This is a genomic window from Pseudomonas sp. VI4.1, from assembly GCF_002029345.1.
GTDB lineage: Bacteria > Pseudomonadota > Gammaproteobacteria > Pseudomonadales > Pseudomonadaceae > Aquipseudomonas.
Map to the genome: position 1 here is coordinate 1 of NZ_MULM01000157.1, position 57,671 is coordinate 57,671.

Genomic DNA, 57,671 nt, shown 5'->3' on the forward strand with positions numbered 1-57,671 from the left:
GCATGATCCGTATGCTTATCTCAAGGATGTGCTGATGCGGCTGCCGACCCAGCGCGCCAGTGAGATCGCCGGGTTGTTGCCGCATAACTGGCTGCCGTTACGCAACCTGTAATGCCCGTTCGCTTACTTTCCGCCGCGAGTTCATGCACGTCATTTCCTGGATATCAACCCAATCGGCACGGTTCCGGCAGTCATTGTTGATGATGTGTTGATGACCGAATCAGCCGCAATCTGCGAATATCTGGCGAACCGTTACGGCCCCACTCCGCTCGAAGTTTTGCCCGATGAACCTGACTACCCGAGCTATCTGAACTGGCTTCACTACGGTGAAGCAACGCTGACATTTCCTCAAACTCTTATCCTGCGCTACGGGCAGTTTGAAGAACCACAAAGGCGCTTGCCACAAGCGGTCGAAGACTACTCACGTTGGTTTTTGGGAAGACTAAGGGCGATTGAGATTGCACTGAAAGGACAGGATTTTCTCTGCCAGAACCGATTTACCGTGGCAGATATCTCCGTTGGTTATGCATTGATGCTCGCGGATTTCATTGGGCTGAGCGAAAAATTCCCGGAGAACATCAGGCTCTATTGGGAGCGGCTTCGCGCTCGGGAATCGTTTACTAAGGCATGGATAGCGCAGGAGACTGGGGCACTCCAGCAAGGTGTATCCACGGTACATGCTCCGCTCATAGGTAAGGACGACTAGGAAGCTGCCACGTTTAACCTTCCCTCACCTACAGCATTCACGCACGTATCAGTGCCTGCATGCTCGCAGATAAACCGCCATAAAACTGATCGGAGAGTCGTCCATCAGTAAGGTGCTCTGACGGTGCATTGAATGGCATGACATCGCACTGCAATCGCATGATCGAATGACTGCTTTGGGTCGAAAGCGGCCTCTCTCGAAGGCCAGCTATCGACCGCATCAGCATTTCAATTGTCCATAGGCTCGGGCCATGACTTCCCAGGTTTTCGCGTCGGCAGGAATCAGATGCTCGATACGCAGCGACTCCATCGTAATGTCGAGAGGCATGCCAAATGTTGTAAAAGTTGACATGAATTTCAGTTCCCCGTGCCTCGAGTCGAGCCGCGTCAGCACCAACGGAGGCAGTTCGTTAGTCAACGTGGAAGCCTCTTGAGGCGTGGGGAGGCTTTTCAGAAGCGTAGCGAGCCCCGGGTTGCTCAAGGCCTCTCTCGCTGCCCTTTGCCAAGCAATCAATCTGATTTCCTCGACATTGTTAAGATGATCGCCCAACCCTCCAGGTCGAGTTGGCTCAATTTTGCCTGACGTCGCAGTTGACGCAACTGCTCACTTGCAGTGATGGAGGGTGTCGTTCGAGGAAAAGGTCGGGGGCTCATTGTTAGACTCTGACGGCGCGAATTGGCTGAGTCCATGACCTGTGAGGTCATTGATCTCGTCGTGACAATATCACTACCTTGTCAGCGTTGATCATCGCTTCTTGCTCAAGGAGGACAAATGAAAAGACCCTACCTCTCACTCGCCACATTGGTGATTTTTTCCTCGTATACGGCGGGTACCATGCTCGTTTCCGATCAATCGCTCATCGACTTCGGCCTGGAGTTAATATCCAGCCCGGACACTGCCCAAGTAGTTATTGACCTTTACCTGCTCGGCGTCCTCGCCTGCATCTGGATGTATCGGGACGCTCGTTCCAAAGGCCGATCTGCGGTCTCTCTTGTGCCTTACTTTCTGATAACGGCAGTCTTCGTATCGATTGGCCCATTGCTTTACCTCGTTATCAACGGATTCGCCAAGAAGAAGCTGCCTACGGATACCACCGGTTACAGCATCAATATTTCGCGCAATCTCGACTAACAGGAATGAGGAGGAAGTCCGTTGGCGTTTGGCAATTCCTTTGTTTCCAGGTGTCCTGCCAACACGCCTTACGTGATTGAATGGGCGCCCATCGATGCGGCAGCAACTCCGTAATCTCACTCGCCCGCTGCGTCGGCAGGCGAGTCAGGGTGCCAAAACGAACACGGGGATATCTAGTGGTTACGACAATGGGCGAACTGGCGATACGTCAGATCTCAGCGCTTCCTCCGGAAATCCTGGTACTTGAAGCGGAAGCAGTTACAGAAGGTTTGAGGTTTCTCACGCGCTTGGTTGCAGATTGGAAAAACGGGTCAAATCGATTCGATCAACCAGGTGAATGCCTTTTTGGAGCCTTCCGCAACGGGCAACTGATCGCCATCGGTGGTCTTTCATATGATCCACATGCTGGGTCGGACATCGGGAGGCTACGGAGGGTATACGTCGCGCGTGCATCAAGGGGTCAGAATGTGGGTAAAGTCCTGGTGCAGCAGCTTTTGGAATATGCGGCTCAACGATTCCGTGTCGTACGCCTGTCCACGGATACACCGGAGGGAGCCGCATTTTACCTTAGCTGCGGGTTCCTAGAGATAAAGGATGAGTTTGCTACTCATGTGAAGTCATTAGTCGATGCCACGTAACCAGGGCGAACTCATCTACGAAGCGCTTCATCTGAGGTGAACATCGTGGCCAGAGCACTTTGGTTCCCGAAAGCCTCGACGACTACGTTAGCGATACCAATCCAGTGCGTGTAGTCGACGTTTTCGCCGATGAACTCTCCTGGCGTTACTTCGTTACTGGAGTTCAAACACCAAGGTTGGTCATGACGTCGCGTTGTTCGATCAAGCAAATTAAACATCCACGAAAGGCGCATGTTTAAGCGTCCTACGGCTTACGTCCTGAAAGCTACAAAACCTTGCGCCGTTGCCTACGGGTACGCCAGAATCCGCCGGCTTGTGCGCCCCCGCCCCGCTCGGTAACTTGATTCCCGTCACTGCCCATCAGTGATCGGGTTTAGCAGCCCGTCGTGACGAAGCGCATTTGCATCCTGCAGTCAGGTCATTTCATGCCTGCACTTTATGGTAGCTGTGCGCAGGGCGCCCTCGGGCGCGCCGGAATCGTCTCCGCCGGTCTGCTAACCTGCACACAGCTGCCACCATTCGTTTAGCAGCGACTTGGTGACGGCTCCATGTTTTGGAGCGTACAAAGATGATTAAGCCTTCACCCAATCCGCCAGAAGCCGATCCGGCATCTCTCTACGAAAGCCCCGATTCAAACAAACCCAACGAAGTCCCCGAACGCGCCCTCGACTCCCACGGCCCCTCGACAGCCGACATCAAAGCCACCCCACGCACGCCCAGCACCCTGTTCACCGTCGACCCGCACGCCACGACCGAAACCCTCGCGGTTTATCTGGTCGAAACACTAGCCTCGGTCGATGTAATGGTTCATCACCTGGTGGATCATCTGGACGGCGGATCGCGCAATGCCCTGCTGGGCATTTCCAACAGCATCATGCTCGCGGAAATCACGGCGAACCGGATGCTGGATCAGATCGATCCACCCGCTTGAGGCAAACGCGTCTGCGATGCGGGCTATGCAGCGGTCCCTTTTCATTAGGGACCGCATTTCAGCGGAGGCTCACTCTACGAACCAACCCAGCCACGGCGCTATCGAACCATCATGCCCCCCCTACCCTATGGGCTGCTTACCCGACATCTTCGTAAGGGACAATGCTGGATTCCCTTCAAACCCTGCTCTTGATGTCTATATTTTTCCTGGCCTTCACCAACAAGTTAAAGGCGTCACCATCAAGTGGCCGACTTAGTAAAAAGCCTTGGCCTTCATCGCACGACACCGCTTGCAGCAACCTCAAGTGTTCGGCGGTTTCAATGCCTTCTGCCGTAACAGTGAGTGATAACGCGCGGCCCAGGCCCACAATCGCCTGGATGATGGACTCATCATCACTTTCAACCAGGTTGTTCAGAAAGCTGCGGTCTATCTTCAGGCCATCGAAGGGAAAGCTACGCAAATAACTCAGTGAAGAATACCCCGTGCCGAAGTCATCCATGGCGATGCGCACGCCAAGACGCTTCAATGTCCGCATCAGCTCCAGCGCGCCGGGGGCATCTTCGAGCATGACGTTTTCAGTAATCTCCAACTCTACCCGGGCAGGCGCGATTCCCGAGTGGTGCAGTGCTTTCTGCACGCGCTCTATCAGATTGCCTCGCTTGAATTCGCTAGGTGAAAGATTGACTGATACAAACAAATGTTCCGGCCACCGGGCGGCGCAATGGCAGGCGGTGTTGATGACCCAGTCACTCAAGGACAGAATCAGCCCGGACTCTTCAGCAATGGGGATGAACGTATCGGGAGGTATCAGACCGCGCTCAGGATGTTGCCACCGTACCAACGCTTCGGCACCGACCATCTGCCCGTCCGAGATACGGTAACGCGGTTGGAAATGCAGTCGAAGTTCTCCGTGCTTGATCGCGAAACGCAGATCGCTTTCCAGACGACGCCGCTCAATGATCCGGGCGTTCATGTCCCCCGCATAGAATCGCCAGGTATTGCGACCTCCAGCCTTGGCTTCGTACAACGCGATATCGGCATAACGTAGCAGCTCGGTCGCCTCGCAAGCGTCATTGGGCGCCATGGCGATGCCGATACTGGCGCTGACAAACACTTCTTGTTCATTGATCTGTATCGGCTGCTCGATGGTCTCGATGAGACGGCGACACAGCGCCTCGACTTCCTCCTGGGAACTGACATCGGTGAGTATCAGTACAAACTCGTCCCCCCCAACCCGGGCGACAAGATCTCCGTGGCGAACACAATCCGCCAGGCGGCTCGACACCTGGTTAAGCACCAGATCACCTGCAGCATGCCCTAAGAGGTCATTCACTGGCTTGAATCGATCCAGGTCCAGGCTGAGCATGACCAAGGGTTGCTCTACTGTCGGCATGGCTTTGAGCTTGCCATCAAGAAACTCCTGTAGTCGTGTCCGGTTGGGAAGTCCGGTCAGGGCATCATGTTGGGAAAGGAATTCGATTCGCCGCCGGGCTTCAACCTCCTCCGTGACGTCGGTTGCGGTGCCCCGGAATCCTCCTCTGGCCATTGCTCTCGCCGAAAGACGGGTGATTCGTTCCTGGCCGTTTGTATCGACGTAGCGACACTGGACACTGATATCCGGACGACGGTTTGGAATACTGAGCCACTGCGATAATGTGCCGAGTTCCGTGCGCAGCAGAGCATCCATCGCCGCACCAATCCATGCCTCCCTGGAAAGGCCCGTGACAGCTTCAAACCGCTCGGATAGATAAGTGAAGCACCAGCTTCCATCCATTTCCCATACCCAATCCGAGCTGGCCTCGACAACATCGCGAAAGCGCGCCTCACTGGTGGCGAGGTCGGCCTGACTGCTTCGCAGCGATGAATAGCTGGCGTCCAGCGCCTGCGCGGCGGCGGTCGTACGACGCAAGATCACCCACGTCATCAGGCACACCAACAGCGCAGCGATGCCCACCAGGGGCAACCCCAGCGCCAATAATTGCAGACCCGGTCTGTGCGGACTCCAGTGCAAACTGCCTGCTGCACCGGTGTCGCCCAAGGGGTAAACAGACACCAGGGGAATTTCGTCAGGAGTGGCCATGTGCAGGCCATCTACCCCAAAATCCCGGCCTATCGTTGCGAGCTTGGCGCTGTCCAGAATGTCGACGAAAATCAACACCGATGCCGACCTGTCATCCGCCATGACCGTCGGATCGGTTCCCGGCGTAATCGCAGCGGCAGCGACCAGGGCGGGTACTCCTCCAACATTGATGAAGGTAGTCGTCGGCGTTTCGGTTTCCGCGCCCTCCCGGGCCTTTTCGAGAATCCCGTCGATGGACTGCTCGAGCCATTGTTCGACTTCAACTGATGCCCTCTCACCCTTGACCACGGAGTAAACGGTGCGGTTGACATCGTTGACGACAAACACGCCCTGAAATCCAAAGTCGGTGAAAAGTGTCGGCCCGACATTTTGTCGTACGTACGCCCAGTCCGCGTCTACCTCACTATGCAAGTGCTTGTAGGCATCCCCCCAAAATGCATAGTCCTTGACGGTCGAGCGCAGGGATTTTTCCAAGGATTCCACGGCTTTCTTCGTGTAGAACGCGCTGTCGACCTCCTTCGCTTGATCCAGATTGTGCGCAACATAAACCAGTGAACAGCAGGCGAGTAAGAACACCCCGGCCAAAAGACCCACAAACTTGAACAGCGAAGCGCGGGTCAGGGCCACGCTTGAGCGATTGGTTGGAGAAAAAAGGATAGGGGGGAGATCGTTAGGCATAAGTTCCCGCTAGTCGTCGAGGCCAGTCATTTGCATATCTGGGTATCGGCCATCGACGGGAAATAGTGAGCGTCCGTACGTCGCGCCAGGCTGGCCTGCCAAGGCCCCCGCGTGACTTGCGTCCGAACGAAGTGGTCGCACAGCTGCTCCAGTGAGCCTGCGACATGCCTGAAGGGGGGGCTAATTCAGGATGAACAGGTCCCCTTCCACATCCGTATCGCCGTGTTTACGACTCTGCGCCGCGGAGTCGTAGAGGATCAGCAAAACCTCCCCAGGCTGCTCACCCGTTTCGAACAGACACATGGCCTCAGCGTGATCGTTGCCTTGCCCGTAAGGCACCTCCAGCACCTTCTCCAATTGATCCGTAAAGACCACGCTTTCCTTGTCGGACGCGAAACCGCCACGCCAGCGCAAGATCGTTACCGGACCGTCCAGGTCCATGGTGGGACCCGCCAGGATCAGCAGGTCGTCACCGCTGGTGCACAGGTCACGAAAGCCCAGGCCATTCAGCGCGAAGAAGTGCTTGCGGTAGCGGCGGCCATCCGGACCGATCTTCTTGAGCACCAGCGTGTCAGTCGAGTCGTCGTTCGGCTCGGGCTCGATCTCCAGCAGCACAGCCCAGCCGCGAAGGACCGGGCCACGCAGCCCCAACAGAAGGCGCGAGCCGATCACCGCCAACCCTTCGATATCGAAGCCGTTGTCTTTACCCGGGATACTCAGGAAGTCGCGCAGCTGAGGATCTTCAGCGATTGCCGTGGTCAGGTCGTTACCGACCTCGCTGCCACGCAGCTGCGCCGCCGTACGTCCATCGGCGTCGACCTTCCTGGCGAGTGCATAGCCGTCGTTCTGCTGTACCACAGGGATGCGGGCCAGCAGAAAGCGATTGCCGTCCGCCTCTACCGTCGACAGGCGCTTGATATTTTTCTTTGCAGAAGTGCCGGCCTCGGCGCTCTTTCGCTTCAGACTATGAGAGCCCACCACCCAGAGGTAACCACTGTCATCGGCATAGGCCAAGCCCTCGATATCGATCTCGGCGTCTTGCTTCGGCAGGGGCAGATCCAGATACTCCAGGAGCTGAAACGATTGGTGCTCATCGCACCTTACGATGTCGCCGGGCGCAGCATCCTGGATGTTCAGACGTTCCAGGCTCGTGGTTTCGTCGTTGGCCACCCACAGTGTGTCACCAATCTGCTGAGCGACCGAAAGGCCATCGCGCAACGACGCAAACGCCGGATCAAAGCTCAATATCGCTGCATTGCTTCGGTCGCTCATGGGCGGTCTCCTGTTTTTATGGCGTGGTGCGCCGGTCTTTCAGAAGCAGATTTTCTGCGATGTACCGGTTTGACTTCAGTTTCTGAAGAGTGCGTAGCGCTCCTCGGCTGCTATCGATTCCTACTGCGCTCGTAGGCTGCCAGAACGGTGCGCTCCGATTGCACCAGATAGGCTTCGAGCATCTGGGTTGCTTCCTCTGGTCGCCCTTCTTCGATACAGCGCAGGATTGAAGCGTTCATGTCGATGAAAGGCATATGCAGGAATTCGGGATCATTGAGCAGGCCGAAGGCCAACCGCAGTTCGGCCGATATCTGCCCATAGAACACCACCAATCTCGGGCTATCGGCCAACTCGACGATCGCCTTGTGGAACATCATGTTCGCGGTGCCGACTGCCCTCCAGTCCTTGGCTTCACGCGCTCGTACGCCGACCTCCACTGCTTCACGCATATGCAGTGTTCCCGGATGCAGCGGGTACCCTTGGGCGATCGCCTTGCATTCGATAAAGCGGCGTACGCGATAGATGTCAATGATCGACGCCATATCCGGTTCCGCGACGGTCACCCCTCGATTGGGCTCATGCTTGAGCAACCCCTCACGGGTCAGGACCCGGAACGCTTCTCTCAAGGTGTTGCGGGAAATCTGCAGGGTTTCGGCCAGGGCCGCTTCCGACAGCCGCTGGCCCGGAGCCAATTCACCTTCGACCAGCATTCTGCGGACCTTCTGGGTAATGGATTCTCCCAGCGAGCGAGGAAGGGCAGGTGAAACGTCGTTCATATGCGATCCAGAGTCAGAAAAAGTCATTTTGATGTTCCATCAGAGCTCCGCGCATGGCAAGGAGCAAGGGTGCCGTGTGCATCATTAAGTAACACGCAGGAGTGATAAGGTTACAAACTGGTGCGTATTGTGGACCCATGACGCATGGATTGTTCAACAATCAAATAGCCATGCATCAACACTTCCAGCCCAATGATTGAATCTTGGCACGCTCATTGCTCAGTCAAACCCATCTCCAACCGTAGGAATGATGCCGTGACACACACAGCCGTGACACAGACCGCTCAAGATTTTACAAAGGCGCGACGCTCTTCCCTGATCGCCGCCATTTTCATGATGGCGACGTCTGCCATCGGCCCTGGCTTCATCACCCAGACCGCCACGTTCACGGCCAAGATGGGTGCGGCATTTGCGTTCGGTATCCTGGCGTCGATTCTGATCGACTTCGTGGTTCAACTTAACGTCTGGCGTATCGTCTCCCTGACCCGAATGCGTGCCTCGGATCTGGCCAACAAAGCGATTCCAGGCAGTGGTTACGTGCTAGCGGTGCTGGTGATCTTCGGCGGGCTGGTGTTCAACGTCGGCAACATCGCCGGTGCCGGGCTGGGCCTGAACGCGCTGATGGGGCTTGATGCCAAATGGGGCGGCAGTCTGAGCGCCCTGCTGGCCATCGGCATCTTCCTCTCGCACCGCGCCGGATTGGCCGTCGACCGGCTGATCGTCGTGCTGGGCCTGGTGATGATCGGCATGACGCTGTTCGTGGCCTTTGCCTCTAACCCGCCACTGGGTGAAGCCCTTTACCAGACCGTTCTTCCGGACCAGATCAACTTCGCCACCATTACCACCATTGTCGGCGGCACGGTCGGCGGTTACATCACCTATGCGGGGGCTCACAAACTGCTGACCGCGGTACTACCGGGGTCGAAAACCTCGAGGCAGTGACCAAGGCGGCCCTGAGCGGCATCCTGGTCACCGGTCTCATGCGCTACATCCTGTTCCTCGCCATCCTCGGCGTTGTTGCCAGCGGCGTAATCATCGACACCTCGGGCCAGGGCGCCAATCCGGCCGCACAAGCCTTCCAGGCAGCGGCCGGGCAGATCGGCCTGCGCGTCTTCGGTCTCATCCTCTGGGCCGCCAGTATCACCAGCGTGATCGGCGCCGCTTACACCTCGATTTCCTTTATCACCGTGTTCAAGCCGAACATCACCGAGCAGGGTCGCAACCGCGCCACCACCGTGTTCATCGCCCTGTCGCTGCTGATCTTTGTCGTGATGGGGACTGCGCCTGCCGCACTGCTGCTGTTCGCGGGCGGTTTCAACGGCCTGATCCTGCCAATCGGCCTGAGCATCTTCATCTACGTCGGCTGGCGCCGGTCCGACCTCATGGACGGTTACCATTACCCGCGCTGGTTGCTGGTGCTGGGCGCCCTGACCTGCCTGCTGACCTGGTACATGGCAATCAATTCCGTCGGGCCGATCTTTGCCTTCCTCAACGTCGCCTAAGCCCGATTACGAACAAGGAGTCACCTCAATGCCAACGATAGATATCAATAGCGATTTGGGCGAAAGCTTTGGCGCCTGGAGCATGGGCGACGATGCCGCGATGCTGGATGTCGTGACCAGCGCCAATGTCGCCTGCGGTTTTCACGCGGGCGACCCGGCCGGTATCCTGCGGACACTGAAAGCGGCGGCGGCCAAAAACGTCACCATTGGTGCCCATGTCGCTTACCCGGACAAGGTGGGCTTTGGCCGACGCAACATGGACGTGGCCAGCGATGAGCTGACGGCCGATGTGATCTACCAGATCGGCGCGCTGCAGGGCCTGGCCAAGGCCGCCGGCACCTGCGTGCGCTATGTGAAGCCCCATGGCGCCTTGTACAACACCATTGCTCACGATCGCCGTCAGGCGCTGGCCGTGATCGCAGCCATCCGCGCGATCGACGCCAACCTCATCTTGGTGGCCTTGGCCGGCTCAAGCCTGATTGAACTGGCCCGTAACGAGGGTTTGCAGTGTATCGCCGAAGCGTTCGCTGACCGTGCCTATACGCCGCAGGGCACCCTAGTCTCGCGCCGCGAACCCGGCGCCGTACTGCACGATCCCAAGCTCGTCGCCCAACGTATGCTGCGCCTCGTTGAAGACGGCACCATCGAAGCGATCGATGGCAGCCTGACCAGAATCCAGGCCGACTCGATCTGTGTGCATGGCGACAGCCCGGCAGCGGTGGAAATGGCCCGCGAGCTGCGCCGCGTGCTGGAACAGGCCAACATGTCCTTGCAGCCCTTTGCCGGAGGTCGTCGATGAACGCCCTTGATCGCGCTCGTCAGCGGGCCATCGCCGCTGGCCGTGAGGCACGCGCCGCCTACCGTGGCGGTCTGGTCACTCCCACCGCCGGTATCGCACCGGGCATGACCCAAGCGAACCTGATTGCCTTGCCGCGTGACTGGGCCTATGACTTCCTGCTGTATGCCCAACGCAACCCGAAAGCGTGTCCGATCCTTGACGTCACCGATGCCGGAAGCCCAAGCACCCTGCTGGCTGAAGGCGCCGATCTGCGCACTGATCTGCCCCTGTACCGCATCTGGCGTGACGGGAAGCTGGTGGAGGAAGTCAGCGACGCCACCAAAGCCTGGGCCGAACACGACGACATGGTGACCTTTCTGATCGGCTGCAGTTTTACCTTTGAAACGGCCTTGCAAGAGGCCGGCATTGAAGTGCGGCATATCGCCGATGGCTGCAACGTACCGATGTACCTGACCAACCGTGCCTGCCGTCCGGCCGGACGCCTGAAAGGTGACATGGTGGTGTCCATGCGACCGATCCCCGCCGATCGCGTGGCCGAGGCCAGCGGTATCTCCGGGCGCTACCCCTCGGTCCATGGCGCCCCGGTGCACATCGGCGAACCTGCGTTGCTTGGCATCCAGGACCTGGCTCGGCCCGACTTCGGCGACGCCGTACGCATCGAGCCGGGAGAGATCCCGGTGTTCTGGGCGTGCGGAGTAACGCCTCAGGCGGCGGTCATGGCCTCGGGCGTGCCCTTCGCAATCACCCATTCGCCCGGCCATATGTTCATCACCGATGTGCCTGACAGCACGTACCACGTCTAGGAGTCTGCTGTGCGTTTTCTACCGGTCAACCTGGACGCCCTGCTCGTCGAATTGAACGACCTGGACGAGACCCTGGCATTGTTCGACGCCCTGACGGCAGAGCCTATTGCGGGCGTGGAAGAAATCATTCCTGCCGCACGAACCCTGCTGATCCAATTCCGCCCCAGCGCCATTGCGCGGCAGGCGCTCGTCAATCGTATCGCTGGCCAGGACCTGAGCCAGCGCCGCGCGATCGAGCAGGCGCGGGTGGAAATTCCCGTCCACTACAATGGTGAAGACCTCGACGAGGTCGCCACGCTGCTGGGAATCAGCCGCGCCGAGGTGGTCCAGCGCCACACCGCCCATGACTACAGCGTGGCCTTCTGCGGATTCGCTCCGGGCTTCGCCTACCTGACCGGCGGAGCGGGTTTCCAGGTGCCTCGCCGCCAAACTCCGCGCACCCGCATCCCCGCAGGTGCGGTGGCCCTGGCGGGGGAATTCAGCGGTGTTTATCCGCAAGCCAGCCCTGGTGGGTGGTAGATCATCGGCGTCACGCCGTTGCAGATGTGGGACCTGAACCGCGCTGAATCGGCCCTGCTGCGTCCCGGCTATAAAGTGCGTTTTACCGATGCCGGCCCGCTCCCGGCGGGCGGCCTGCCCGCCCCCACGGTGCCGGCAAGTGCCGCCGCGCCCAGCGGTGCCTATCTGCAAATCATCTCCCCCGGCTTGCACTGCGTCTTGCAGGACATGGGCCGTCCCGGCCAGACCGGCCAAGGCGTATCCCGTTCCGGCGCGCTGGACCTCGGCGCCCTGCGGGCGCCAACCGCGCGGTCGGCAATCCCTCGGACATGGCCTGTGTGGAAGCGGTACTCGGTGGCCTGAGCTTCATCTGTCATGGCCGTGCGGTAATAGCAGTCACCGGCGCGCAAACCCCGGTCACCATCACCAACGCCAGTGGCCTGCAATGGTCTGCCGAAAACTACCAGCCCATCGAGCTGGAGCCCGGTGACAAGGTCAGCCTGGGTTCACCGTTGGCAGGGTTGCGCAGCTACTTGTCGATTCGCGGCGGCTTTGAGGTCGCTCCGGTGCTCGGCAGTCTGTCGACAGATACCCTCGCCCAGGTCGGCCCCCCTGCTCTCGCGGCCGGTGACCAGCTGGGTTTTACCACGCTTACGACAGGCACCAGCGTATCGCTGAACGAAGCACCCGCCTTTGATCTGCCCACTACCGCCAACATCGTGACCCTCGACGTGGTCATGGGGCCGCGCACGGACTGGTTTACCGAAGACGCCATCGCGCGTCTGAGCAGCCAGCTCTGGCGCGTCACCTCACAGTCCAACCGCGTCGGTATTCGTCTGGCCGGTGAAACACCGCTGGAGCGCAGCAACCACCAGGAGTTGCCCAGCGAAGGCACTTCCGTCGGCGCCATCCAGGTTCCGGCCAGCGGCCAACCGGTGCTGTTTCTCGCCGATCACCCGTTGACCGGTGGTTATCCGGTGATCGGCGCAGTCGCCAGCTACCACCTCGACCTGGCTGGCCAGATACCGGTCAATGCGCAGATTCGCTTCAACCCTTTGGACGGCTTCCAAGAGATTCAACCCCTTACGCAAGCCTCCTCTTCAACTGCCGACGTGAAAAAATTCCCATGAAAAAATTACTGATTGCCAACCGTGGTGAAATTGCCGTCCGCATCGCCCGCGCCTGCCGCGACTATGGCGTGCAGTCTGTCGCGGTCTATGCCGACGCGGACATCGACGCCCTGCACGTGCGCCAAGCCGACGAAGCCTACTCACTCAATGGCCAGACCCCGGCCGAGACCTACCTGGATATCGGCAAACTTATCGCCGTCGCCAAACGCAGCGGCGCCGATGCCGTGCACCCCGGCTATGGTTTTCTGGCTGAAAGGGCCGACTTCGCCCGGGCGGTGATCGAGGCCGGGCTGATCTGGGTCGGTCCCAACCCGGAGACCATCGACGTGCTCGGCGACAAGGTCGAGGCGCGAAAAATTGCCCACCTGGTCGGTGCGCCGCTGGTGGCCGGTACGCCCGGCCCGGTCGAAAGCGCTGCCGAAGTACTGGCCTTTGCCGAACAGCACGGCCTGCCCATTGCCATCAAGGCGGCCTTTGGCGGCGGCGGACGCGGGATGAAAGTCGCCTGGCGCATGGATGAAGTGGCTGAACTGTTCGCCTCCGCCGTACGCGAAGCGCAAGCGGCCTTCGGTCGTGGCGAATGCTACGTCGAACAGTTCCTCGACCGTCCCCGGCACATCGAAGCGCAAATCCTCGCCGACAAACACGGCAAGGTCGTCGTCGTCGGCACGCGTGACTGCTCCTTGCAGCGGCGCAACCAGAAGCTGGTGGAGGAAGCGCCTGCGCCCTTTATCAGCGACGAACAGCGCCAGCGTATTCATCAGTCCGCTCAGAATATTTGCGCCAAGGCCGGTTACGTCGGTGCCGGCACTGTGGAGTTCCTGCTCAGCCAGGATGGCACCCTGTCGTTCCTCGAGGTCAATACCCGCTTGCAGGTCGAGCACCCGGTGACCGAAGAGACCACTGGGGTCGATCTGGTGATCGAACAACTGCGGATCGCCGACGGTTTCCCGTTGTCCTTCAGTGAGACGCCGACCCCGCGTGGCCACAGCTTCGAGTTTCGCATCAACGCGGAAGACCCGGGCAAGGGCTTCCTGCCCACCCCTGGTCAGATCACCGATTTCCTGCCACCGTCTGGCCCGGGTGTGCGTCTGGACAGCGGCGTGATCAGCGGCTCGCGAGTGCCCAGCACCTTCGATTCGATGATGGCCAAACTGATCGTCACCGGCGCCACCCGCGAACAGGCTATCGTCCGCGCCCGTCGCGCCCTGGCTGAATTCAACATTGAAGGCATCGCCTCGGTCCTGCCGTTCCACCGGGCCGTGATGGACCATGACGACTTCACCGGTGCCGATAAATTCGCCGTGCACACGCGCTGGATCGAGACCGATTTCGCCGAACAGATCACGCTCGCCCCACGTGCTGCCGTATCGGCCGACCCTGGCATCCTGCGCACGTTCGTCGAGATCGACGGCAAACGCCACGAACTGGGCCTGCCGGCTGCGCTGCTGCGCGGCGTCAGCCTGAATGCAGCGGGCACCGCCAGCGACACCACGGCCCCCTCCGAGGTCACTGATCCGCAGGCGGTACTGACGCCCGTGGCGGGGAATCTGCATACCTGGGTCGTCGGAGACGGCGAGTCGGTGAGTGCCGGGCAAGTGATCGCGGTGGTAGAAGCCATGAAAATGGAAACTTCGGTCCTTGCACCTTGTGAAGGTCAGGTGCAGATCGCCAAACAGGCAGGCGACTATTTTGAAGCCGGCGCCGTGATTGGCCGGATCAAGACCCTCAATTGATTTAAACGCTTTTCTTTTTGCAGGCATTACGCGCAACCGGTTAACAACCCGGTTGCCGCGTGCTGCCCGCAGAAAATTGTAGATATGATTTTCCATGAAAAAAAAAACAATAAAACCTGATCATTAAATCTGCCGTTTATCTGGAGCATAAAGAGCATGTCAATCAACAAGGCTTTTGCTATTGCGGGAACCTGCGCGCTGGTTTTTCCATCAATAGCCTCTGCCGACTTTATTGCCGACAGCAAGGCAAGTGTGGAACTGCGCAACTTCTACTTCAATCGTGACTTTCGTAACGGCCCGCCCACGGCTCAACGTGACGCTGCGGCAGAGTGGGCGCAGGGTGCGATATTGCGCTTCGAGTCGGGTTATACCCCGGGCACTGTTGGCGTCGGCCTCGACGCCATCGGCATGCTCGGCCTCAAGCTTGACGGCGGTGACGGGTCCGGTGGCACTGGCCTGTTGCCGGCTGACCTCAGCTCGAAGAACGGCCGCGGTTCGCAAAGCGAGTACGCCAAGCTGGGCCTGACGGCCAAGGCGAAGGTCTCTGCCACCGAACTGAAGGTCGGCTCCCTGGCTTTCCGTTCGCCCGTGGTGTCGAGCAATGACACGCGCCTGCTGCCTTCCACCTTCGAAGGTGCACTGCTGACCTCAAAAGATATCGACAAATTGGCCCTGCAAGGGGGCAAACTGCAGCAAATCAAGTTCAACAGTTCTTCAAACTATCAGGACTTCACCGGTAACCGCATCGGCGGTGTCAGTGATGACTTCCGTTTTGCCGGTGGCACCTACAGTTTTAATAAATCTCTCAGCACAAGCCTGTTTTACGGCAATCTGGAAAACATCTATCGCCAGTACTTTGGCGGAGTAGTCTATGAAATCCCCCTCGCCGCGCAACAGTCATTGAAGTTCGACCTGCGCTATTCGAAAAGTACCGATGACGGTAATTTCCGCCCTCTCGATAACCGGGCAGCGAACGGCCAAGTGGCCTACACCCTGGGCGCCAGCGTATTCACCGCCGCCTATCAGCGAATGAGCGGTGATGACCCGTTCCCGTACATCGCCAATAGCGACCCGTACCTGGTGAACTTCGTGCAGATCAACGACTTTGCCAACGCTGAGGAGCACTCATGGCAGGTGCGTTATGACTACAACTTCGCCGCGCTGGGTATTCCCGGGCTGACCTTCATGACCCGTTACGTCAACGGCGACAACGCGCAGGTAGCGGGCAGCAATTCGGGGAAGGAGTGGGAGCGCAACACCGATGTCGGTTACGTGGTCCAAAGCGGTTCGCTGAAGAATCTTGGGGTCAAGGTCCGAAATGCCACGGTCCGATCGAACTTCGGCAATGACCTGGATGAAACACGGCTGATCCTGAGTTACACATTGGCCATTTGGTAAAGCCGACGGGCTTCAACAAATTTAAAACGGCGAGGAGTTTGACGCGCATTCCAGGCCCTTCGCTCCTCGCCACCGGCCTGCTGTTGAATGTCCGTTGTACATGGCCCCCCACCGTTTCACCGCCGACGTGCGCCTGATGTACGATGACACCTTCGAAAATCTGGACACCCACTCCCAGTCCGGCCGCGAGCTTCATGCCGACTACACCCGTGGCTAGGGCCTGCGGGACAGATCTCGATCATGCACCAGGAATTGTTAGAGCGGCGGCGCTGGATACCCGAGCGCAGATTTCTGCATGCCCTCAACTACTGCATGTTGCTGCCTGCTTCAAGCGGGGCGTTATCCAGGTGCTGCTGGCCTGCGCACTCGTCGGCTTGGCAGTGCATCTGTTGCGCTAAACAAGCAGCAGGGAAACAGGCTGTACCTTACGACATCGCGATCAGCCTCTGTCCGGCACTCGACTCCGCGTCATGCGGCCAGGCCGATCCAGCCATGGAAACCCACGTAGAGACCAACGCCGATGATCAACACGCTGGACAGATAGGGCGCGCGTCGAGCAACGGTGCCCAGCCATGGCCAGCGATTGGACGCTTGTTCAGCGCCAATGGCCGCAGCAGCTCCTACCGTCACCAACGTGATCGCCAAGCCGATGCTGAAGCACAGAACCAGCATGCCTCCCAGCGCAACCTCTTTGACCTGAAGACACAGCAGCAACACGGTTATGGCCGCAGGGCACGGAATCAGTCCGCCCGTCAGACCGAACATGACGATCTGGCCCGTGGTGACCTCACGGTTGGTGAAGCGTTTACGGATATCGTTGGCATGTGCACGTTCGTGCGCATCCTGATAGCCGTCAGCACAAGTCGTCATCAAGTGAACGTCTGCGGCGACCCGGGCGTGTCCGGTCAATGTCTTCAGGCGCCAATGCGCTGGCACGCCTTCTTTGAAAATCGACAATTCGACACGGCCATGGCCGGTATCGATTCGATGGGTTTCATCAGGGTGACCGTGGTCATGCTCGCCGTGTTGGTGGTGTTGGTGGTGTTCATCACGTTGCTCGAACTTGAACATCTGCTCGCCACGCCAGGTGCGCCACAGCATCCAGAGCGCAATCACGATGATCAATGCAGAGGACGCCAGCTGGAAGTACGGTTCAGTCGTTCGAGCGTCCAGACCTTTGCCCAGGTACATACCGCCGATGGCGACCAACCACACCACGGCGGTGTGCGACAGTGTCGCGGCCAGCCCCAACAATACGGCCTGTTTGACCGAGCCACGGATGGCCACGATAAAGGCTGCCATCATGGTTTTTGAATGGCCAGGTTCCAGGCCATGCAAGGCACCGAGCACGATCGCACTCGGGAAATACAGCCAGGCGTGAGCCCCGCCTTGTTGTAGTAAATCAGCAAAGTCGGGCATGGCAGACCTAGAGGTACTTGGTGATTTGCTTGAAGGCTTCCAGTGGTGCGCGCTCGCCATTATTCAAGGCCGAGACGGTGTCTTCCAGGCAGTGATCGATGTGATCCTGAATGAGCGTGCGCTTGGCTTGGCACACCGCTTTTTCAACCGCATGCAGCTGCTGGGCGATGTCCACGCACTGACGGCCTTCTTCGATCATGGTGATGATGCCGCGTAGATGGCCGTCCGCTCGTTTGAGACGCTTGATGATCGCCTCATGACTTTGGTGGGTATGGGGATGGTTATGTTCGTGCTCACTCATGACTCGAGCCTCAGGCTTCGATGAATTACGCTTGCATCCTATCCCCCCAGGGGGGATATGGTCAAACTCATCAAAGCCCTGCCAAACGATTTGAAACCGGAACGTCATGCTCGGCAGAACACTGACAGCCGCGGTGACAATCGCGCTTGCTCTCGCCATGTTTGTGGCCTGGGCCGGGCATACCTGTTCGTTGTCAGTGACCTGCGCGGCTCAATCGAACTATGGATCTGGCTGACTATTTCAAGCTGGTATCATTGAAAAATTTACAAGCTGAGCAGAAAAACATGAACCGTCGTAAAAAAATAAAGCAGCTATTAAAGGCTCACGCCAAAAAGGCCAGTGCCAAATTGGCACCGCCAAGCAAGGATAAATACATCAGTAAAGCTGACCGATTGAAACTGGCTGCTGAAGAATCCAGTCCTGACTCAATCGGTTCCGCCGAGAGCTGAGCGACGTGAAGAGCCTTTTTGGGGGGGGCGTTCACTGGTTTGTAGGCCACTGCATTTTCCAGCTTGGGCACGGTCCCTTGCAGGAGCCGGCTTGCTGGCGATGCTCGTTAACGATAACGCGTGCGATCTGGTTAAACGCGGCGCACTTGAGTCCATCGCCAGCAAGCTGGCTCCTACAGGTATTGCGTTATCAGTGTTTCCCGGGATTGCGTGAAGCATCAAAAAAAGCCCCGCACTTCAATCGAAGGCGGGGCTTTTTTGTCTGGCGGGCGTCACTGCACCGCGGTTACATCGCGGCCTGGAAAATCTGCTCGATCTGGTCCTGATTGGCGGGACGCGGATTGGTAAAGCCGCAGGCATCCTTCATCGCATTGGTGGCCAGGATCGGGATATCGTCGGCCTTGGCGCCCAGTTCGGCGAGGCCGCTCGGGATACCGACATCCAACGACAGTTTACGGATGGCGGCGATGGCCGCGGCGGCGCCTGTTTCCGCATCCAGATGCTGGGTGTCGACCCCCATTGCGTTGGCGATGTCTTTGAACCGGGCCGGGCATACGCTGGCGTTGAAGCTGGCGACATGGGGCAGCAGGATCGCATTACACACGCCGTGAGGCAGGTCGTAGAACCCGCCCAGTTGGTGCGCCATGGCGTGGACGTAGCCCAGCGAAGCATTGTTGAAGGCCATGCCGGCCAGAAACTGCGCGTAGGCCATGTTTTCCCTGGCGCTCATGTCGTCACCCTGGGCAACGGCAGTGCGCAGGTTGGCCGAGATCAACTCCACCGCCTTGAGTGCACAGGCATCGGTGATCGGCGTTGCCGCCGTCGACACGTAGGCTTCGATCGCGTGGGTCAGCGCGTCCATACCGGTGGCCGCGGTCAGGCCCTTGGGCATGCCTGCCATCAGCGAAGGATCGTTGACCGACAACAATGGGGTGACGTTACGGTCGACGATGGCCATTTTCACGTGCCGCACTTCGTCGGTAATGATGCAGAAACGGGTCATTTCACTCGCCGTGCCGGCGGTGGTATTGATCGCGATCAACGGCATCTGTGGCTTGGCGGATTGATCCACGCCTTCGTAATCACTGATGTGCCCGCCGTTGGCGGCGCACAGGGCAATGCCCTTGGCACAGTCATGGGGTGAACCGCCGCCCAGGGAAATAATGAAATCACAGTCGCTGCGACCCAGCAGTTCAAGACCCTTCTCGACATTGCTGACCGTCGGATTCGGTTTGGCGCCATCGAACAGGGTGGAGTTGATGTCCTGCTGGGCCAGCAGGCTGGCGACCTTGGCGGCCACGCCGGCTTTGGCCAGGCCAGCATCAGTAACGATCAGGGCTTTACGGAAACCATATTTGCGGATGGCGAGCATTGCTTCGTCGAGGCTGCCAATGCCCATCATGTTCACGGATGGAATGAAGAAGGTGCTGCTCATGATAAATCCTCTTTTATTCTGGAAACCCGGAAATCCGGTGAGGTCTTCTGCTCATATCGCAGGCTGGGAGGCTCGTTTGATTGTCATCATTGACGATGTTCAGCGGGGGCAGTGCTGCATCAAGTGTTCAGGCAGACCGTGGTTAAGATGCAGAGGTGAATGGGCCTTCGCAGCCGGTATCTTTTGACCATGGGATCGAGCCTAACCCCATGGCGCCAGACTGGAAGGCTCCTTTAGCGTTCATTGGTTCCTCCTTTAGTACTGTGCGCCCCGACAACGTTGGCGCGGACGGACGTCCCGTTCGCGACGCTGCTTGCTGCCGACCCACAAAGGAGTCCTCCATGCGAATCCTGTTCATGTGCACGGCCAATAGCTGCCGCAGCATTCTTTCAGAAGCCGCGTTCAATCACCTGGCGCCGCCAGGATTTGAAGCGGTGAGCGCCGGGAGCTTTCCCAAGGGGCAAGTGCTGCCGCGCAGCATGCTCAGCCGCAGATCGCATCCCGCCCCAGTGAACACAAGCCGCGCATCCTGCTGCTCTACGGCTCGACCCGAGAGCGTTCGTTCAGCCGCCTGCTGGTGGAAGAAGCCGCGCGCCTTTTGCAACACTTTGGCGCAGAGCGGGTGTTGGGTCGTTGGATGCGCATGGTCACCATCCCCAATCAATCGTCGGTGCCCAAGGCCTACATGGAATTCGACGAGGCTGACCGGATGAAGCCCTCGGCGTACTACGACCGGGTCGGCACGCTCTCCAGAGCAAGCAGTCAGTAAAGGCCGGTGGCGCTATCAGGTTCGCATACCGGAACCTGGTGCGCGCTGACCATGTTGTAGTTGAGCATGAAGCCAACGCCGCCCTCAGACTCCATCACTTGCGCCACCCAGCCAATAGGGTTGATGAACAATGAATTGTCGTGGTTCAACACTCCGACAGCGGCAGTGGTCTCATCAAAATCCCAGACCACATCGCCCCAGTGCCAGCCTTGACCTGCTACGTACTGGCTGCCTAGCAACGCGCCAAGCGCAAATATTTCGCCCTCGGGCAGCGTTGTGCCATTCGCTTTGCAATCACGCACCCGCTCCGTAATCGCCGCAACCACATCAACCGAAGCATGATCCTGAGTAAGGCTCAGTAAGTCGAGCCCCTGTTGGCTCAACACTTTGAGCTCCTCTGCCAACCCGGCAGGCACCTTGCTGATTTCAGCCATTTTTATTCCTTTGTTTAAAAACCTGCGTCCAAATTCAATATTGGCACAACGGATTGGTTTTGGCTTGTAGGCCTCATTAGCGGGTACTGAGTACTCGAAGGGTTGCAATGGGTCGTTTTCTACCTCTCACCAAGGGCAGCTATCGGCTGTGATCATTCAGAGCGCCCATACAGCGCGAAGCACGAAGCCTCTTAATCGCATATAAGCCGGTTAGTTGATTTAAATCAGTTCGGTCTGTAACGGCAGCGTGAAAACTCAAGCGAGATTGAAAAACGTTGCCCGGATCCAGCAGGAAAAGCCCTGGCCCTCTAGCCAATAGAGGGAAGGATCGGCAACCACAGATGTTGCTTTTACCTACTACTGTTACATGGCTTGGCTGAGCAGCAATCCATGTGTACTGGCAACCCGGCGATGTCGAAAAATAAAGTTGACTCAACGGTACTACGCACATTCTACGCAGCAACAATTTACGAAAAATCAGCGTACTCAGTGCAATTGCTCTTCTGGAGAAATCGCCATGAAACGAACCGTAATGCTGCTCGCCGCCTCCAGTATTTTTTTTTCGTCGATCACAGCCTTTGCGCAATCCAGTCAACCCAACATCCTCGTCATTTGGGGGGATGACATTGGCATAGAAAATATCAGCTATAACAACCGCGGGATGATGGGTTACCAGACGCCTAACATCGACCGTATCGCCAAAGAAGGCTTGGGCTTCACCGACTACTATGCCCAGCAAAGCTGCACCGCCGGACGTGCGGCCTTCATCGGTGGCTCCGTCCCCATCCGCAACGGAATGACCAAGGTTGGCCTACCTGGTGCTAAGGAAGGCTGGCAGAAGACCGACATCACCATGGCCACGGTCCTCAAGAGCCAGGGCTACGCCACTGGCCAATTCGGCAAGAACCATCAGGGTGACCTGGACGAGCATTTGCCCACCATGCATGGCTTCGATGAGTTCTTCGGCAACCTCTACCATTTGAACGCACAAGAGGAACCAGAGAACCAGGATTATCCGAAAGACCCTGCATTCCTGAAGAAATACGGACCGCGCGGTGTGATCCATAGCTTCGCTGATGGCAAAGGTGGCCAGACTATCCAGGATACCGGCCCACTCACCAAGAAACGCATGGAAACAATCGATGACGAAACCGTCGCCGCCGCCAAGGAGTTCATTACGCTTCAAGCCAAAGCCGGCAAGCCGTTCTTCGTGTGGTGGAACGGCACACGCATGCACTTTCGCACCCATGTGAAGGCAGAACATCGCGGTATTTCCGGCCAAGATGAATACAGCGACGGCATGGTCGAGCACGACATGCAAGTTGGCGAACTGCTCAAGGTCATCGACGACCTCGGACTCGCCGACAACACCATTGTTCAGTATTCAACGGATAACGGTCCGCACTACAACAGCTGGCCTGATGCAGGCACCACACCCTTCCGTAGTGAAAAGAACACCAACTGGGAAGGCGCCTATCGGGTGCCGATGCTTGTACGTTGGCCTGGCCATTTCCCGGCGGGCGCCACGCTTAATGGCATCGTTGCGCACGAAGACTGGCTACCAACTTTTGCAGCCGTCGCCGGGGTGGCGGACATCAAGGAAAAGCTGCTCAAAGGCACAGACCTTAATGGTCGTCACTACAAGAACTACATCGATGGCTACAACCAGCTCGATTACTTCACTGGCAAGACAAAAGAGTCTGCACGCAAGGAATTCATTTATGTGAATGACATCGGCGAAATCGTCGCCGCTCGCTTCCAGGACTGGAAGATTGTCTTCATGGAAAACCGCGCACAAACCATGAGCCTCTGGCGTGAGCCGTTCGTCGAGCTGCGTGCACCGCTGATCTTCAACCTGCGTCGCGATCCGTTCGAGAAAGCCCAGCACAACTCCAACACCTACAACGATTGGTGGATCGATCACGTTTACGCGATCGTGCCGATCACCGAAATGGTCGGCAAGTTCCTGATGACCATGAAGGACTACCCACCGAGTCAGACGCCAGGCTCGTTCAACCTGACGAAGATGCAGAAACAGATCGAAGATATGTCGACGGGAAAACAATAATGATGTCTACGCAATGACACGCTAAGCCGCACCCGTTTCACTGGGTGCGGCTTCTATTATTGAGAGCCGCATCCATGAAGACTATGCGTATACAAACGGTCCTGGCCGCCCTATTGGCTTGTGTACTGGCGTTTACCGCGATCGGCGTACAGTCCGCTGATCCGCTTCCCTCCTGGAACGATGGCAAAGCCAAGCAGGCCATCGTCACTTTTGTCGATAAAGTCACCAAGCCCGACTCCCCGGACTTTGTGCCGGTGCCGGAACGCATTGCCACGTTCGATAATGACGGCACGCTCTGGAGCGAACAGCCCCTTCCCGTTCAGCTGTACTTTGCGCTTGATCAAGTAAAGGCGCTTAGCAATCAACATCCTGAGTGGAAGACTCAGGAACCGTTCGCATCGCTGCTCAAGGGTGACTTGAAAGCGGCTCTGGCGGGGGGCGAGCACGCGCTGCTTGAGATATTCATGGCCACCCACACGGGGATGACCACGATGGAGTTCGAGCAGATCGTCAAGGACTGGATCGCGACGGCGAAAAATCCGAAAACCGGCAAGCGCTTTACCGAAATGACCTATCAACCCATGCTCGAACTGCTCGACTACTTGCGAGGGAATGGCTTCAGGACCTTCATCGTCTCCGGTGGCGGCATCGAGTTCATGCGGCCGTGGGCCGAGCAGGTTTACGGTATCCCGCCCGATCAGGTCATTGGCAGCAGCGTCAAAACGAAATTTGAGCTGCGCGATGGTAAGCCCGTACTCGTGCGCCTACCGGAACTCAACTTCATGGATGACAAGAGCGACAAGCCGGTTGGTATCAATCAACACATTGGCCGCCGCCCGATCGCCGCTTTTGGTAACTCTCGCGGTGACAAAGAAATGTTGGAGTACACACAAGGTGGCAGTGGTTTGCGATTCGAACTGCTGGTGCTGCACGATGATGCACAACGCGAATTTGCCTATGGTCCGGCTCGTGGATTGCCAGACGTCAAACTGGGTGCTTTCCCACCCGCACTGGATGAACAGGCGAAAAAGAGCGGGTGGACCGTTGTCAGTATGAAGAGTGATTGGAAAACCGTTTTCCCAGCCGCGCAGTCCGAGGTCACAGCAATCGACATCCTCCTTGAGCCGGACAGCAAGATGCTCAAGTACTCCGACGCCAATAACGCCCGCCTGCTCGCAGTGTTCCCGAAAGGTTTCGCCCTGGATGCCGAACACCGTCCACATATCACGCTGACTCAGCGCTTCGTCCGTACTGAGGACCTTGACAAGGTCTATGCCGCTGCGGAGAGGGTTCTGGTTGGCGCCAACGTCAAAGCCATGAAGCTGGAGGCGTTCAAATACTACTACGCTCCCGCTGGAGCGCTCGGGGTCGCCGGAATTTGCGCAAGACCGACGCCAGAAATCATCAAGCTGCAAGCGGACATCATTGCCGCGGTGGAGCCTTTCACGGTTGAATCCGGCCCTATCGGTGCTTTTACTGCTACACACGACGATCCCGCCAGTGACGCGGCGCTCATCCAATACGTATCAACATTCGTCCCGAAGATGTCTGGCGAGAATTTCAATCCCCATGTGAGCACAGGCGTTGCACCTCGCGACTATCTCGACAAGATGAATGCAGAGCCGTTCCAGTCATTTGTTTTCTCGCCCGCTGGCGCAGCGGTCTATCAGTTGGGGCCTTTCGGTACCGCTGCAAAAAAACTCAAAGCATGGGATCTGAAACTTTAAAACGCTAAAAGGTAGCCGTAGCTACCTGCCAGGAATCCACCACGGGTCGTTACTTCTCTGGGAAACCGGGCATGAGTGATTGAATAGCCCTCAAATTCGTAGACACATCTGAATGACTGCTTTTGGCTGTGGATTCAACCTGTCTCCACCGTCAGCTTTGGGTCGGATCAAGCCCTTCGCGGCCGGCAACAGTCGGCAAAAGCAGTCACTCACACAGTCAAGCGATCAACAGTAACGCTACAACCCTTTCTCCACAGTTATTTTTTCAATCAGGTGCATCCAGTTAACCCTCCCGCGGGTAGTACAGGTAGTAGCCATAGCTGCTGAACTGACCACTTTCTGGAGAGATTTGCATGAACGCTAAACGATACCTGTGCTTTGTTAGTACTGCGCTTGCAGCTACCTGCTTGTTGGTCAATGTGCCAGCTGCCTATGCGCAAACAGACCTGCCCGACACCATCAAGGTCCCGGACGGTCACAAGATCGCGCTGGAGACCGTGGGGACGGGCGAAATCACGTATGAGTGCCGCGACAAGGCTAACGCCGCTGGCCAGACTGAGTGGACTTTCGTCGGCCCCAAAGCGGTACTCAATGATCGCAACGGCACACAGGTCGGCACTTACTTCGGACCGCCCGCTACCTGGCAAGCCAAAGACGGCTCTAAAATCACAGGGACACAACTGGCAGTTGCCCCCTCAGGCACCGGCGACCTCCCCTATCAGTTGGTCAAGGCCAACCCTGCTGAGGGTAAAGGCGCGATGAACGGTGTCAGTTACATCCAGCGGGTGGCCATTAAAGGGGGCGTAGCGCCCATGACCGAATGCTCCGCCGCAAACAGAGGCAAACGGGAAGTAGTGAAATATCAGGCTGACTATATTTTTTGGGCAGCCAACTAAGCCAACGACCCAGTCCAGGTTGTCGGCGCACAAGTCGTCTACTCTTCTTCGATGCAACCCCAGCCCTATGGCTGGGGAATTTACCACCTGCTGATGGCTGAAAACCTTGTCCTTGCCTGAGCCCTGTTTTGACTATGAAGCCTGCCTGAGTGCTTGCGCCCGAGGCGAGCAGCAGGCACTGCGGGAATTGTATGAGCAGGAAAGTGCTCGTCTTTTGGGTGTTGCCAAGCGCATCGCTCGTGATAACGCCCTGGCCGAAGACATCGTGCACGATGTCTTTATCAAGATTTGGACCCGTGCCGCCAGTTTCGATCCAGCGAGAGGCTCTGCGCGTGGCTGGATTTTCAGCGTAACGCGGCATCTGGCGCTCAACTTCATGCGTGATAGCGCCAGGGAGGTACAAGTAAGTGAACAGCGGGAAACAGCACTGCAAGATTCAGCGTCCATGGAGGCATCGCTGGAGAATGTGGATGCCTTCGATTATCGAGCCCGTTCAGGGCGTATTTATGTGTGCCTCGAGCAACTGGAGCCGGCGCGTCGCAACTGCATCCTTCATGCGTATGTCGACGGCTATTCGCACTCAGAAATTTCACAGAAACTGGGCGCACCGCTGGGGACCGTCAAAGCCTGGATCAAACGCAGTCTGGTGGCATTGCGGGAGTGCATGGGATGACCATAAGCCCACAGGATGACAGCCCCGACAACATTGAAGAGCTGGCGAGTGAGTATGTGTTAGGCACGTTGTCGGCAGCGCGTCGTAGCGAAGTACAAAAGCGTCTTGCTCATGACGCCGATTTGCGAGCGGTTGTGGATGCATGGGAACAACGTTTGCTTGCGTTGACCGAACTGGCTGAACCGCAAACACCTACGGCATTACTCTGGGGGCGTATCGAGCGCAGCTTGAACGGCATTGACCGGCGAGCTTCACGAGTGACGGCCACCGCGCAGCCAATCTCATGGTGGAACCTTCTGCCGCTATGGCGTGGGCTGGCGGGGACAGGTCTGGCCGCAGCGTTGTTGCTCGGAACAATGCTGCTGACACAAACAGCTCCGGTGAAACAGACCACCTACCTGGTCGTTCTGGTGGCTCCCCAGAACCAGGCGCCCGGCTGGGTCATTCAGGCCAGCAGCCCAAGAGAAATCCAGCTGATACCGTTGGGGGTCGCTCAAGTCCCAACCGACAAAGCACTTGAGTTCTGGACCAAGGGGGATGGCTGGCAAGGTCCGGTATCCCTTGGACTGGTCAAACCTGGGCAAACGCTTTCTGTCCCCTTGGATCGATTGCCGCCGCTGGAGCCCAACCAACTCTTTGAGTTGACTCTGGAAAACCCCAATGGATCGCCGACTGGGAAACCCACAGGACCGATTCAGTTCATTGGACGGGCCGTTAAAGTGATCTGAGCGAGCGCTTTGGATGAAAAGGCCGCTGAGGCGGCCTTGTTCGCCTCTCACATCTCTACCTGAGTGCCCAGCTAAATCAACTGTTCAGTGGCAATTTGAAATACTTCAGGTGCTGTTGGCGTTTTTCAGCATAACCGTGAAGAAAGCACACCGGTGGTCACTCGCCCTGTATGACTGCTGTGGAGCGCTTATGGCCAACAGCTACCTGTAGTAGTTCGATACACCACATAAACAGGACTGACAGCACTTTCACAACCTTGGACACACCCAACTCCTTTTGATCCCCGATCGGCTACCAAGTGGCTAGCGGTCAGTGAACTCAACCGCGCGGGCGGCAGATGCCCTCGCAGCCGACTATGCTTTCGCGGGCGCAACGCGCTCGCTGCGTTGCTCCTTCGGCCATCACATGGAAAGCAGGTCTATGAAACCGATTAGGTCTTTTGCTCCCGCTGTTGCCCTCGCCTCACTCATATCCACCGCCAGCTTTACGGCCCATGCAGCCGATGTGCCGCTGGGCAGTACTGCTCTGGAGAGACATATCATTACGCACGTACTGGCTGTCGATGCGGCCAACTATCAGGTCACTGTGGAAGGTCCCGACAAAAGCCAGGTACCCATCCAGCTCACCGACCAGGCCAAGGCCCTGCACAACCTGAAGGTCGGTGATAAGGTCGATATATATGTTATCCGCTCGGTTGCCTACACGCTCGACACTGATGTTAATAGCGATAGAGGTGTCAGCACCAAATCAGCGATTACCCGCGCCGACAAGGACTACCCTAATCCGGGCGGTGAGGCGTTTCGTCAGGTCAAGGTCACGTCGAAGATCACCGACATTGACTTGAAAAAGCATGAAGTGACCTTGCTTCCTCCAGAAGGAAAAGTGAAAGTTGTCAAGGTCGAGGACCCTGAGCTCCAGGCCCGCATGAAGAACCTCAAGGTCGGTCAGACGGTCGACGCCACCTACACCGAAGTGCTGGAAATCAAAACCTCACGCTAGCAACGTGCGCTGACCAGAGAAGGCCTCGCCGAAGACAATCTGCACAGTGCTGTGCTTGCACACTCTGGTTGGCGATCCGTCCTACCGTGCCGACCGGGACCGGTTATCCCCGGTCCCGGTCAAACACAAACAGTCGTTGATGACAGCATCTGACAAAAGACCGCAGTTCAGATTTGTCTATAAAGCCAGGGTGATTTCAGTTTCCTGGATGCATCCGACTGGCTGCTTTTGGCCGATTTCTGCCTGTCGCGACCGGCAGCTTCACGTCCTGAGGAAGTCAGTCAACCTTAATCGAGGTTCTTCAGGAGCGCCGCGCTTCCTCAAGGCATTCAAATAGGTGGTTTCATCGTAGAGGGTCACAGCTCAATTTCATGACGATGTTTGCGTGATATGAATGCGATTGTGCTGGTGGCAGCCAGCTGCGTTTTTCCAGTTTCTAGGCCATAGGTCGATTGGAGTAGGCATTAACAAACGGAAAAGGCTCTCTAGCTAGACGACACGGAGCAAACGCCCGTATGCTCTCGATTCCTTATCTGCATGGAATCCTTCGTGGACCCCAGCCCCGCAACACACATCCGCTGTCCAGATTCTGAATTTGGTCGTGCCACCAAATGATCGAAACTATCCCTACCCTCATTCTTGGCATCCTGGTCATCCTGGCGATCATCGCTGTAAACGGCTATTTCGTTGCGCAAGAATTTGCCTACATGGCGGTTGACCGTACCAGGCTCTCAGCATTGGCTGCTGCCGGTGATACGTCGGCAAAGCGCGCATTAGCCGTCACGAACCGCACAAGCTTTATGCTGTCGGGTGCCCAGCTTGGCATTACCGTAACAGGCTTACTTGTTGGTTATGTCGCTGAGCCCTTGGTTGGTGAGCCATTAGGCTTTCTGCTCGCAGGAACCGGTATTCCGCCCGACGCCAGAGTGGCCGTCGGTACAGGTATGGCCCTAGTTGCTGCTACGATTATCCAAATGATCGTGGGTGAGCTTTATCCGAAGAACCTTGCCATTGCGAACCCTGAGCCCTTGTCGCTCGGGCTTGCCCGCTCCACGCTCTTCTATATGTCGGCCTTCGGCTGGCTAATCAGTTTCTTCGACAAATCTGCCAATCTTCTCCTGAAGTTACTGCGTATTGAGCCGATTCATGACCTCGACGTGAGCGCCTCGGCAACCGATCTACCGCACATAATCGCGAACTCGCGTGACAGTGGCGACCTACCACGTGAGCTTTCACTCATGATGGATCGCATCCTCGACTTCCCGCAACGCAACGTCGAGCACGCTATGGTGCCCAGATCACAAGTCGACTGGGTTGAGCCAGATACGACGCTCGAAGAGCTGCGAGGGCTAATGGCGCGTGCTCACACCCGATACCCGGTGATTGACGATGATGATTCCCCTGTGGGTGTTGTACATCTCGCCGACGTGCTTGCACGTCTTTCCACGGGAAACAGTAATGAGACCGTTGCGTCGCTGATGAGACCTGCCAAGGTGCTGCCGACGCTGATGCTGCTGCCAGATGCTCTTGATCAGTTGGTTCAAACAACCGATCAGTTAGCTTGTGTTATCGACGAGTATGGTGGTTTCGCTGGAGTGCTTACGATTGAAGATCTCGCCATGGAAATCGTCGGTGAAATTACCGATGAGCATGACGCAGAAGTCGGCGATGCCATCGTGTCTGAAGGGGAAAACACCTGGACAATGGAGGGCGACGTTCACCTCGACGAGGTCAGGCGCATTATTGGTCACGACCTGCCGCGCGTTGATGTTGAAACAGTGGCAGGTATGCTGATCGCTGAGCTTGGCGCACTGCCTGGAGAAGGCGACACAGTCACCGTTGATCTACCTATCGATGCTGCCGAGCTGGTCTCCGACGAGCCGGTGAGATATCGACTCGAAGTTGATGTACTGCGTATTGAACGACATGTTCCGACTGAAGTTCGCATACGGCTGGTCAAAGTCTCTATGGCGGAGGAAGGGCAATGAATGATCCGCTGATAGTCACGATAGCAACAGTCGCGCTGATCGCTCTGAGTGGCTTGTTTGTTGTCATCGAGTTCGCGTTGCTCGGCGCTCGCCGGCACCGCCTTGAAGAGCTGGCCGTCAACAGTCCGTCTGCTCGTGCTGCGCTGCGCGGCATGAATGATTTGACGTTGATGCTTGCCGGTGCTCAGTTGGGCATCACGCTGTGTACTTTTGCCCTAGGTGCGGTGACGAAACCTGCGGTCGACTTATGGCTCGGCCCAGTGTTCATCGCGTGGGGCTTGCCTGAGTGGGCTGCTGGTGGCGCAGCTTTCGGCTTCGCGCTTTTCCTGGTGACATTCTTGCACCTGGTTGTCGGTGAGATGGCGCCCAAGTCCTGGGCCATTGCACACCCGGAAAGATCCGCTCTGGCAATTGGCATCGTTTCGCGCATCTATACCTGGCCGCTACGTCCGCTGTTGCGCTGGGTGAATCGAATCGCCAATCGTCTCGTAAAAGCCTCAGGTGTTGAGCCAGTTGAAAGCGCCGCAGTGGGTGGTCAGGATATTGAGACCATAAGGCAGCTCGTTGAGCATTCGGCGAAGGTCGGCACGCTACAGCCGCAGATGCAGCAGCAGATTTCAGGCCTGATCGACCTGGGCACGCTACCCGTCGAAGCTCTGCTAATCGAGGGAGAGGCGCTGGTTCACGTTACGCGGGATGCGACGGTGGCGGATGTCCGCACTGCGGCCATTCAGTCCGGGCACCTGCGCATTCTCGTGCTGGGAACCGAGGGCATACAACCCTCGGTGGTTCACGTACGCGACACCTTGCTTGAGCCAGAGACTCGGTTTGCGCATGAGCTTGCACGCGAAGCTTTTGTGCTTGATGCGAAAACCCCCGTCTATGAAGCACTTGCGCGCATGCGTAAATCGAGCATTCAGCTTGCTTTAGTCGTGAGCGCGGATCGCTTGCTGGGCGTTGTTACGTTGGCCGACATCCTCAAACGAGTGCTTCCTGCTGCCTCCAATACCTAACGGTCGCATGTATGTCATAAATGTTCGGGTGTTCCCGTAACCACTTGGCAGGTACATCTTGCTTGGTATAGACAGTTTTCAGCTTAGCTTCGTTGCTGATCGAGCTCATGACCCTATGCGGCTGAGCACGTATTGAAGCTGCTCACTGGTTATCTTTGGTTTAGGGCTGAATGACTTGAACGGCTGCTTCTGGCCGTTTTCTGCCGGTCGCAACAGGCAGCAATCGACCCATTGCTGTCGTTCGAGTTTCGTCGACTATCGTCTGTTTCGCAGCGGTAGCAGTCACCCGTTATGACGAGCTGGACGTGAGGTTCGGCAGGTTCGTGATATCGCCTTGATCTTTGAGCACCTACGTTAATGTGAACAGATCCTAGTCCAATTTAACGATTCCACACAGTGCTCCCCCGCGCACAGTGACTTGTACCGGCGCAAAGCCGCCCATCACAAAGCGGAGACATCAAATGAAAAGACTGCAAGGCCGTGTGGCCCTGATTACCGGCGCAGGAGCCGGCATTGGCAAAGGCCTGGCCCGTCGTTTCGCAGCCGAAGGCGCTTCGCTATGGCTGGCGGATATTAATGCTGCAGCAGGTGAATCCGCTGCAGCAGAAATCCGATCTGAATTTGGTGTGAAGGTAGGCTTTGCTACCACAGACGTGAGCGAACGCGCTGCTGTACAAGACATGGTGGGCGCAGCCCAACAACACTTTGGCCGTGTAGACATTCTCGTTAACAATGCCTGGGGCCGCCGCCCAAATAGCCCATCCGGCTTTGCGAGTGTGGATACGCTGACCGATTTGGACGCCGACTGGGCCTGGCGCATTGGCACGCAATCAGCACTGTGGGCCATGCAGGCGACATTTCCCGGTATGAAAGAGCGCAGCTGGGGCCGGGTCATCAATATGTGCTCGCTAAACGGCGTCAACGCCCACCCCTATTCGGTGGACTACAACATGGCCAAGGAGGCGCTGCGCACTCTCACACGCTCCGCCGCGCGCGAGTGGGCGGCCTATGGTATTTGCTGCAATGCCATTTGCCCCGGGGCAAACACCGAGGCATATCAAAAGTTCGCAACCGCCCAGCCTGACAACGCAGCCGATATGCTGCGGCTGAACCCCATGGGCTATATGGGCGACCCCGAGCGCGACATTGGCGGTGCAGCATTGTTTCTGGCCAGCGAAGATTGCCGTTATGTGACAGGTAATACACTGTTTGTCGATGGCGGCAGCCACATCAATGGCGTGCCCTGGTTGCCTAAGCAAAAGTAAATGCTTCTATTTTGATAGCTTGATATGAGTTATCTAACAGAGCACCCAACCAATTGAAACGCCAGCACTGTTCTAGGCCTGTTCACGAAAATTATGAGTACCTGCGGGAACGCTGACAATCCAGCATCCGCATGCATATCACTCGCGTTCAGTTCAAGCGTATCGCGAGCGCAATGAGGTGGAGCGCTTGTTTCGTAGGATCAAGGCATATCAGTTCAAAGCCGACAATGTCTGAAATACAGCCTGAAGCGGTCACTTAGCCAGCAGTGGCGATAGTCGGCTTCTGGCCGTTTTCCGCCCGTGACCAAGAGCCGAAATCGGCCCAGGCTGCGTGAAAAGCATGCGCCATTTCGAAGTGTGCGTTGCTACGTGAAATCTGCCAACGTTTGGTTAACCAGCAGACTGGAAATTTGCATAGGAACGCGCTTTTCGCTCCAGTCCTGACTGTCAAACCTGCTCCAAAACGTTTTCACACAACCTGGACCAAAAGCAGTCAGTAAGAGCGGCAGCGACAAGGTCGAACTTCATTGCAAGGTCTGCCGGTAGCAGCGCTAGCTCACTGGAGTTAATACAGGTTCCCCCGCGAAATGAGTTGTCAAGTTGTTGCAAGTCAGATCCAGCATTGCATGAACTGTCGCATGAGTAGAACTGGCCATATGCGGTGTCAGCACCACGTTCGGCAAAGCTAGCAATGCCCGAGAAACGTGCGGCTCATCGCAAAACACATCGAGCCCCGCCGCGAGAATCTTGCGGTCGCGCAAGGCCTCGACAAGGGCATCTTCGTCGACGATGGAGCCGCGCGCAATATTGATCAATACACCGCAGTCGCCAAGCTCTGCCAGCACGGCCGCGTTGATCATGCCGTGAGTGTCGGAGCCACCGCTCGCGCACAACACCAGATAATCGACACTCGCCGCCAATGTTTGTACATCGTTGCACCAGCGATAGGGCACATCAGCCTTTGGCGTGCGCCCCGTATACGCAATGCTCATACCGAACGCCAGGGCTCGTAAAGCCACTGCTCTGCCAATACGGCCCAAACCGACGATGCCCATTCGCCCGCCAAACACCCGCGCAGTCATCGGATGGCGGCCGACTGTCCATTCACCTCGTCGCACAAATCGGTCGGCGGTTAGCACTTGACGTGCGGTACACAGCAACAGCGCGATGGCGAAATCTGCAATGTCTTCGGTGGACAGTCCAGGGGTATGGGTGACCCGGACGTTGCGTTCGCGCGCGGCTTCAAGATCTATTCCATCGTAACCGACACCCATCACCGAAATGATTTCCAGCGCTTGCAGTCGAGCGATCAATACGCGGGGTACGCTGGATTCGGCAGTCGCAACAATGCCTCGCACAGTGGGGGCCAGTTCCATGAACCGCTTTTCGTCAAGAAGCGAATATGAGTGACAGTCGAAATGCTCGCCCAGGCGGATGATGAAATCATCGGGCAGGCGGGAAAGCAGTAGCAAAGTGGGTTTCATCGCGTTGTCATGTCTCGGCAAAGTACGAGGTATCAGCGGCGTGGACGTTTGTCATGCCGCCGTGACCGGTGGGAGGTTTATTCAAGAACGGCTGGATCGCGCCGGATTTCCTCGCGAGCCATGGCTTCCCACAGGAATGGGAACCCATTGGCATCGGTGCGCCCTCCGGTGGCGAGCGCGACGCTGGCGGGCAGCGGTGAGCCGCCGCCGAGCGTTTCGACATGCCAGGCCAGACGGCTGCGCCACTCCAGTGTGATCGCGCGCAGGTGTGCCTGGCGAATGCCGTTGGCCACCACCAGGACGCCGTGGTTGGCGAGCAACGCCCACTTTTGCGTTCCGAGAGCGTCCACGACGGCGCGGCCTCGTTCGGTGTCTTCAACGGTGCCCTGATACTCGTCATAGAGCACCGGGTCGGTGTCAACCAGGGCGGACGTCTGATCATAGATCGGTGGAATACGCCCGGCCGCCGACCACACTGATCCCCACTGCGGATGGTTGTGGATCACCACGCCGACATCATGCCGGGCGGTGTGTACATCAATGTGCAGGTTGATGGCCGGCGTGATGTTCCACTCCCCCTCGATCACCCTGCCTTGCGGATCGAGGCGCACGATATCCGAGGCGGTCACTTCCCCCCAGGTGAGTTCCCACGGATTGGCCAGGTACGTGCCGTCGTCCTGGCGAACGGTGATGTGGCCGGCGATATGGTCGTTATAACCCTCGCGATACAACACCCGACACAGCAATGCCACGGTCTGGTGGGGCGTCAACTCGGGCAGCAGCGCATATCGACCTGGCATGGGAGCGAAGCGGGCCAGCAAATCCTGGTTAAGCGAGTCCTTCAACATAGCTGTTTCCTCTTGAGCCACTGTCACAAGCGGTGATTGACCAATCAATGAATTAACCGTGGAACGACCCGCGGGCGAAAACCGAGGTGCGCTGCATACGCCGTTGGTGCGGTTGATAGTCGAGGATGGCGTTGTGGAGAACGCTACGGTTGTCCCAGAGCACCATGTCGCCGACTCGCCAGCGATGGCGGAAACCGAATTGGACGTGTTGGCAATGCGCATGCAGGTAGGCAAGGATGGCATCGCCCTCGGAGGTGGCCAGACCGTCGATATGGGTGGTGTAGGTCGGGCTCAGGTACAGCGCCTTGCGACCTGTCACCGGGTGCTGGATAACCAGCGGATGCAGGTGCCGTCGGTTCGCTTTTATGACCTCGACATAGCGCTCGTGCGTGACGACGTTTTGGCGCAGCGCTGCCGTCATGGGGCCGTTCATGTCGTGCCAGGCACTGAGGCCTTCGAGGTAGTGCTTCATGCGCTCGGACAGCGCGTCGTAAGCCGTGGTCATGCTGATCCAGCAGGTGTCGCCGCCACACGGCGGCAGGATCCGGGCGTGGGTCATTGTGACAATCGGTGGGCTGGGCAGAAAACTCTCGTCGTGGTGCCACATATCAGCACGATCGCCCAGCTTGGAGTCGATCACGGTGATCTGTTCAAGGCCCTCGCCCAGGTTGGGATAGAAGGTGTGTACTTCTGGCTCACCGAAATACCGTGCAATCGCCAAATGTTGCTCGGGCCTTAGTTCCGGGACGTGCAGCACGATGGCTTCATGTTTGAAAAGAGCCGCCTCAAGCGCCGCCAGCGTTGCTGGCAAAATCAATGATGTCGGATCCAAGTCAAGTACCTCGGCACCCAGGTTTGGACCAAGGGGCCGGACGGTGAAAGATGAAAGCATGGACAATCTCCCGATAGGGTTGAAACATCCGATCTGATGGGGCGCATTACTACGCGTCTGGACGATGTCTGGTTGACGAAAACGATCATACTCACGTCGCGACGGCTGAGATATTCGCATTCAACAAGTGACCACATATGTAGTTAACTGATTGATTTAGTTGAACAATATTAGATTGTTAGTACGGCGATAAATGCAGCACTCGGATTTCCATAAACAAGTCAGGAGATGAAACCACGATGAGCACAAAGTCCTCGCCGGCGCAGCTTCCCGCGTTACGCAAGCGTCCGACCCAATCACGCTCTCGTGCACTAGTCGACGCGGTGGAGCAGGCGTGCCTGCGGATCCTTGATGAGGCAGGCGAGAACGCGCTGACCGTCGCCCGCATCGCGGAAATATCAGGGGTCGCCGTCGGCTCGATCTACCAATATTTCCCCAACAAGGACGCGATCGTTGCCTTGCTGTACGAGCGTGTTCTCGACGAGGAATCCGAGGAACTACTGAGGGTGCGCGAAAGGCTGGTTGGCGTGCCATTGAGATCGGCACTGCGCGATATTCTGGCCAACATCATTCGTGTCGAAACGCGCCTGTTCAAATTGAACAACGCCTTTCACTTGCGTTACCACTGCGCCTTGCACCTGGGAATGTGGCGCGGCCCTTACCGCACGACGGGTGAATTCATCGAAGCGACCTGGCTGCCGCTCCTGCATCTGTACGAGCATGAGATCACCACAGAGCACCCTGCCTTGGCGGCTTATTTGCTAGGACAGGGGCTGCGCAGTGTCATCCGGTCGGTGTTGGAGGATACACCGGCACAGCTGGAACATCCGGCCTTGCTCGACAGCCTGGTCGCCATGGCTATCGGTTGCCTGCGTCCATCCGCATTCGACTGACAGGCGGCCCATACAGCAACGGGATTTTGTCAACATTCCTCACGCCGTATTTACCCTATGCTCCGTTATCAGCAGCTTCGTTCGCTTATTTGACTCGGTTTGGCCTTCAGACAGCATCGGCTGCGGGATCGAATCAATGGAAAATAACCCCCTCAAGGGTTCGCTGGGTAAATGCCTGCCGGCTACGACCGACCGCTTTGGGTCCAGGCTGTGTGAAAACGTTTTGGAGCAGGTTTGACAGTCAGGACTGGAGCGAAAAGCGCGTTCCTATGCAAATTTCCAGTCTGCTGGTTAACCAAACGTTGGCAGATTTCACGTAGCAACGCACACTTCGAAATGGCGCATGCGTTTTCACACAGCCTGGGCCGATTTCGGCTCTTGGTCACAGGCGGAAAACGGCCCATAGCTGCCCTTCACGAAGGGAAGTTAGCGACCAAAAGAAGACTGACTAGGAGCAGGCAAAGAGGATTTCACTTTGCGGCTCTGAGGACCTTAGGTGAGTTTGGTCCACCCGGTCAGTCGGAAGTAGGCAATGTTGGCGTCCTTGCCTTAGGGACATTTCAAGAGTTAATGCCTTTAAGGCAGTGGCTGAAAATTTCCATTTCAATTCCCTATTTTGGCCAAGCTTTGTTTCCGATACTGAACTCGCACGCAACTCACTGCTTGCATCCCCTAAAGGAAACGGACATGAGCCAAAAAAGCGATCAAGACAACCACTCGAATCAACTGAACCCCAACCATGACGCTTATTGGGAGTCTCGTGGCGACGATGGTCGTCCTGATGACTGGGAAAACCAAATCTGATTAGTCGAACTGAAGGTGTCGTAGCGGCGCCTTCAGCCGATCACATTTATCTACGAGTGCTATGGAAGTCAGCTGATCGATGCGATGGAAAAAACACATTGTAGGTATCGTGTTCAGCGCTCGCTCCTCAGCCCTTATTCAAATAATCGCAACGTCTACTTATGGACGCATACTAAAAGTCATGGATAGTGTTCTGTGTTCTCAGGATGAAATAACGGAATTTTTCGACTCGTTTGGCGAAGATGCGCGCGGCTGCAACGCGGTCCTGCTTCTTCCACTTGATAAAACACTTACTCTACTGGGCGTTCAGTTTCGAGAGGTTTGGTCAGCTAGCCGAGAGATTCGCAGGGGGTTGCCGACTTTCAAGACCGCACAAAAAATGCTCTCGGAGGACCCTGCAAGCCTCTCATTGTCATCAGTGAAGAAGCGCCTCCATATGACTCCGTTACCCAGGGGCGCACTTCAATTCGCTAAGTATCAATTAGGTAATGGCTACAGCGTCTCAACCGTCGTTCACTGGCTTGGCTTTCTGGAGCATGCAGCGTTCTCCACTCCGGTTGTATTGGAGTACTGGCAGGAAAAGCTCTACCAAATCTCTGACCTCAGTGGTGTTGGCATTCGATCCGTTTCCAGGCATCACGACCGCTATCTCATGTACACCTCGGCAGAGGTGGTTGAGCATCTCGGATGCCCGGCTAGCCGCCATCTGATGGCAGACCTTCTGAGCGAATTCAAAAACGACGATGAGATAGACAGGGATAAGCGAGTGGGTCAACTGATGGCAGCTGATGCGTTTTCAGTTCTATTGAGACTCGCTGCATGGCTCATAGCTGAGGCACAAATAGCAAACTGGGATTGGGAGGTGAGCGAGAATTCTCACAACAGCGTTCACGCTGCCTGGGCGATCCCGAAATGGTGTGGATCAGCTCAGAGCTGGTCGAATCCAATGGAACACGCGCTTGAGAAGCTTGCCAAAGCATCGGGTTGGTCTGGGAAGAAACAAAAGCCTGTGACCTACCTAGGTAAGGTCTGGGCAGAGGCTGAGGACATGCCTGAAAGCTCCAAAATCAGGTTGCTGAGAAACTGGGTTCAACTCAAACCAAGTCGACCCTCCTTCAAAAGCATGCAAAACCTCGTACGCGTATGCTTCGATCTGGCTGTTAAAGCGCGTCATGAGCTACCTGCTGACGTGGTAGTCGCTTATTGGCAAGGTGCATGCTGGTTTCGCTTTGCCGAGACGATGGCAATTCTGGTTCGAGACTTCCAGAAAGATGGCTGGTCCACAGATTTGATCGCTTCAATGATGAGTGTCTACGAGTCGGAATATCGAACTGCTCGTGCCCTTATGGGGAAACCCATCAACGACTGAAAACGGCCACTCCGATCAATCACGCACGACGCACAGAAGTCGGCCACGCGCCTCATATGTTTTTCCGTCTTCACGAACCGCAATTTTCATAACGTTTACCTCGTCATTGGATAAACCCCATTTTGGCCCCAAAAAAACACCCTTCCCGGACGGGGTTTGCACCCCTGGTACGTCGCCTGGCGGACGCAAAAAGGCCCGCAAGAGCGGGCCATTTGTGGAGCAGTGAGCGTAAAGGCGGTTAGTCGCGGACGGTACTTTTTTCAAGATTTCGCTTTTTTCGACTCAATCAGATCAAGCACCTTTTGCCCGTCCGGCATGCCCGACATGGTCTTCAGGAACACCACATTACGATCCAGCGCTTTCTTGATGGCGGCAGCGGAAAGAGGTTGCTCAAGAATCGTGAACCCCTCCAGTGTCTGATAATGGCACTCGTCCTTTTCACCCTCATGCTCGCGCATTTGAACGTCACCGGTGCCTCGACCATAGGCCACGATGCCTTTGCCGTTCTCGTACAGAAACACCACCTCATCCTTCTTGATACGGTTGATGTTCAGCTTCCAGGGCGAGTAGAACGCCGCAGCCGCTTTATGAGCCAGCATCCATTCATGGTCATCATCGGTATGGGCCTTGTTGGTGTTCAAAATGTGGAAGCCGGCGGCTGGTTGTGGCTCGGCTTCCTCCGCCAGAGCTAACTGAGCTAACTCGGCCTTTTCTACCTCGTCTAAAGCCGTTTGGGCAGCCTCGGCACCCTGTTCAAGCAATTTGAGCATGATCTCTTGCTTCGACAGCTCTAAATCATTGGCCAGCGTTTCGATGAAGGTATGCAGCGACTCGGGCATTCTGACGGTGGAAGCGATCGACTCTTTTTTGGCTTTTTTGGAGTTTTCGATCAGAGAGAGGATGCTTGTCATTGGTGAATCTCCTTTGGTTAAGTAGAAGCACCATATATCGATTCAGTTTATGAATCAACTCAGATTCCAAAATAAAACCTGATTCTGAATCGAATTGATCAATCTCTTAAAACTAACGATAAAATACGTTATCACCACTTAAAGGAGCTCCTATGGTCCATGGACCGCTGCCGATTTCCACCGGCTTTGACCAGCGTTATTCCTGCCACCACTGCGACATTGAGGACCTCGATCGTACTAAGGACGTCAACGAGCGAGACTGGACCTGTAACCACTGTGGCAGCTCGGTGAGCATCGTGCTGGCCGACGACGCCGGCAACTCAGAGCTGGTAATGCGGCACCAGGCCCAGCATCTCAAGGCCGAGCATTACGTCTACTTGGAACACAATTGGGCCGACGGCGCTCTCCGCGTGCTGGAGTCAAAACCCGCAGCGAAAGCCAATATGTGGTCCCTGGCCCTGAAGAATTATCGGCGCATCACAGTGGAGCCCGACCGCTATTTCAATTGCGTCATTTCAGGAGACATGCTCTAGGGGGCTGGTCGTGACGACATTATTCGAGGCTCTACCTAATGCGGAGCTTCCCATGTACATCTCGACAATTTGCCTGGACTGCGGCCTGCCCTTCGAGCCTGTTGAATGGAGCGAGGACCTCTCCGGTATCGGTGATGACTGCACCAACTGGGTAACCTTTGACGATGATGAGGTGTGCCAGTGCGCCGCCGAGGATGACAATGACTCACCTGATGAATATTGCCTAACGACGCCTCACCGCTGCCCAGTTTTCGGTAGACACTCGGTGTCCGCTTTTGGCCCAGAGTGTGTAAAAACGCTCATGGCCTCATCGTCTTGGATCTTCGACGTTCGTGGCTGAACGATCGCAAGGCAAATGCTGCGTGTCGCATCAGTCGCGGCCTGGAACACGTCCTAAGCAGCCGCTGGACAGCCTAGTGGCTGGTAGCGTAGTCAGGCGTATGAATTGGAGGAGTGGCAATGACAACAATCGATGTGAAATCCCGATTCGAAGCAAAGCTTCTTCGCCCGGCAAAGCCTGGTAATGATGCATCCTGGGCGTTCGTAGTACTGCCAAGAGACGTGAGTGAACAGCTTCCGAGGCGAGGAAGGACGACCGTTGAAGGCACAATCAATGGGCACCCTTTCCAGGCAACCCTTGAGCCGGATGGTCAGTTGAGCCATTGGCTGCAGGTAAGCAGAGAGTTACTCGAAGCCGCGGGCTCGGTTGTTGGGGATATCGTTATGCTGGAGCTAACCCCTGTGAAGAAGGAACCCGAGCCTGACATCCCGGCAGATTTTCAGGAGGCACTGACAGCCGCTCCTGAGGCTCGTAACGTCTGGAACAATACGACGACCATCGCACGAGTAGACTGGATACACTGGATTACTTCAGCCAAGCAACTCAAGACTCGCGCAAAACGAATTGATGATGCCTGCGATATGCTGGCTTCCGGCAAGAAACACGTTTGCTGTTTCGACCAGTCCGGCTACTACAGTAAGGCCTTCCGTGCGCCCGAGGCAGATGGAACACTCCGTTGAAAACGCCTGACAAATCGCCGCGAGCTGACCATCATCGAAGCTGACCGGCCTTAATATTCAAGGACCGCTCGGGCCTCCTCGGCGAGGTCCGCCTGGGGTGGCCCTTCACGATTCATCAGCGCCACCCATCAACCTCCATACACCCGCGCCATCTCCCCTCGCCGTTTCATCCGCGAAACAAATCCGCTGTTTCCCCTCATCAGGCGTTACCTGAACAGGCACCGCGCGCTCGCGTTTTTCCGGGCCTCGCACGATCAATGTGCAATTTCGTGCCAAATAGGAAACCGCGTTTCATATATGAAACGCTCAAAATAATCTGAAATCTCCTTAAACATCTAATAACAAAGGAGTTTTTGACAAAAAACAAAACGTCCACAGCTCTGGCATTGTTCATGCACTAAACGGCGTATCACCTATAAAACAGACCAGAGACCCTTCCCAATGGCTGTGAACGAGATGTACGCCGTCGCCCCGCAATGGAATAAGCCCGCTCCCAAGGACAATCCGGAGCCCACCGAAATTGAATTCCGCAATGTCGGCAAATGCTTCCCGGCCAAGGGAAAGTCCGAAGCGCCGTTTGCCATTCGCGAGGTGAACTTCAAGATCCGCCGCGGTGAAGTGGTGTCGATCATCGGCCCTTCCGGGTGTGGCAAGAGCACCATCCTGAACATGGGTTCCGGGTTGTATCGCCCTACCGAAGGCGAAGTCTTCGTCGGCGGCGAAGCCGTGACCGGGCCGGTCCGCCAGGTGGCGTTCATGCTGCAAAAAGACCTGCTGATGCCGTGGCGCAGTATTCGCCGCAACGTCGAACTGGGCCTGGAAATCCAGGGTGTGCCGGCCGCCAAGCGTCAGGCGGTGGCCAAAGATCTGCTCGATCGCTGCCACCTGCAAGGTTTTGCCGACCACTACCCCTTCCAGCTTGTCGGGCGGCATGCGCCAGCGTGCTGCGCTGGCCCGCACCCTGGCCATCGACCCGCAGGTGCTGTTCCTCGACGAACCGTTTTCGGCCCTGGATGCGCAGACCAAGATGATCCTGCAGCAGGACATGGCGCGGATGCTGTTCGATGAAAAGAAAACCGCGCTGTTCATCACCCATGACCTGATCGAAGCCATCGCCATGTCCGACCGCTTGCTGGTCATGAGCGCCCGCCCCGGCACCATCATCGAAGAAATCAGCGTCGACCTGCCGTTTCGCGACAACCCGCTGGAGCGCCGCAAGCTGCCGGAGATCGGGCCGCTGGCCGGTCGCCTGATGGAACTGCTGAAAGTCGGCGAAGACACCGAACTGCATTGATCAACGCCCTTGTGGCCATCAACCTTTTCAGGAGTACTCATGCTCAAGTCTCTGTTTCAACGCTTCAGCCAGGCCAGCGCCGTCGCGCTCGGCCTGGGCCTGGCCTTCGCTGCCCAGGCGCAGTCGACCGACGTGACTTACCTGTTGCCGGCGCCGCCGAACCTGCCGGCGTTCGCGCCGTGGATCATTGCGCAGCAAAAGGGTTACTACGCCGCCCAGAACCTGAACATGACCTTCATCGCGGCCAAGGGCGGTGTGGACGTGGCAAAGCAGATCGGTGCGGGTAACGCCATGCTCGGTGGCGCCCTCGGTGATACGCCCATCGTGGTACGGGCCAACGGCATTCCGGTGCGCAACGTCGCGGTGCTGGGCGCCGGCGGCGTCACCATGATTGCGACCAATGCGGCGCAGAACATCAATTCGATCACCGACCTCAAAGGCAAGACGGTGACCGTGATGTCCTACTCCGACACCACCTACTACGCCTTGCTCGCTTCCCTGCGTAAAGCCGGCCTGAGCAAGAACGATGTGAACATCCAGGCCGCCGGGCCCGCCGGTGTCTGGCAATTGTTCTCGGCGGACAAAGCCGTGGCAATGGCCGGCGTGCCGGACTGGGTGATCAACGCCGAGGAAGCCGGGGTGAAAATCAAGCTGATCCCGCAAGCGCAGATCTTCGACAGCATGGCTCAGTCGATCCTCGCCTCCGACGATGCCATCAAGCATCACCCGGACATTGTTCGCGGCACGGTCCAGGCAACCCTGCACGGAATGCGCGACATCATTGAAGACCCCCGCGCGGCCGCCGTGACCTTTGCCAAGGCTGTTCCCGCTTATGCCGGCAAGGAAGATTCGCTGGAGAAAATCTTCAAGCTCTACGTCGAGCACGTCTATGCCAACCAGACCGTACCGGGCCGAATCGATCCGGTGCGCCTGGAAGCGGTCCGCCAGTTCTATGTCAGCGAGGGCATCGTCACCCAGGAGCCCAAGCTCGACGACCTGTACACCAACCAGTTCATCGACACCCAAACCGCCGCGCAATGACGGTCAGTGACAACAAGGTACCGACACGATGAAAAACCTCAATAACTCCATGCTCGGCAGCGTCGCCCTGCTGATCCTGTTCCTGGTGCTCTGGCAGTGGGGCCCGGGACTGCTCGGCATGCCCGAATTCGTCATGCCGCAACTGAGTCGGGTGGCCCAGGAAAGCGTGGTGATGTGGCAGACCGGCGGCCTGTTGCAGCACACCTTGATCACCGCGTTCGAGATCATCGTCGCTCAGGCCTGGGCGCCCTGCTCGGCGTGGCGATCGGCGTGTCGCTGGGCCTGTCGCCCGCCGCAGAAGCCATGCTCTCGCCGTACATCCTGGCGCTGCAGATCGCGCCGAAAGTCGCCTTCGCCCCGCTGTTCGTGATGTGGCTGGGCTACACCATCTACCCGAAGATCCTGATCGCGATCCTGATCGTGTTCTTCCCGGTGATGATCAACGTGCTGTCGGCGATTCGCACCGTGGACCCGGACATGATCAACCTCGTGCGGACCATGAACGCCAGCCGCTGGCAGATCTTCCGCCTGGTGGAGTTTCCGTCGGCCATGGCCGCGTTGTTCTCCGGTCTGCGCATTGCCTCGACCCTGGCCGTGATCGGCGTCACCGTCGGTGAACTGGTCGGCGGCAACCAGGGCCTGGGCTTCCTGCTGGTCGATGCCGAAGGCCAGGGCAATACCGCCGGGGTGTTCGTCGCCATCGTCATGCTGACGCTGATCGGGGTGCTTGCTTACGGCGCGGTGGTCTGGGCCGAGAAACGCATCCTGCACTACATGCCCAAAGCCATGCTGAGTACTCAATGATGACGACCCTCACTCGTTTGCTCGAAGGCCGTCGCGTGCTGGTCACCGGGGGCGCCCGCGGCCTGGGTTACGCCTTCGCCCAGGCCATCGGCCGCGCCGGTGCCCAGGTAGTGATCGCCGACATTCTCGCCGAGCGCGTCCAGCAATCGGCCGCCGAACTGGTCGCTGAAGGCCTTAGCGTTTATGGCGTGACGCTGGACCTGGCACAACCGGATTCGATCGATGCCTGCATCGCCGAAACCAGCCGTTTGCTCGGTGGGCTGGACGGCCTGGTCAACAACGCGTCGATCACCAATTCCGGCGGCAAGACCTGCGAAGAGCTGAGCCTGGATACCTGGGACCAGGTGATGCAGGTCAATGTGCGCGGCACCTGGCTGATGACCAAAGCCTGCCTGCCGGCCCTGCGCGCCAGTGGTCATGGCGCGATCGTCAACCTGGCGTCCGACACCCCGCTGTGGGGCGCGCCGAACCTGTTGGCCTATGTCGCCAGCAAGGGCGCGATCATCGCCATGACCCGTAGCCTGGCCCGCGAGCTGGGTGGCGACAACATCACGGTCAATGCCATCGCGCCCGGCCTGGTGCTGGTCGAAGCCACCGCCTACGTGCCCGAAGCGCGTCACCGCTTGTACAACGACCAGCGGGCGATTCAGCGCCCACAACTTCCCGAAGACGTCAGCGGCGCCGTGCTGTTCGCGCTGTCCGACCTCGCCCGTTTCATCACTGGACAAACCCTGCCGGTCAACGGCGGGTTCGTCATGCCTTGATCAGGAGATAGCCATGACCGATTTATCCGCGCAGCAAAGCACACCGAAAAGCTGGGAACAACCCGCCGGCAGCGACCTTGCAAGCTGGATGCAGACCCGCATCGCCCGCTACGAGACGCGCAAGTACGACTGGAACGCGCTGAAGTTCCAGGCTGACTACGACCCGAAATTCCGCCGCGCGCAGATGCGCTACATCGGCACCGGCGGCACTGGCGTGAGCACCGACATGAACACCATCCCGTCGGAGAACTTCACCTTCTCCACCATGGTGATTCCGGCCGGTCACGAAGGCCCGCCTCACCTGCACACCGACGTGGAAGAAGTGTTCTTCGTGCTGCGCGGCAAACTCAAGGTGGTGATCGAAAAGGACGGCGAGCGTTTCGAAACCATCCTCACCGACCGCGACGTGATTTCCGTGCCGCCCGGCGTGTACCGCGAAGAGATCAACATCGGCGATGAAGACGCGTTGATGTGCGTGATGCTCGGCGCGAAAAAACCCGTCACCCCGACCTACCCGCCAGAACACCCCCTGGCCTCGATCAAGCGCGGATAAGCCCATGTTGCACCGCCATCGATACCCTCCGCCCCGCCGCTCACGGCCGACCTCCAGGCCCAGTTGGCGCTGCACTTCCCCCAGCGCACGCTGGAGCTCGCAGGCGCCCGCCAGGCCGTGCGCGAATGCGGGGCCGGGCCGGCCATCGTGTTGCTGCACGGGATCGGCTCGGGCTCGGCGTCGTGGCTGCAAGTGGCCCAGGAGCTGGGCCAGGGCGCCCGGGTGATCGCCTGGGACGCGCCCGGCTATGGCGACTCCACGCCTTTAAGGGCGTTGGCCCCGGACGCGTCGGACTACGCCGAACGGCTGATGCAGATGCTCGACGCCCTGGACATCCAGCGCTGTGTGCTGGTGGGTCACTCCCTGGGAGCGATCACCGCCACCGCGTTCGCCAGCGGCGTGCACCAGCAGCGCATCAGCCGCCTGGTCTTGATCAGCCCGGCCCAGGGCTACGGCCATCCATCGCGCGCCTTGCAACGCCAGGACGTGCGCAACAAACGCCTGCGCGCCCTGGAGCAACTGGGCATCCCGGGCATGGCCGAGCAACGCAGTGCCTACATGCTCTCGCCCCACGCCAGCCCCAAGGCACAGGCCTGGGTGCAGTGGAACATGGCGCGGCTCAATCCCGAGGGCTATCGCCAGGCCAGCGAGCCTGCTGTGCGGCGATGACCTGCTGCGCCACGCGCCGCTGTCGATGCCGTGCGAAGTGCATTGCGGCGAAGCCGACGGCATCACCGCGCCCGAAAGCTGCCTGACCCTGGCCAAGGCCCTGGGCGGCACGTTCAACCTTATCGCCGATGCCGGGCACGCCAGCCCCATCGAACAACCTTGTGTGGTGGCGGGCCGTCTGGCCTGCGCCATCAAAGAATCCCTGACAGGTGCATCGCTATGAACGATTCAGATCTGCTGAAGGACGCTCAGGACAAATACATCGTGCCGGGCCTGGAAGCGTGCCTGCTGCTGCTCTGCGAGTTCAGCCGGCGCAACCGCACGCTGACCGCGCCGGAACTGGCCCGGCGCCTGGCGCTGCCGCGCTCGACGATTTTCCGCTTGCTGACGACCCTGGAAACCATGGGCTTCGTCACCCGCAGCGGCAATGAATATCGCCTGGGCATGTCGGTGCTGCGCCTGGGCTTCGAGTACCTGGCCTCGCTGGAGCTGACCGAACTCGGCCAGCCGCTGCTGGCCCGCCTGTGCGACCGCCTCAACTACCCGAGCAACCTGGTGGTGCGCGACGGCCGTTCGATCGTCTACGTGGCCAAGGTCTCGCCGCCGTCGGTGTTCTCCAGCGCGGTGAATGTCGGCACCCGCCTGCCCGCCCACGCCACGGTCCTGGGGCGCATCCTGCTCGAAGACCTGTCGCTGGCCGAGCTGCGCGAGCTTTACCCGGAAGATCACCTGGAGCAGTTCTCGCCCTGCACGCCGAAAACCGTGATGGAGCTGTTCGACATGGTCCAGGCCGACCGTCAGCGCGGGTTTGTCAGCGGTGAAGGCTTCTTCGAGTCAGCGATTTCCACCGTCGCCGCACCGGTGCGCGATCAATCCGGGCAGATCGTCGCGGCCCTGGGCGTGACCATTCCGACCACGCAAATCGCCCACGTCAACTTCAACGAATTGCTCCTGCAGGTGCGTCGCAGCGCCGACGAGCTGTCGCGGTTGCTCGACTACAACAGCGCGGCCGGCCACGACGGCCAGCAGCGCGTGACCGCCCTGATGAGGGATTGAGATGAGCCTCTATCAACTGCAAGGCAGCACGGCCATCGTGACCGGCGGCTCCTCCGGGATTGGCCTGGCCTGTGTCGAGTTGCTGCGCGAAGCCGGCGCCGCCGTGGCCTTCTGCGGTCGCGACGAAGACCGCCTGCGTAGCGTCGAAGCCGACCTGCGCCAACGCTTTCCCCACGGGCGGTTGCTGGCCCGGGTGTGCAACGTGCTCGACGCGGAATCAGTCAACGCCTTTGCCGCCGCCAGCCTGGCCGCACTGGGCCCGGCCAGCGTGCTGATCAACAACGCCGGACAGGGTCGGGTCTCGACCTTCGCCGACACCACCGACAGCGCCTGGACCGAAGAGCTGAACCTGAAATTCTTCTCGGTGATCAACCCGGTTCGCGCCTTCAAGGCGCAGCTGCAAGCTCAACCGAACGCCGCCATCGTCTGCGTCAATTCGCTGCTGGCCAGCCAGCCGGAGCCGCACATGGTCGCCACCTCGGCCGCCCGCGCCGGGGTGATGAACCTGGTGCGCTCGATGGCCACCGAATTCGCCGTCGATGGCATTCGGGTCAACGGCATCCTGATTGGCCTGGTCGAGTCCGGGCAATGGCGCCGGCGTTTCGAAGCCCGCGAAGAGCGGGAGCTGGACTGGAGCCAATGGACCGCCCGCCTGGCTCGACAAAAACACATTCCCTTGGGGCGCCTGGGCCTGCCGATTGAAGCGGCCCGCGCGATCCTGTTTCTGGCCTCGCCTCTGTCGGCTTACACCACAGGCAGCCATATCGATGTTTCCGGAGGCCTGTCCCGCCATGCGTAATGAAAATACTGTCACCGTTGGCGCTGCCATCACCGCGTTCCTCGAGCAATGCGAGGTCAAGGCCGCGTTCGGCGTGATCTCGATCCACAACATGCCGATCCTCGATGCGTTCGCCGTGCGCGGCAACATCCGCTTCGTCATGGCCCGGGGTGAAGCCGGCGCCACCAACATGGCCGATGCCTATGCCCGCACCACCGGTGGCCTGGGCGTGTGCCTGACGTCCACCGGCACCGCGGCCGGCAACGCCGCCGGAGCACTGGTCGAAGCATTGACCGCCGGCACGCCGCTGCTGCACATCACCGGGCAGATCGAAACGCCATACCTGGATCAGGAATTCGCCTACATCCACGAAGCCCGCGATCAGCTGACCATGCTCAAGGCCGTGTCGAAGGCCGCGTTCCGCGTGCGCAGCGTCGAGACCGCGATCAGCACCCTGAAGCTGGCCGTGCAGACTGCACTGACCGCGCCTACCGGGCCGGTCAGCGTGGAAATCCCGATCGATATCCAGTCGACCTTTATCCCGATGCCGACCGACCTGTCGCCGCTGCCGATCCCGGTGGCCGTGCCCGCGCCAGAAGCGCTGGACCTGGTCGCCGAACGCCTGGCCAGTGCCACTCGCCCGTTGCTGTGGCTGGGCGGTGGCGCGCGACATGCCGGGCCACAGGTCAAACGCCTGCTGGACATGGGCGTCGGCGTGATCACCTCGACTCAAGGTCGCGGCGTGGTCAACGAAGATGACGAGCGCTGCCTGGGCGCGTTCTCGCAGAACAAACTGGTCGAGCAGTTCCTGCAAAGCTGCGACGCCCTGCTGATCGCCGGCTCCCGCTTGCGCAGCAACGAGACCTTCAAGTACGCGCTGAAGTTGCCGCGCAACACCTTGCGCATCGACGCCAACCCGGCCATCGAAGGTCGCAGCTACAACAGCGAGCTGTTTTATCTGCCGGTGACGCGGCGCTGGCCCTCGAAGGCCTGGCCGACCGTCTCGAAGGTCGCTTGCAGATCGACCCGACGTTCCTCGCCGAGCTCAAGGCCGTTCGCGAAAAATCCCGCACGCAACTGATCGCCGACCTCGGCCCCTACTCGGCCATGGTCGAACAGCTGCAAGCCAGCACCGGGCGCAATTTCTCCTTGGTGCGCGACGTCACGCGGTCCAACAGCATCTGGGGCAACCGCCTGCTGACGCTGTACCACCCACGCGCCGGCGTGCATGCCCTTGGCGGCGGCATTGGCCAGGGCTTGTCGATGGGGATTGGCGCGGCGGTCGCGGCGGCGGAAACGGCGCCGGAGCGCAAGGTCTTCGCCCTGGCCGGTGACGGCGGTTTCATCCTTAACCTCGGTGAGCTGGCGACACTGGTGCAAGAGAACGCCAACGTGGTGATCCTGCTGATGAACGACCAGCGCTATGGCGTGATCCGCAATATCCAAGACGCGGTCTACGGCAGCCGTCACTGCTACGTCGACCTGCACACCCCGGATTATTCCAAGCTGGCCGAATCGCTGAACCTGCGCCACGGCCTGGTCTCCGACCTGAAGGATTTCGGCAAGGTCGTCGACGGCGCGCTGGCGCAACCCGGTCCGTTCCTGCTGGAAGTCGACATGCTCGCCGTCGGCAGCTTCGCCACCCAGTTCGCCGGCCCGCCCAACAGCGAAACCAAAGCGCAGAAAGCCACGGCTTGAGGACTTCGTCATGTTGCACATCACCATGATCGGCTGCGGCGCCATTGGCGTCGGCGTGCTCGAACTGCTGGAGAAAGACCCGCAGCTGTGCGTCGACTACGTGATCGCCTCGGCCGGTTCCGAAGAGCTGGTACGCCAGCGGCTGGCCAGTTTCAAACAACCGCCGCAAGTGTTGACGGCGTTGCCGGCCGATGCGCGCCCCGACCTGTTGGTCGAGTGCGCCGGCCACCGCGCCATCGAAGAACATGTGTTGCCGGCGCTGGAACGCGGCATCGCCTGCCTGATCGTCTCGGTCGGCGCGCTGTCCGAAGTCGGCCTGGTGGAACGCCTGGAAGCGGCGGCCGAACGCGGCCAGACCCGCATCGAATTGCTGCCCGGCGCCATTGGCGGTCATCGATGCGCTGTCGGCGGCCAAGGTCGGCGGCCTGGACTCGGTGAATTACACCGGACGCAAACCGGCGCGCGCCTGGAAAAACACCCCGGCTGATCAGGCCTTTGACCTGGACAGCCTTACCGAAGCCACGGTGATTTTCCAGGGCAGCGCCCGGGAAGCGGCCCGGCTCTACCCGAAGAATGCCAACGTCGCCGCGACCCTGTCGCTGGCCGGGCTCGGCCTGGATCGCACCCATGTGACGCTGATCGCCGACCCGCTGAGCGAGGAGAACGTGCATCACTTCGAAGCCCGCGGTGCCTTTGGCGGTTTCGAACTGAGCTTGCGCGGCAAACCGCTGCTGGCCAACCCGAAGACCTCGGCGCTGACCGTGTACAGCGTCGTCCGCGCCTTGGGCAACCATGCCCATGCGATTTCGATTTAGGGGACAGTCGATGACTCTCGAACAGACTTTACCGATCTGCATTGCCGGCGACTGGCGCCTGGGGCGCGGCGAGCGCTACGCCACCTGCTACCCCGCCACCGGCGAGGCCGTCGCCTGGCTCAACGCCGCCAGTGTCGACGACGTCGAAGACGCTGTACAAGGTGCGCACCAGGCGTTTCTGCACAGCGGCTGGGCCCAGCGCAAACCCCACGAGCGCGCCAGCGTGCTGTACCGCATCGCCGAACTGATCCGCGCACGCAGTGAAGAACTGGCGCAATTGCAGCGCCAGGACAACGGCAAACCGATCAACGAAACCCGGGCCCTGGTGGCCAGCGCGGCCGGCACCTTCCAGTTCTTCGCCGCGGCCTGTGAAACCCTCGAGGAAACCATCACCCCGTCCCGTGGTGACTTCGTCAGCATGAGCGTCTACGAGCCGATGGGCGTGATCGCCGCGATCACTCCGTGGAACTCGCCGATTGCCAGCGAAGCGCAGAAGGTCGCGCCAGCCCTGGCGGCGGGCAACGCGGTGGTGATCAAGCCGGCGGAAATCACCCCGCTGCTGGCCTTGCAACTGGCGCGCATCTGCGAAGAGGCCGGGCTGCCGAAAGGCTTGCTCAGTGTGTTGCCGGGCAAGGGTTCGCTGCTCGGTGATGCCTTGACGCGTCACCCGCTGGTCAAGCGCGTGTCGTTCACCGGCGGCACCAGGACCGGCAAACACATTGCCCACATCGCCGCCGACAAGATGATGCCGGTGTCGCTGGAACTGGGCGGCAAATCGCCGACCATCGTCCTCGATGATGCCGACCTCGACCACGCGGTGGCCGGTGTGCTGTACGGCATCTTCAGCTCGTCGGGCGAAGCCTGCATCGCCGGCTCGCGGTTGTTTGTCGCCCGGGCGCTGTACAAGCCGTTCATGGCGCGCCTGGTGGCTGCTGCCGCCGAACTGCGCGTCGGTGATCCGGCCGATGAACGCACGCAGATGGGGCCGCTGATCAGCGCCGCACACCGCGAGTCGGTGGAGCGTTATGTTGCTCTTGGGATCGCCGAAGGTGGACGCCTGCTGCTCGGTGGCGAGCGTCCGAGCGGTGGCGTGTACGACCAGGGTTATTACTACCCGCCGACCATCCTCGAAGGCTTGAACAACAGCCAACAGGTGTGCCAGGAAGAGATCTTCGGCCCGGTGCTGGTGGCCATGCCGTTCGATGACGAAGCGCAATTGCTCGAACAGGCCAACGACAGCCTGTATGCGCTCGCCGCCGGCATCTGGACCCGCGATTACAAGCGCGCCTGGGCCCTGGGTCGAAAAATCCAGGCCGGTACGGTGTGGATCAACACCTACAAGCAGTTCTCGATTTCCACCCCGTTCGGTGGCTGGCGCGACAGCGGTTTGGGCCGGGAAAAAGGCCGCCTCGGCATCCTGCAGTACATGGAACAGAAGAGCCTCTATTGGGGCATGAATCAACAGCCACTGGCCTGGGCCGGTGTGCAAACGGAGGTTGGGTTATGAGCGTTCTAGGTATCGATGAAGTCACCTACGGCGTCGAGGACCTCGCGACCAGCGTGCGGTTCTTCAGCGACTGGGGCTTGAACAAGGTCAGCGAGCAGCCTGACGAGGTGATTTTCGAAACCCTCAACGGTTGCCGCGTAGTGCTCGCCGACATCGACAAGGCTGGTTTGCCGCCGGCGATCGAAGCCGGTTCGACCGTGCGCGAAGTGGTCTGGGGCGTCGAAAGCGCGGCGGACCTGAAGCTGTACAGCGAGCGCATCGCCAACGATCCCGGCTTCATCGAAGCTGACGGGCGCATCGGTTGCACCGACCCCAATGGCCTGGCGATCCGCCTGCAGGTGACGCGCAAGCGCGAACTGCAGATCGAGTGCAGCGGCCACAACACCTGGCAAACCAAAGGCCGGATCAACAAGGCCGCGCCGATCTACGACCACGCCACGCCGATCGAAGTCGGGCACGTGGTGTTCTTCGTCAAGGACGTCAATGCCTGCGAAGCCTTCTACCACGAGCGTTTCGGCTTCCAGGCCTCGGACCGCTATCCGGACCGCGGCGCGTTCCTGCGCACCGCCGAAGAAGGCGGGCATCACGACCTGTTCATGCTGCAACTGCCCGCCCCTCGCGCCGGCCTGAACCACGTCGCCTTCACCGTGCGCGATGTACACGAAGTGTTCGGCGGCGGCATGCACATTTCCCGCCGCGGCTGGGCCACGGAAATCGGCCCCGGCCGGCACCCGGTGTCGTCGGCGTTCTTCTGGTACTTCAAGAACCCGGCCGGCGCGCTGGTGGAGTACTACGCCGACGAAGACCAACTGACCGGCGAATGGCAGCCACGCACCTTCGAACCCGGCCCGACGGTATTCGCCGAATGGGCGATCGCCGGTGGCATCGATGGCAATACCCGGCGCCAGCAACATGTCGAAGCGCCCCAGGGCAAGTTCCTTACCGACAAGCCAAAACCCTGAACGAACACGACGTACGACTTTATTCCCGTGGGCGAAACGATCCGCGAACGGGTACGCAATGGAGGTCAATGAGATGAGCAATACCGAACCCTACCTGGAGCCCCATCAGGCTCGCAAACGGCCCAACACCCAGTTCGAAGAGTTGCTCGGCGACTCCATCGAACGCGCGTTCGGCCATGGCGTGACCGAGCTGCCCGACCTGCTCGCACACCTGAACCTGGCCGGGCCGCCCTGCCCGCTGACCACCGGCGAGTGGACTGCGGATGCCTATAAAACCCTGATGGCTCGGCTGGGCGAATGACCCGCCGGAGGACAATAAGAAATGAACATGAATACAACCGTCGATCCTGTTGAAAACCTCTTGGCCAACGGCTTGAAGAACCTGTGGTTCCCGGTGCTGCCGTCCGATCAGCTGGGTGAAAAACCGCTGTCGATCCGTCGCCTGGGCTACAAGATTGCCCTGTGGCGCGACAATGACGGCAGCGTGCATGCCCTGGAAGACCACTGCCCCCATCGCGGCGCGCCGTTGTCCCAGGGCCCGGTGCTGGGTGACCGCCTGCAATGCCCTTATCACGGCGTCGAAGTGCGCTGCGATGGCACCGTGACCAAAGTCCCCGGCAGCCCGGGTTGCAAACTCGAAGGCAGCCGCCCGACGCGGATGTTCCACACCCGTGAAGCCGCGGGCGCGATCTTCCTCTACAACGCCGCCGACCCGCACGAGGACAACCCGCCGGAACTGGTGCTGCCCGAGCAACTGACCTCCCCGCAGTGGAGCAGCTTCCTGTGTTACGCCGAGTGGAAAGGCGATTACCGCTACGTCATCGACAACGTCATGGACCCGATGCACGGCACCTACCTGCACAAGATGTCGCACTCCATGAGCGAAGGCGAAGCCACGGCCAAGTTCGTCAACCGCGACACCGACCACGGTTTCTTCTTCGAGAAGGAAGGCCAGCGCGGGGTGAATTTCGACTGGACCGAATTCATGGACAATACCTGCCACTGGCTGCGCCTGGAAATTCCGTACCCGAAAACTGGCGGCCCCGGCGGCAACTTCACCATCATCGGCAGCTACACGCCGAGCAGCCGCTCATTGTCGGCGGTGTTCCACTGGCGTTGCCGGCCACTGACCGGCTGGCAGCGGGACACCTGGCGCTTCCTCTACAAGAATCGTCTGGAAGCGCGGCACTGGGCGGTGCTGGAACAGGATCGGGTGCTGCTCGAATTCATGGAGCCGGACGCCAACAAGCGGGAAAACCTGTACCAGCATGACCTCGGCGTGGTGCGCCTGCGCCGCTACCTGAAAAATGCGGCCAAGGCCCAGCTGGAGCTGATCGACGCGAAGCAGTTGCCATGAACGTGTCCAATTCCTCCCCCCTCACCGCGCTCGTGCACACCCTGCGCTACGAAGCCGAAGGCATCATCAGCGTCGAGTTGCGGCCGTATGGCGACACGGTCTTCCCTCCGTTCGAAGCCGGCTCGCACATTGACCTGCACCTGCCCAACGGCCTCGTGCGCAGCTACTCGTTGCTCAATTCGCCGAGCGATCGCGGCCGTTACGTGGTCGGCATCCTGCGCGATCGCAACAGCCGTGGCGGCTCGGAATTCGTGCATGGGCAATTGCGGGTCGGCATGCAACTGCCAATCTCGTCGCCGCGCAATAACTTCCAGCTCGACCTCAACGCCAGACACAGCGTGCTGGTGGCCGGTGGCATCGGCATCACGCCGATCTACTGCATGTTCCGCCAACTGCTGGCCCTGGGAAAATCCGCCGAGCTGATCTACTGCGCCCGTTCGCGGCAGGAAGCCGCACTGGTCGAAGAACTCAGCGGCCTGAGCGCCAAGGTGGTTTATCACTTCAACGATGAAAAAGGCATGCCGCCCGACTTGAGCGCCTACCTGGCGGGCCAGCCGGCTGACACGCATTTCTATTGCTGCGGTCCGACGCCGATGCTCGATGCCTTCGAAAGCACCTGCGAAGGCCTCGGTTACCCCCACGCGCATATCGAGCGCTTCACCGCGGCGGAGTTGCCACCGTCTGAAGATGCCCAGAGCAGTTACAGCGTCGAACTGAAAAAAACCGGCAAGACCCTGTCGATCGAGCCAGGCTTGAGTTTGCTCGACGTATTGCTCGAGGCGGGTTGCGACATTGAATACAGCTGTCGCGAAGGGGTCTGCGGTTCGTGCGAAACCCGGGTCCTGGAAGGTGAAGTCGATCATCGGGATGGCGTGCTGACCAAGGCCGAGCGTGCGGCGAATAAATCGATGATGGTTTGTGTATCGGGTTGCAAGAGTCGGCGGTTGGTTCTCGATTTATAACTGGTGTTCTATTTCATCCATTAAACAGGCCGACACTTTTGTCGGCCTTTTTTATGCGCGTCCACTGGTTTGGACGCCACCTCATTTTCCAGCATGGGCACGGTCCCCCTGTAGGAGCTGGCTTGCAGCGAAAGCGGCGGCACATTCAATATCAATGGCGACTGACACACCGCATTCGCTGGCAAGCCAGCTCCTACAGGGGGATCGGTGTCATGTTCGGATTGAAGGCTGGCGCAAGACCTGTAGGAGCGAGCTTGCTGGCGATGATCGTTAACGATAACGCGTGAGATATGGTTAAACGCGGCGCACTTGAGTCCATCGCCAGCAAGCTGGCTCCTACAAGGTATTGCGTTATCTGTGTTTCCTCGTGAAAGGCCTTTTTGTAGGCGAGTCGAGTAAGTGCGCACACATAACGTGCAGTTTCGTTACTCCTTGAAGCCCTCGTTTCACGGGCAATACAAGGAAATGCGTTTCCCATATAAACAATTGTTTTTACTGGATTTTATTCGGCAAAGAAGCACCGTCCAACAGTGGCATGGTTTCTGCTCTATTCCCCTCAAGTTCATAGGTCAGACGCCGTATCACCTACGAAACAGCAAAAAAACAAAAAACGCACTCCAATACCGCAACACCCAAAGTCACTCGCCCATTGCCACTTTCAAGGCAAGCGGGAAAGTGTTGCCGGTCACTTTGTAGCGCCCACTATTGCAGGGGAAGTGAGCATGAAGAATTACGTGATATGTCTCGGGCTGATGATGACCAGCTGCGTCAGTTTCGCCGGCGAACCCGGCCCTGCAGCGCCCGTGACCTCGACCACGGGTAAAAAGCCTTTCCCGCATATCGCCTGGCGCAGCGACGATGGCCAGAGCAGCCTGGACATCGGCGGCGCCTTGCGCACCAACTACCGCGACGAGCATTGGGACACCACCGAAAACAATGGCCGCTTGCTGTTCGACACCTTCCGCATCGACGTGCAGGCGACTTACCAGAACCTGTTCAGCGATGTCGGTTACTGGTTCCAGGACGACGGCAAGCGCTCCATCGATCGCGGCTTCGTCGGCTACCGTTTCAACAGCAATTCGAACCTGCAACTGGGCGCGCCGTTCAAGCCGTTCGGCCTGGAACCCTACCCGCAATTCGGCTGGAGTTATCACCTGCCGTTCTTCATGGGCTATGGCGTCAGCGCCGGTTCGGGTTTGAAGTACAGCTACAAGGACAAGGACTGGGATCTGCAACTGGGGTATTTCCCGCGCATGATGCCGTCGGACATTCGCTACTCGCCGGAAGTCGGCCGCTACGCCGACCTCAAGGACAACGCGATCCCCTTCACCCAATCGCGCCAGGACAACGAGAAGCACAACCAGATCAATGCCCGCGTCGCGCGGACCTTTGTCAACGACGGCTGGAAAGCCGAGGTCGGGGCCTCGGTGGCCGCGGCCCAGCTGTACAACGCCACCACCCGGGACGACGGTGATTACTGGGCCGCTGGCATTCACGCCGTGATCAATGCCGGCCAATGGACCGTCAGCACCCAGGGCATCCGGTACGAGTACGACCCGAAAAATCCCGCCGGCGTCAGCAACGACTCGGTGTTGATGGGCGGCAACGGCCTGACGCCCGCGTACCTGATTGCCTCCAAGGCAACCATTGCTTCGCTGAACATCGGCTATGACATTGCGACGCCGAAGCTGGGGCAGTTGAAGAAGATCAAGCTGTACAACGACTACAGCCGCATGATGAAAGACCAGAGCGGTTGGGACGACTCGCAGATGTACACCGTCGGCGCGCAATTCCTGGCGATGCCGATCATGGCGTGGGTCGACCTGACCTGGGCGAAAAACGCCAACCCCTACGGCGGTGCGGAAAACGGTACCGGCTTCACTAACACAAGCTCGATCGGCAGCAACGAGTGGTACTACCGGACCAACCTCAACATCGGCTACTACTTCTGAGGGGGGTTGCCCTCTCCCCCCGGGAGAGGGCAAACGTCAGGCTCAGGTGTGATGAATGTCCCGATCCTTGGTTTCCGGCAGGAAGAAAATACCCAGGATGGCCGTCATCACCGCGATGATGATCGGGTACCACAGCCCGTAGTAGATATCACCCGTGGCCGCGACCATCGCGAACGCTACCGTCGGCAGGAAGCCGCCGAACCAGCCGTTGCCGATGTGGTACGGCAGCGACATCGAGGTGTAGCGGATGCGCGCCGGGAACAGCTCCACCAGCCAGGCGGCGATCGGGCCGTAGACCATGGTCACGTAGATCACCAGGATGGTCAGGAGCAGCAGCACCATTGGGTAGTTGGTCTTGGCCGGGTCGGCCTTCTCGGGGTAGCCGGCTTCCTTGAGCGAAGCACCGAGGGTCGCGACGAACGCATCGTTTTTGGCCTTGAAGTCGGCGGCCGGCATGCCGGT

46 protein-coding genes and 12 pseudogenes (1 of these 58 running past the window's edge) are annotated in these 57,671 nt (G+C 58.7%); 45 read left to right on the top strand and 13 right to left on the bottom strand.

Translation table 11 applies throughout. The annotated features are described in order from the left end of the window. Positions 1–112, top strand: a 112-nt coding sequence (locus BZ163_RS16785) for a transposase domain-containing protein (protein WP_143510995.1), incomplete at its 5' end; no start/stop codon positions are given. A 27-nt stretch (positions 113–139) separates the two neighbouring features. Further along, positions 140–706 (top strand): annotated as a pseudogene (locus BZ163_RS16790) (glutathione S-transferase family protein); the annotation flags it as partial. A 219-nt stretch (positions 707–925) separates the two neighbouring features. On the opposite strand, the pseudogene BZ163_RS16795 reads toward BZ163_RS16790, so the two are convergent. After that, positions 926–1,267: pseudogene (locus tag BZ163_RS16795) on the bottom strand (transcriptional regulator); the annotation flags it as partial. 210 nt (positions 1,268–1,477) lie between these two features. Here BZ163_RS16795 and BZ163_RS16800 point away from each other — a divergent pair. From BZ163_RS16800 to BZ163_RS16810, 4 genes and pseudogenes are all read left to right on the top strand, one after another. Beyond that, complete coding sequence (locus BZ163_RS16800; RefSeq protein ID WP_128871848.1) at positions 1,478–1,837, top strand: DUF2834 domain-containing protein; 360 nt, start codon at positions 1,478–1,480, stop codon at positions 1,835–1,837. A 188-nt stretch (positions 1,838–2,025) separates the two neighbouring features. Next, positions 2,026–2,475, top strand: a complete 450-nt coding sequence (locus tag BZ163_RS16805) for a GNAT family N-acetyltransferase (RefSeq protein ID WP_371916812.1) — start codon at positions 2,026–2,028, stop codon at positions 2,473–2,475. Next, a pseudogene (locus BZ163_RS36445) lies at positions 2,457–2,612 on the top strand (hypothetical protein); the annotation flags it as partial. The gene BZ163_RS16805 and the pseudogene BZ163_RS36445, both read left to right, overlap by 19 nt. Before the next feature lie 431 nt (positions 2,613–3,043). Then, positions 3,044–3,406, top strand: coding sequence for a DUF6124 family protein (locus BZ163_RS16810; protein WP_128871850.1), 363 nt, complete (start codon positions 3,044–3,046; stop codon positions 3,404–3,406). A gap of 175 nt (positions 3,407–3,581) precedes the next feature. Here BZ163_RS16810 and BZ163_RS16815 read toward each other — a convergent pair whose 3' ends face one another. The 3 genes from BZ163_RS16815 to BZ163_RS16825 form a co-directional block, all read right to left on the bottom strand. Next, positions 3,582–6,164: an EAL domain-containing protein gene (locus BZ163_RS16815; protein WP_128871851.1), complete on the bottom strand. Its 2,583-nt coding sequence runs from the start codon at positions 6,162–6,164 to the stop codon at positions 3,582–3,584. A 180-nt stretch (positions 6,165–6,344) separates the two neighbouring features. Then, positions 6,345–7,436: a DUF3616 domain-containing protein gene (locus BZ163_RS16820; RefSeq protein ID WP_128871852.1), complete on the bottom strand. Its 1,092-nt coding sequence runs from the start codon at positions 7,434–7,436 to the stop codon at positions 6,345–6,347. A 110-nt stretch (positions 7,437–7,546) separates the two neighbouring features. Further along, a complete protein-coding gene (locus BZ163_RS16825) occupies positions 7,547–8,212 on the bottom strand; it encodes a GntR family transcriptional regulator (protein WP_128871892.1) in 666 nt (221 codons plus the stop codon). A gap of 270 nt (positions 8,213–8,482) precedes the next feature. Between BZ163_RS16825 and BZ163_RS16830 the strand changes: the two are divergent. The 6 genes and pseudogenes from BZ163_RS16830 to BZ163_RS16855 all read left to right on the top strand — a co-directional run bounded on the left by BZ163_RS16830 (position 8,483) and on the right by BZ163_RS16855 (position 16,078). Continuing rightward, a pseudogene (locus tag BZ163_RS16830) lies at positions 8,483–9,714 on the top strand (NRAMP family divalent metal transporter). Between the two features lie 28 nt (positions 9,715–9,742). Next, positions 9,743–10,513 (top strand): LamB/YcsF family protein, encoded by a 771-nt coding sequence (locus BZ163_RS16835; protein ID WP_128871853.1) that lies wholly within the window; start codon positions 9,743–9,745, stop codon positions 10,511–10,513. Then, positions 10,510–11,316 (top strand): putative hydro-lyase, encoded by an 807-nt coding sequence (locus BZ163_RS16840; RefSeq protein ID WP_128871854.1) that lies wholly within the window; start codon positions 10,510–10,512, stop codon positions 11,314–11,316. Before BZ163_RS16835 ends, BZ163_RS16840 begins: the two co-directional genes overlap by 4 nt. A 9-nt stretch (positions 11,317–11,325) precedes the next feature. Beyond that, positions 11,326–12,944 (top strand): annotated as a pseudogene (locus BZ163_RS16845) (5-oxoprolinase/urea amidolyase family protein). Then, positions 12,941–14,680 carry a biotin carboxylase N-terminal domain-containing protein gene (locus BZ163_RS16850; protein WP_128871855.1) on the top strand — a complete coding sequence of 580 codons (1,740 nt, stop codon included), beginning with the start codon at positions 12,941–12,943 and terminating at the stop codon, positions 14,678–14,680. The pseudogene BZ163_RS16845 and the gene BZ163_RS16850 overlap by 4 nt, the downstream one beginning before the upstream one ends. Before the next feature lie 156 nt (positions 14,681–14,836). Beyond that, positions 14,837–16,078, top strand: a complete 1,242-nt coding sequence (locus BZ163_RS16855) for an OprD family porin (protein WP_128871856.1) — start codon at positions 14,837–14,839, stop codon at positions 16,076–16,078. A gap of 468 nt (positions 16,079–16,546) precedes the next feature. On the opposite strand, the gene BZ163_RS16860 is transcribed toward BZ163_RS16855, so the two are convergent. Beyond that, positions 16,547–17,497, bottom strand: a complete 951-nt coding sequence (locus tag BZ163_RS16860) for a nickel/cobalt efflux protein RcnA (protein WP_128871857.1) — start codon at positions 17,495–17,497, stop codon at positions 16,547–16,549. A 7-nt stretch (positions 17,498–17,504) separates the two neighbouring features. Then, positions 17,505–17,798, bottom strand: a complete 294-nt coding sequence (locus tag BZ163_RS16865; protein WP_128871858.1) for a metal-sensing transcriptional repressor — start codon at positions 17,796–17,798, stop codon at positions 17,505–17,507. A gap of 284 nt (positions 17,799–18,082) precedes the next feature. Here BZ163_RS16865 and BZ163_RS16870 point away from each other — a divergent pair, with 284 nt between their 5' ends. Both BZ163_RS16870 and BZ163_RS35715 read left to right on the top strand, forming a co-directional pair. Then, a complete protein-coding gene (locus BZ163_RS16870) occupies positions 18,083–18,247 on the top strand; it encodes a DUF2986 domain-containing protein (protein WP_128871893.1) in 165 nt (54 codons plus the stop codon). A gap of 91 nt (positions 18,248–18,338) precedes the next feature. Beyond that, a complete protein-coding gene (locus BZ163_RS35715) occupies positions 18,339–18,461 on the top strand; it encodes a hypothetical protein (protein ID WP_256579053.1) in 123 nt (40 codons plus the stop codon). 72 nt (positions 18,462–18,533) lie between these two features. Here the strand turns inward: BZ163_RS35715 and yiaY are convergent, their stop codons facing one another. Further along, complete coding sequence (gene yiaY / locus BZ163_RS16875) at positions 18,534–19,682, bottom strand: L-threonine dehydrogenase (protein ID WP_128871859.1); 1,149 nt, start codon at positions 19,680–19,682, stop codon at positions 18,534–18,536. 341 nt (positions 19,683–20,023) lie between these two features. Here yiaY and BZ163_RS16880 point away from each other — a divergent pair. Together BZ163_RS16880 and BZ163_RS16885 are read left to right on the top strand one after the other, a co-directional pair. Further along, positions 20,024–20,164 (top strand): annotated as a pseudogene (locus tag BZ163_RS16880) (low molecular weight phosphatase family protein); the annotation flags it as partial. Between the two features lie 11 nt (positions 20,165–20,175). Beyond that, a pseudogene (locus tag BZ163_RS16885) lies at positions 20,176–20,421 on the top strand (hypothetical protein); the annotation flags it as partial. 23 nt (positions 20,422–20,444) lie between these two features. On the opposite strand, the gene BZ163_RS16890 reads toward BZ163_RS16885, so the two are convergent. Then, the gene (locus tag BZ163_RS16890; protein WP_168187376.1) at positions 20,445–20,885 is read right to left on the bottom strand and encodes a hypothetical protein; all 441 of its coding nucleotides are present in this window, start codon (positions 20,883–20,885) and stop codon (positions 20,445–20,447) included. A gap of 532 nt (positions 20,886–21,417) precedes the next feature. Here BZ163_RS16890 and BZ163_RS16895 point away from each other — a divergent pair. The 9 genes from BZ163_RS16895 (at position 21,418) to BZ163_RS16935 (ending at position 32,243) form a co-directional block, all read left to right on the top strand. Further along, positions 21,418–22,953: an arylsulfatase gene (locus BZ163_RS16895; RefSeq protein WP_256579049.1), complete on the top strand. Its 1,536-nt coding sequence runs from the start codon at positions 21,418–21,420 to the stop codon at positions 22,951–22,953. A gap of 74 nt (positions 22,954–23,027) precedes the next feature. Then, positions 23,028–24,680: an HAD family phosphatase gene (locus BZ163_RS16900; RefSeq protein WP_128871860.1), complete on the top strand. Its 1,653-nt coding sequence runs from the start codon at positions 23,028–23,030 to the stop codon at positions 24,678–24,680. Positions 24,681–25,033: 353 nt separating this feature from the next. Next, entirely contained in the window at positions 25,034–25,576 is a 543-nt protein-coding gene (locus BZ163_RS16905) for a DUF3455 domain-containing protein (RefSeq protein WP_128871861.1), read from the top strand. Between the two features lie 106 nt (positions 25,577–25,682). After that, the gene (locus tag BZ163_RS16910) at positions 25,683–26,249 is read left to right on the top strand and encodes a sigma-70 family RNA polymerase sigma factor (RefSeq protein ID WP_371916813.1); all 567 of its coding nucleotides are present in this window, start codon (positions 25,683–25,685) and stop codon (positions 26,247–26,249) included. Further along, on the top strand, positions 26,246–26,977 hold the full coding sequence (locus tag BZ163_RS16915) for an anti-sigma factor domain-containing protein (RefSeq protein ID WP_128871862.1): 732 nt from the start codon (positions 26,246–26,248) through the stop codon (positions 26,975–26,977). Before BZ163_RS16910 ends, BZ163_RS16915 begins: the two co-directional genes overlap by 4 nt. Positions 26,978–27,398: 421 nt before the next feature. Beyond that, positions 27,399–27,977 (top strand): hypothetical protein, encoded by a 579-nt coding sequence (locus tag BZ163_RS16920; RefSeq protein ID WP_128871863.1) that lies wholly within the window; start codon positions 27,399–27,401, stop codon positions 27,975–27,977. A gap of 611 nt (positions 27,978–28,588) precedes the next feature. Then, positions 28,589–29,965 (top strand): hemolysin family protein, encoded by a 1,377-nt coding sequence (locus BZ163_RS16925; RefSeq protein WP_128871864.1) that lies wholly within the window; start codon positions 28,589–28,591, stop codon positions 29,963–29,965. Next, positions 29,962–30,978: a CNNM domain-containing protein gene (locus tag BZ163_RS16930; RefSeq protein ID WP_128871865.1), complete on the top strand. Its 1,017-nt coding sequence runs from the start codon at positions 29,962–29,964 to the stop codon at positions 30,976–30,978. Before BZ163_RS16925 ends, BZ163_RS16930 begins: the two co-directional genes overlap by 4 nt. A 461-nt stretch (positions 30,979–31,439) precedes the next feature. Further along, positions 31,440–32,243 carry an SDR family NAD(P)-dependent oxidoreductase gene (locus BZ163_RS16935; RefSeq protein WP_128871866.1) on the top strand — a complete coding sequence of 268 codons (804 nt, stop codon included), beginning with the start codon at positions 31,440–31,442 and terminating at the stop codon, positions 32,241–32,243. Between the two features lie 551 nt (positions 32,244–32,794). Here BZ163_RS16935 and BZ163_RS16940 read toward each other — a convergent pair. The 3 genes from BZ163_RS16940 to BZ163_RS16950 form a co-directional block, all read right to left on the bottom strand. Next, on the bottom strand, positions 32,795–33,727 hold the full coding sequence (locus BZ163_RS16940; RefSeq protein WP_128871867.1) for a 2-hydroxyacid dehydrogenase: 933 nt from the start codon (positions 33,725–33,727) through the stop codon (positions 32,795–32,797). A 77-nt stretch (positions 33,728–33,804) separates the two neighbouring features. After that, positions 33,805–34,575, bottom strand: coding sequence for a class II aldolase/adducin family protein (locus BZ163_RS16945; RefSeq protein ID WP_128871868.1), 771 nt, complete (start codon positions 34,573–34,575; stop codon positions 33,805–33,807). A gap of 52 nt (positions 34,576–34,627) precedes the next feature. After that, complete coding sequence (locus BZ163_RS16950) at positions 34,628–35,467, bottom strand: TauD/TfdA family dioxygenase (protein WP_128871869.1); 840 nt, start codon at positions 35,465–35,467, stop codon at positions 34,628–34,630. A gap of 239 nt (positions 35,468–35,706) precedes the next feature. Between BZ163_RS16950 and BZ163_RS16955 the strand changes: the two genes are divergently transcribed. Next, complete coding sequence (locus tag BZ163_RS16955; protein WP_228761556.1) at positions 35,707–36,360, top strand: TetR/AcrR family transcriptional regulator; 654 nt, start codon at positions 35,707–35,709, stop codon at positions 36,358–36,360. 985 nt (positions 36,361–37,345) lie between these two features. Next, on the top strand, positions 37,346–38,533 hold the full coding sequence (locus tag BZ163_RS16960) for a hypothetical protein (RefSeq protein ID WP_128871871.1): 1,188 nt from the start codon (positions 37,346–37,348) through the stop codon (positions 38,531–38,533). A 260-nt stretch (positions 38,534–38,793) separates the two neighbouring features. On the opposite strand, the gene BZ163_RS16965 is transcribed toward BZ163_RS16960, so the two are convergent. Then, entirely contained in the window at positions 38,794–39,444 is a 651-nt protein-coding gene (locus BZ163_RS16965) for a hypothetical protein (protein ID WP_128871872.1), read from the bottom strand. 152 nt (positions 39,445–39,596) lie between these two features. Here BZ163_RS16965 and BZ163_RS16970 point away from each other — a divergent pair, with 152 nt between their 5' ends. From BZ163_RS16970 to BZ163_RS17060, 18 genes and pseudogenes are all read left to right on the top strand, one after another. Continuing rightward, positions 39,597–39,977, top strand: a complete 381-nt coding sequence (locus BZ163_RS16970) for a hypothetical protein (protein ID WP_128871873.1) — start codon at positions 39,597–39,599, stop codon at positions 39,975–39,977. Positions 39,978–40,436: 459 nt separating this feature from the next. Next, complete coding sequence (locus BZ163_RS16980; protein WP_128871875.1) at positions 40,437–40,997, top strand: YdeI/OmpD-associated family protein; 561 nt, start codon at positions 40,437–40,439, stop codon at positions 40,995–40,997. Positions 40,998–41,438: 441 nt separating this feature from the next. Further along, a pseudogene (locus BZ163_RS16985) lies at positions 41,439–42,291 on the top strand (ABC transporter ATP-binding protein). A 39-nt stretch (positions 42,292–42,330) separates the two neighbouring features. Next, positions 42,331–43,332, top strand: a complete 1,002-nt coding sequence (locus BZ163_RS16990; RefSeq protein ID WP_128871876.1) for an ABC transporter substrate-binding protein — start codon at positions 42,331–42,333, stop codon at positions 43,330–43,332. A 28-nt stretch (positions 43,333–43,360) separates the two neighbouring features. Then, positions 43,361–44,136 (top strand): annotated as a pseudogene (locus tag BZ163_RS16995) (ABC transporter permease). After that, positions 44,133–44,900, top strand: a complete 768-nt coding sequence (locus tag BZ163_RS17000) for an SDR family oxidoreductase (RefSeq protein WP_178110485.1) — start codon at positions 44,133–44,135, stop codon at positions 44,898–44,900. Before BZ163_RS16995 ends, BZ163_RS17000 begins: the two are co-directional and overlap by 4 nt. A gap of 13 nt (positions 44,901–44,913) precedes the next feature. After that, positions 44,914–45,453, top strand: a complete 540-nt coding sequence (locus BZ163_RS17005) for a cupin domain-containing protein (RefSeq protein WP_128871877.1) — start codon at positions 44,914–44,916, stop codon at positions 45,451–45,453. A gap of 21 nt (positions 45,454–45,474) precedes the next feature. After that, positions 45,475–46,345 (top strand): annotated as a pseudogene (locus BZ163_RS17010) (alpha/beta fold hydrolase). After that, entirely contained in the window at positions 46,342–47,178 is an 837-nt protein-coding gene (locus BZ163_RS17015) for an IclR family transcriptional regulator (protein ID WP_128871878.1), read from the top strand. Before BZ163_RS17010 ends, BZ163_RS17015 begins: the two are co-directional and overlap by 4 nt. A gap of 1 nt (position 47,179) precedes the next feature. Beyond that, on the top strand, positions 47,180–47,977 hold the full coding sequence (locus BZ163_RS17020) for an SDR family oxidoreductase (protein WP_128871879.1): 798 nt from the start codon (positions 47,180–47,182) through the stop codon (positions 47,975–47,977). Continuing rightward, positions 47,970–49,654: pseudogene (locus BZ163_RS17025) on the top strand (thiamine pyrophosphate-binding protein). The gene BZ163_RS17020 and the pseudogene BZ163_RS17025 overlap by 8 nt, the downstream one beginning before the upstream one ends. A gap of 10 nt (positions 49,655–49,664) precedes the next feature. After that, positions 49,665–50,469 (top strand): annotated as a pseudogene (locus BZ163_RS17030) (aspartate dehydrogenase). A gap of 10 nt (positions 50,470–50,479) precedes the next feature. Beyond that, complete coding sequence (locus tag BZ163_RS17035) at positions 50,480–51,976, top strand: aldehyde dehydrogenase (protein ID WP_128871880.1); 1,497 nt, start codon at positions 50,480–50,482, stop codon at positions 51,974–51,976. Further along, complete coding sequence (locus tag BZ163_RS17040; protein ID WP_128871881.1) at positions 51,973–52,938, top strand: VOC family protein; 966 nt, start codon at positions 51,973–51,975, stop codon at positions 52,936–52,938. The genes BZ163_RS17035 and BZ163_RS17040 overlap by 4 nt, the downstream gene beginning before the upstream one ends. Before the next feature lie 73 nt (positions 52,939–53,011). Beyond that, a complete protein-coding gene (locus tag BZ163_RS17045) occupies positions 53,012–53,239 on the top strand; it encodes a recombinase-like helix-turn-helix domain-containing protein (RefSeq protein WP_128871882.1) in 228 nt (75 codons plus the stop codon). Between the two features lie 21 nt (positions 53,240–53,260). Then, positions 53,261–54,295, top strand: coding sequence for an aromatic ring-hydroxylating dioxygenase subunit alpha (locus BZ163_RS17050; RefSeq protein ID WP_128871883.1), 1,035 nt, complete (start codon positions 53,261–53,263; stop codon positions 54,293–54,295). After that, complete coding sequence (locus BZ163_RS17055) at positions 54,292–55,257, top strand: 2Fe-2S iron-sulfur cluster-binding protein (RefSeq protein WP_371916814.1); 966 nt, start codon at positions 54,292–54,294, stop codon at positions 55,255–55,257. Before BZ163_RS17050 ends, BZ163_RS17055 begins: the two co-directional genes overlap by 4 nt. Positions 55,258–55,979: 722 nt before the next feature. Further along, positions 55,980–57,209 carry a hypothetical protein gene (locus BZ163_RS17060; protein WP_128871884.1) on the top strand — a complete coding sequence of 410 codons (1,230 nt, stop codon included), beginning with the start codon at positions 55,980–55,982 and terminating at the stop codon, positions 57,207–57,209. Between the two features lie 42 nt (positions 57,210–57,251). On the opposite strand, the gene BZ163_RS17065 is transcribed toward BZ163_RS17060, so the two are convergent. Next, positions 57,252–57,671, bottom strand: the 3' portion of a protein-coding gene (locus BZ163_RS17065; RefSeq protein ID WP_128871885.1) for an MFS transporter. 1,257 nt of this gene lie beyond the right edge of the window; only the last 420 of its 1,677 coding nucleotides appear in the window; its start codon lies off the right edge, out of view; its stop codon occupies positions 57,252–57,254.

Coding starts and splice junctions, on each gene's coding strand:
- BZ163_RS16930 (WP_128871865.1), top strand. CDS start 29,962: ATGAATGATCCGCTGATAGTCACGATAGCAACAGTCGCGCTGATCGCT.
- BZ163_RS17045 (WP_128871882.1), top strand. CDS start 53,012: ATGAGCAATACCGAACCCTACCTGGAGCCCCATCAGGCTCGCAAACGG.
- BZ163_RS16905 (WP_128871861.1), top strand. CDS start 25,034: ATGAACGCTAAACGATACCTGTGCTTTGTTAGTACTGCGCTTGCAGCT.
- BZ163_RS17060 (WP_128871884.1), top strand. CDS start 55,980: ATGAAGAATTACGTGATATGTCTCGGGCTGATGATGACCAGCTGCGTC.
- BZ163_RS16920 (WP_128871863.1), top strand. CDS start 27,399: ATGAAACCGATTAGGTCTTTTGCTCCCGCTGTTGCCCTCGCCTCACTC.
- BZ163_RS16925 (WP_128871864.1), top strand. CDS start 28,589: ATGATCGAAACTATCCCTACCCTCATTCTTGGCATCCTGGTCATCCTG.
- BZ163_RS17055 (WP_371916814.1), top strand. CDS start 54,292: ATGAACGTGTCCAATTCCTCCCCCCTCACCGCGCTCGTGCACACCCTG.
- BZ163_RS16825 (WP_128871892.1), bottom strand. CDS start 8,212: ATGAACGACGTTTCACCTGCCCTTCCTCGCTCGCTGGGAGAATCCATT.
- BZ163_RS16805 (WP_371916812.1), top strand. CDS start 2,026: ATGGGCGAACTGGCGATACGTCAGATCTCAGCGCTTCCTCCGGAAATC.
- BZ163_RS17020 (WP_128871879.1), top strand. CDS start 47,180: ATGAGCCTCTATCAACTGCAAGGCAGCACGGCCATCGTGACCGGCGGC.
- BZ163_RS16965 (WP_128871872.1), bottom strand. CDS start 39,444: ATGACAAGCATCCTCTCTCTGATCGAAAACTCCAAAAAAGCCAAAAAA.
- BZ163_RS16980 (WP_128871875.1), top strand. CDS start 40,437: ATGACAACAATCGATGTGAAATCCCGATTCGAAGCAAAGCTTCTTCGC.
- BZ163_RS16915 (WP_128871862.1), top strand. CDS start 26,246: ATGACCATAAGCCCACAGGATGACAGCCCCGACAACATTGAAGAGCTG.
- BZ163_RS16865 (WP_128871858.1), bottom strand. CDS start 17,798: ATGAGTGAGCACGAACATAACCATCCCCATACCCACCAAAGTCATGAG.
- BZ163_RS17035 (WP_128871880.1), top strand. CDS start 50,480: ATGACTCTCGAACAGACTTTACCGATCTGCATTGCCGGCGACTGGCGC.
- BZ163_RS16900 (WP_128871860.1), top strand. CDS start 23,028: ATGAAGACTATGCGTATACAAACGGTCCTGGCCGCCCTATTGGCTTGT.
- BZ163_RS16890 (WP_168187376.1), bottom strand. CDS start 20,885: ATGGCTGAAATCAGCAAGGTGCCTGCCGGGTTGGCAGAGGAGCTCAAA.
- BZ163_RS16810 (WP_128871850.1), top strand. CDS start 3,044: ATGATTAAGCCTTCACCCAATCCGCCAGAAGCCGATCCGGCATCTCTC.
- yiaY (WP_128871859.1), bottom strand. CDS start 19,682: ATGAGCAGCACCTTCTTCATTCCATCCGTGAACATGATGGGCATTGGC.
- BZ163_RS16935 (WP_128871866.1), top strand. CDS start 31,440: ATGAAAAGACTGCAAGGCCGTGTGGCCCTGATTACCGGCGCAGGAGCC.
- BZ163_RS16855 (WP_128871856.1), top strand. CDS start 14,837: ATGTCAATCAACAAGGCTTTTGCTATTGCGGGAACCTGCGCGCTGGTT.
- BZ163_RS16840 (WP_128871854.1), top strand. CDS start 10,510: ATGAACGCCCTTGATCGCGCTCGTCAGCGGGCCATCGCCGCTGGCCGT.
- BZ163_RS17015 (WP_128871878.1), top strand. CDS start 46,342: ATGAACGATTCAGATCTGCTGAAGGACGCTCAGGACAAATACATCGTG.
- BZ163_RS16945 (WP_128871868.1), bottom strand. CDS start 34,575: ATGTTGAAGGACTCGCTTAACCAGGATTTGCTGGCCCGCTTCGCTCCC.
- BZ163_RS16960 (WP_128871871.1), top strand. CDS start 37,346: ATGGATAGTGTTCTGTGTTCTCAGGATGAAATAACGGAATTTTTCGAC.
- BZ163_RS16940 (WP_128871867.1), bottom strand. CDS start 33,727: ATGAAACCCACTTTGCTACTGCTTTCCCGCCTGCCCGATGATTTCATC.
- BZ163_RS16895 (WP_256579049.1), top strand. CDS start 21,418: ATGCTGCTCGCCGCCTCCAGTATTTTTTTTTCGTCGATCACAGCCTTT.
- BZ163_RS16870 (WP_128871893.1), top strand. CDS start 18,083: ATGAACCGTCGTAAAAAAATAAAGCAGCTATTAAAGGCTCACGCCAAA.
- BZ163_RS17005 (WP_128871877.1), top strand. CDS start 44,914: ATGACCGATTTATCCGCGCAGCAAAGCACACCGAAAAGCTGGGAACAA.
- BZ163_RS17000 (WP_178110485.1), top strand. CDS start 44,133: ATGATGACGACCCTCACTCGTTTGCTCGAAGGCCGTCGCGTGCTGGTC.
- BZ163_RS16950 (WP_128871869.1), bottom strand. CDS start 35,467: ATGCTTTCATCTTTCACCGTCCGGCCCCTTGGTCCAAACCTGGGTGCC.
- BZ163_RS16860 (WP_128871857.1), bottom strand. CDS start 17,497: ATGCCCGACTTTGCTGATTTACTACAACAAGGCGGGGCTCACGCCTGG.
- BZ163_RS16955 (WP_228761556.1), top strand. CDS start 35,707: ATGAGCACAAAGTCCTCGCCGGCGCAGCTTCCCGCGTTACGCAAGCGT.
- BZ163_RS16800 (WP_128871848.1), top strand. CDS start 1,478: ATGAAAAGACCCTACCTCTCACTCGCCACATTGGTGATTTTTTCCTCG.
- BZ163_RS17050 (WP_128871883.1), top strand. CDS start 53,261: ATGAACATGAATACAACCGTCGATCCTGTTGAAAACCTCTTGGCCAAC.
- BZ163_RS16970 (WP_128871873.1), top strand. CDS start 39,597: ATGGTCCATGGACCGCTGCCGATTTCCACCGGCTTTGACCAGCGTTAT.
- BZ163_RS16850 (WP_128871855.1), top strand. CDS start 12,941: ATGAAAAAATTACTGATTGCCAACCGTGGTGAAATTGCCGTCCGCATC.
- BZ163_RS16815 (WP_128871851.1), bottom strand. CDS start 6,164: ATGCCTAACGATCTCCCCCCTATCCTTTTTTCTCCAACCAATCGCTCA.
- BZ163_RS16835 (WP_128871853.1), top strand. CDS start 9,743: ATGCCAACGATAGATATCAATAGCGATTTGGGCGAAAGCTTTGGCGCC.
- BZ163_RS16820 (WP_128871852.1), bottom strand. CDS start 7,436: ATGAGCGACCGAAGCAATGCAGCGATATTGAGCTTTGATCCGGCGTTT.
- BZ163_RS16990 (WP_128871876.1), top strand. CDS start 42,331: ATGCTCAAGTCTCTGTTTCAACGCTTCAGCCAGGCCAGCGCCGTCGCG.
- BZ163_RS17040 (WP_128871881.1), top strand. CDS start 51,973: ATGAGCGTTCTAGGTATCGATGAAGTCACCTACGGCGTCGAGGACCTC.